54 protein-coding genes and 2 pseudogenes (2 of these 56 cut by a window edge) are annotated in these 57,671 nt (G+C 69.5%); 13 read left to right on the forward strand and 43 right to left on the reverse strand.

The features are described 5' to 3' along the window. From nuoL to paaA, 20 genes and pseudogenes are all read right to left on the reverse strand, one after another. A protein-coding gene (gene nuoL, locus HC028_RS07330; protein ID WP_168074371.1) for an NADH-quinone oxidoreductase subunit L crosses the window boundary here: on the reverse strand, positions 1–1,418 show its 5' portion. Its footprint begins 490 nt before the window's first position; only the first 1,418 of its 1,908 coding nucleotides appear in the window; the start codon lies at positions 1,416–1,418; its stop codon lies off the left edge, out of view. 25 nt (positions 1,419–1,443) lie between these two features. Then, entirely contained in the window at positions 1,444–1,743 is a 300-nt protein-coding gene (gene nuoK / locus HC028_RS07335; RefSeq protein WP_167923585.1) for an NADH-quinone oxidoreductase subunit NuoK, read from the reverse strand. Continuing rightward, entirely contained in the window at positions 1,740–2,519 is a 780-nt protein-coding gene (locus HC028_RS07340; RefSeq protein WP_168074372.1) for an NADH-quinone oxidoreductase subunit J, read from the reverse strand. Before HC028_RS07340 ends, nuoK begins: the two co-directional genes overlap by 4 nt. Continuing rightward, a complete protein-coding gene (nuoI, locus tag HC028_RS07345; protein WP_168074374.1) occupies positions 2,516–3,121 on the reverse strand; it encodes an NADH-quinone oxidoreductase subunit NuoI in 606 nt (201 codons plus the stop codon). Before nuoI ends, HC028_RS07340 begins: the two co-directional genes overlap by 4 nt. 3 nt (positions 3,122–3,124) lie before the next feature. Beyond that, complete coding sequence (gene nuoH, locus HC028_RS07350) at positions 3,125–4,501, reverse strand: NADH-quinone oxidoreductase subunit NuoH (RefSeq protein ID WP_168074376.1); 1,377 nt, start codon at positions 4,499–4,501, stop codon at positions 3,125–3,127. After that, entirely contained in the window at positions 4,498–6,939 is a 2,442-nt protein-coding gene (locus tag HC028_RS07355) for an NADH-quinone oxidoreductase subunit G (protein ID WP_168074378.1), read from the reverse strand. The genes nuoH and HC028_RS07355 overlap by 4 nt, the downstream gene beginning before the upstream one ends. Beyond that, a complete protein-coding gene (gene nuoF, locus HC028_RS07360; RefSeq protein WP_168074380.1) occupies positions 6,939–8,255 on the reverse strand; it encodes an NADH-quinone oxidoreductase subunit NuoF in 1,317 nt (438 codons plus the stop codon). The genes HC028_RS07355 and nuoF overlap by 1 nt, the downstream gene beginning before the upstream one ends. 2 nt (positions 8,256–8,257) lie before the next feature. Further along, positions 8,258–9,046: pseudogene (gene nuoE, locus HC028_RS07365) on the reverse strand (NADH-quinone oxidoreductase subunit NuoE); the annotation flags it as partial. After that, positions 9,043–10,368, reverse strand: coding sequence for an NADH-quinone oxidoreductase subunit D (locus HC028_RS07370; protein ID WP_168074384.1), 1,326 nt, complete (start codon positions 10,366–10,368; stop codon positions 9,043–9,045). The gene HC028_RS07370 and the pseudogene nuoE, both read right to left, overlap by 4 nt. Continuing rightward, complete coding sequence (locus HC028_RS07375) at positions 10,365–11,081, reverse strand: NADH-quinone oxidoreductase subunit C (RefSeq protein WP_168074386.1); 717 nt, start codon at positions 11,079–11,081, stop codon at positions 10,365–10,367. Before HC028_RS07375 ends, HC028_RS07370 begins: the two co-directional genes overlap by 4 nt. Beyond that, positions 11,078–11,770 (reverse strand): NuoB/complex I 20 kDa subunit family protein, encoded by a 693-nt coding sequence (locus tag HC028_RS07380; protein WP_168074388.1) that lies wholly within the window; start codon positions 11,768–11,770, stop codon positions 11,078–11,080. The genes HC028_RS07375 and HC028_RS07380 overlap by 4 nt, the downstream gene beginning before the upstream one ends. A 2-nt stretch (positions 11,771–11,772) precedes the next feature. Beyond that, entirely contained in the window at positions 11,773–12,138 is a 366-nt protein-coding gene (locus HC028_RS07385) for an NADH-quinone oxidoreductase subunit A (RefSeq protein WP_168074390.1), read from the reverse strand. Between the two features lie 132 nt (positions 12,139–12,270). After that, a complete protein-coding gene (locus HC028_RS07390) occupies positions 12,271–13,530 on the reverse strand; it encodes a geranylgeranyl reductase family protein (protein WP_239075450.1) in 1,260 nt (419 codons plus the stop codon). Positions 13,531–13,708: 178 nt separating this feature from the next. Continuing rightward, the gene (locus HC028_RS07395; RefSeq protein ID WP_168074394.1) at positions 13,709–14,401 is read right to left on the reverse strand and encodes a demethylmenaquinone methyltransferase; all 693 of its coding nucleotides are present in this window, start codon (positions 14,399–14,401) and stop codon (positions 13,709–13,711) included. 200 nt (positions 14,402–14,601) lie between these two features. Beyond that, positions 14,602–15,792, reverse strand: a complete 1,191-nt coding sequence (mqnC, locus tag HC028_RS07400) for a cyclic dehypoxanthinyl futalosine synthase (protein ID WP_168074404.1) — start codon at positions 15,790–15,792, stop codon at positions 14,602–14,604. Between the two features lie 120 nt (positions 15,793–15,912). Further along, a complete protein-coding gene (paaE, locus tag HC028_RS07405; protein ID WP_168074414.1) occupies positions 15,913–17,022 on the reverse strand; it encodes a 1,2-phenylacetyl-CoA epoxidase subunit PaaE in 1,110 nt (369 codons plus the stop codon). Then, on the reverse strand, positions 17,022–17,486 hold the full coding sequence (gene paaD / locus HC028_RS07410; RefSeq protein ID WP_168075102.1) for a 1,2-phenylacetyl-CoA epoxidase subunit PaaD: 465 nt from the start codon (positions 17,484–17,486) through the stop codon (positions 17,022–17,024). The genes paaE and paaD overlap by 1 nt, the downstream gene beginning before the upstream one ends. After that, a complete protein-coding gene (paaC, locus tag HC028_RS07415) occupies positions 17,480–18,187 on the reverse strand; it encodes a 1,2-phenylacetyl-CoA epoxidase subunit PaaC (protein WP_168074423.1) in 708 nt (235 codons plus the stop codon). The genes paaD and paaC overlap by 7 nt, the downstream gene beginning before the upstream one ends. Further along, positions 18,184–18,465, reverse strand: coding sequence for a 1,2-phenylacetyl-CoA epoxidase subunit PaaB (gene paaB, locus HC028_RS07420; RefSeq protein ID WP_168074425.1), 282 nt, complete (start codon positions 18,463–18,465; stop codon positions 18,184–18,186). Before paaB ends, paaC begins: the two co-directional genes overlap by 4 nt. After that, the gene (gene paaA / locus HC028_RS07425) at positions 18,458–19,543 is read right to left on the reverse strand and encodes a 1,2-phenylacetyl-CoA epoxidase subunit PaaA (RefSeq protein WP_168074427.1); all 1,086 of its coding nucleotides are present in this window, start codon (positions 19,541–19,543) and stop codon (positions 18,458–18,460) included. Before paaA ends, paaB begins: the two co-directional genes overlap by 8 nt. Positions 19,544–19,800: 257 nt before the next feature. Here paaA and HC028_RS07430 point away from each other — a divergent pair, with 257 nt between their 5' ends. Beyond that, entirely contained in the window at positions 19,801–20,733 is a 933-nt protein-coding gene (locus HC028_RS07430) for a hypothetical protein (RefSeq protein WP_168074429.1), read from the forward strand. 46 nt (positions 20,734–20,779) lie between these two features. Here the strand turns inward: HC028_RS07430 and HC028_RS07435 are convergent, their stop codons facing one another. Both HC028_RS07435 and HC028_RS07440 read right to left on the reverse strand, forming a co-directional pair. Next, entirely contained in the window at positions 20,780–21,628 is an 849-nt protein-coding gene (locus HC028_RS07435; RefSeq protein WP_239075451.1) for a menaquinone biosynthetic enzyme MqnA/MqnD family protein, read from the reverse strand. A 36-nt stretch (positions 21,629–21,664) separates the two neighbouring features. Next, complete coding sequence (locus HC028_RS07440; protein WP_239075452.1) at positions 21,665–22,261, reverse strand: helix-turn-helix domain-containing protein; 597 nt, start codon at positions 22,259–22,261, stop codon at positions 21,665–21,667. A gap of 176 nt (positions 22,262–22,437) precedes the next feature. Here HC028_RS07440 and HC028_RS07445 point away from each other — a divergent pair, with 176 nt between their 5' ends. Further along, positions 22,438–24,429, forward strand: coding sequence for a HelD family protein (locus HC028_RS07445; protein WP_239075453.1), 1,992 nt, complete (start codon positions 22,438–22,440; stop codon positions 24,427–24,429). A gap of 59 nt (positions 24,430–24,488) precedes the next feature. Continuing rightward, positions 24,489–25,265 (forward strand): VOC family protein, encoded by a 777-nt coding sequence (locus HC028_RS07450; RefSeq protein WP_168074431.1) that lies wholly within the window; start codon positions 24,489–24,491, stop codon positions 25,263–25,265. A gap of 69 nt (positions 25,266–25,334) precedes the next feature. Here HC028_RS07450 and HC028_RS07455 read toward each other — a convergent pair whose 3' ends face one another. Both HC028_RS07455 and HC028_RS07460 read right to left on the reverse strand, forming a co-directional pair. Beyond that, positions 25,335–26,411, reverse strand: a complete 1,077-nt coding sequence (locus HC028_RS07455) for a fibronectin type III domain-containing protein (protein ID WP_168074432.1) — start codon at positions 26,409–26,411, stop codon at positions 25,335–25,337. Between the two features lie 382 nt (positions 26,412–26,793). Beyond that, positions 26,794–26,937, reverse strand: a pseudogene (locus HC028_RS07460) (ABC transporter substrate-binding protein); the annotation flags it as partial. A 135-nt stretch (positions 26,938–27,072) separates the two neighbouring features. Here HC028_RS07460 and HC028_RS07465 point away from each other — a divergent pair. After that, complete coding sequence (locus HC028_RS07465) at positions 27,073–27,330, forward strand: YbaB/EbfC family nucleoid-associated protein (RefSeq protein ID WP_168074434.1); 258 nt, start codon at positions 27,073–27,075, stop codon at positions 27,328–27,330. A gap of 5 nt (positions 27,331–27,335) precedes the next feature. On the opposite strand, the gene HC028_RS07470 is transcribed toward HC028_RS07465, so the two are convergent. The 3 genes from HC028_RS07470 to mqnE are packed head-to-tail and all read right to left on the reverse strand — an operon-like array spanning position 27,336 to position 29,292. Next, positions 27,336–27,641, reverse strand: coding sequence for a DUF4229 domain-containing protein (locus HC028_RS07470; protein WP_205861208.1), 306 nt, complete (start codon positions 27,639–27,641; stop codon positions 27,336–27,338). A gap of 5 nt (positions 27,642–27,646) precedes the next feature. Then, positions 27,647–28,072 carry a hypothetical protein gene (locus tag HC028_RS07475; RefSeq protein ID WP_168074437.1) on the reverse strand — a complete coding sequence of 142 codons (426 nt, stop codon included), beginning with the start codon at positions 28,070–28,072 and terminating at the stop codon, positions 27,647–27,649. Positions 28,073–28,122: 50 nt separating this feature from the next. Next, positions 28,123–29,292, reverse strand: coding sequence for an aminofutalosine synthase MqnE (gene mqnE, locus HC028_RS07480; RefSeq protein ID WP_168074447.1), 1,170 nt, complete (start codon positions 29,290–29,292; stop codon positions 28,123–28,125). Positions 29,293–29,752: 460 nt separating this feature from the next. Here mqnE and HC028_RS07485 point away from each other — a divergent pair, with 460 nt between their 5' ends. The 4 genes from HC028_RS07485 (at position 29,753) to HC028_RS07500 (ending at position 34,408) form a co-directional block, all read left to right on the forward strand. Further along, positions 29,753–30,988: a C40 family peptidase gene (locus HC028_RS07485; protein ID WP_168074449.1), complete on the forward strand. Its 1,236-nt coding sequence runs from the start codon at positions 29,753–29,755 to the stop codon at positions 30,986–30,988. 152 nt (positions 30,989–31,140) lie between these two features. Beyond that, positions 31,141–32,235: a hypothetical protein gene (locus HC028_RS07490; protein ID WP_168074451.1), complete on the forward strand. Its 1,095-nt coding sequence runs from the start codon at positions 31,141–31,143 to the stop codon at positions 32,233–32,235. Positions 32,236–32,440: 205 nt separating this feature from the next. Next, on the forward strand, positions 32,441–33,805 hold the full coding sequence (locus HC028_RS07495) for a DEAD/DEAH box helicase (protein WP_239075459.1): 1,365 nt from the start codon (positions 32,441–32,443) through the stop codon (positions 33,803–33,805). Between the two features lie 9 nt (positions 33,806–33,814). Further along, a complete protein-coding gene (locus HC028_RS07500; protein WP_203981316.1) occupies positions 33,815–34,408 on the forward strand; it encodes a putative glycolipid-binding domain-containing protein in 594 nt (197 codons plus the stop codon). Positions 34,409–34,417: 9 nt separating this feature from the next. Here HC028_RS07500 and HC028_RS07505 read toward each other — a convergent pair whose 3' ends face one another. Next, the gene (locus HC028_RS07505) at positions 34,418–34,873 is read right to left on the reverse strand and encodes an Lrp/AsnC family transcriptional regulator (protein WP_168074453.1); all 456 of its coding nucleotides are present in this window, start codon (positions 34,871–34,873) and stop codon (positions 34,418–34,420) included. Positions 34,874–35,044: 171 nt separating this feature from the next. On the opposite strand from HC028_RS07505, the gene HC028_RS07510 reads away from it, so the two are divergent. Further along, the gene (locus HC028_RS07510; protein ID WP_168074462.1) at positions 35,045–35,233 is read left to right on the forward strand and encodes a BldC family transcriptional regulator; all 189 of its coding nucleotides are present in this window, start codon (positions 35,045–35,047) and stop codon (positions 35,231–35,233) included. A 30-nt stretch (positions 35,234–35,263) separates the two neighbouring features. On the opposite strand, the gene HC028_RS07515 is transcribed toward HC028_RS07510, so the two are convergent. The 9 genes from HC028_RS07515 to hemL all read right to left on the reverse strand — a co-directional run bounded on the left by HC028_RS07515 (position 35,264) and on the right by hemL (position 44,390). Further along, positions 35,264–35,908, reverse strand: a complete 645-nt coding sequence (locus tag HC028_RS07515; RefSeq protein WP_168074471.1) for a UbiX family flavin prenyltransferase — start codon at positions 35,906–35,908, stop codon at positions 35,264–35,266. A gap of 21 nt (positions 35,909–35,929) precedes the next feature. Further along, positions 35,930–36,835 (reverse strand): menaquinone biosynthesis prenyltransferase MqnP, encoded by a 906-nt coding sequence (gene mqnP / locus HC028_RS07520; RefSeq protein ID WP_168074473.1) that lies wholly within the window; start codon positions 36,833–36,835, stop codon positions 35,930–35,932. Positions 36,836–36,869: 34 nt separating this feature from the next. Then, a complete protein-coding gene (locus HC028_RS07525; protein ID WP_168074484.1) occupies positions 36,870–38,327 on the reverse strand; it encodes a menaquinone biosynthesis decarboxylase in 1,458 nt (485 codons plus the stop codon). Between the two features lie 230 nt (positions 38,328–38,557). Beyond that, positions 38,558–39,535, reverse strand: a complete 978-nt coding sequence (gene ccsB, locus HC028_RS07530) for a c-type cytochrome biogenesis protein CcsB (RefSeq protein WP_168074486.1) — start codon at positions 39,533–39,535, stop codon at positions 38,558–38,560. Continuing rightward, a complete protein-coding gene (resB, locus tag HC028_RS07535; protein WP_168074488.1) occupies positions 39,532–41,115 on the reverse strand; it encodes a cytochrome c biogenesis protein ResB in 1,584 nt (527 codons plus the stop codon). The genes ccsB and resB overlap by 4 nt, the downstream gene beginning before the upstream one ends. Further along, positions 41,116–41,877, reverse strand: coding sequence for a cytochrome c biogenesis CcdA family protein (locus tag HC028_RS07540; RefSeq protein WP_168074490.1), 762 nt, complete (start codon positions 41,875–41,877; stop codon positions 41,116–41,118). A gap of 4 nt (positions 41,878–41,881) precedes the next feature. Continuing rightward, complete coding sequence (locus tag HC028_RS07545; RefSeq protein WP_168074492.1) at positions 41,882–42,427, reverse strand: TlpA family protein disulfide reductase; 546 nt, start codon at positions 42,425–42,427, stop codon at positions 41,882–41,884. Beyond that, positions 42,427–43,083, reverse strand: coding sequence for a histidine phosphatase family protein (locus tag HC028_RS07550; RefSeq protein WP_168074494.1), 657 nt, complete (start codon positions 43,081–43,083; stop codon positions 42,427–42,429). Before HC028_RS07550 ends, HC028_RS07545 begins: the two co-directional genes overlap by 1 nt. Further along, positions 43,080–44,390: a glutamate-1-semialdehyde 2,1-aminomutase gene (gene hemL / locus HC028_RS07555; protein WP_168074496.1), complete on the reverse strand. Its 1,311-nt coding sequence runs from the start codon at positions 44,388–44,390 to the stop codon at positions 43,080–43,082. Before hemL ends, HC028_RS07550 begins: the two co-directional genes overlap by 4 nt. Before the next feature lie 152 nt (positions 44,391–44,542). On the opposite strand from hemL, the gene HC028_RS07560 reads away from it, so the two are divergent. Continuing rightward, the gene (locus tag HC028_RS07560) at positions 44,543–44,872 is read left to right on the forward strand and encodes an STAS domain-containing protein (RefSeq protein ID WP_168074498.1); all 330 of its coding nucleotides are present in this window, start codon (positions 44,543–44,545) and stop codon (positions 44,870–44,872) included. A 13-nt stretch (positions 44,873–44,885) separates the two neighbouring features. On the opposite strand, the gene HC028_RS07565 is transcribed toward HC028_RS07560, so the two are convergent. After that, on the reverse strand, positions 44,886–45,407 hold the full coding sequence (locus HC028_RS07565) for a response regulator (protein WP_168075114.1): 522 nt from the start codon (positions 45,405–45,407) through the stop codon (positions 44,886–44,888). Between the two features lie 126 nt (positions 45,408–45,533). After that, positions 45,534–49,907, reverse strand: a complete 4,374-nt coding sequence (locus HC028_RS07570; protein ID WP_168074500.1) for a HAMP domain-containing protein — start codon at positions 49,905–49,907, stop codon at positions 45,534–45,536. 118 nt (positions 49,908–50,025) lie between these two features. On the opposite strand from HC028_RS07570, the gene HC028_RS07575 reads away from it, so the two are divergent. Next, positions 50,026–52,176 carry a SpoIIE family protein phosphatase gene (locus HC028_RS07575; protein WP_275408248.1) on the forward strand — a complete coding sequence of 717 codons (2,151 nt, stop codon included), beginning with the start codon at positions 50,026–50,028 and terminating at the stop codon, positions 52,174–52,176. On the opposite strand, the gene HC028_RS07580 is transcribed toward HC028_RS07575, so the two are convergent. Then, positions 52,173–52,649, reverse strand: a complete 477-nt coding sequence (locus HC028_RS07580) for a PH domain-containing protein (RefSeq protein ID WP_239075456.1) — start codon at positions 52,647–52,649, stop codon at positions 52,173–52,175. The genes HC028_RS07575 and HC028_RS07580 overlap by 4 nt on opposite strands. Before the next feature lie 78 nt (positions 52,650–52,727). Here HC028_RS07580 and HC028_RS07585 point away from each other — a divergent pair, with 78 nt between their 5' ends. After that, positions 52,728–53,885, forward strand: a complete 1,158-nt coding sequence (locus HC028_RS07585; RefSeq protein ID WP_168074502.1) for an acetyl-CoA C-acyltransferase — start codon at positions 52,728–52,730, stop codon at positions 53,883–53,885. A 59-nt stretch (positions 53,886–53,944) separates the two neighbouring features. Here the strand turns inward: HC028_RS07585 and HC028_RS07590 are convergent, their stop codons facing one another. Then, positions 53,945–55,558: a hypothetical protein gene (locus tag HC028_RS07590; protein ID WP_168074504.1), complete on the reverse strand. Its 1,614-nt coding sequence runs from the start codon at positions 55,556–55,558 to the stop codon at positions 53,945–53,947. 74 nt (positions 55,559–55,632) lie between these two features. Then, positions 55,633–56,418, reverse strand: a complete 786-nt coding sequence (ddaH, locus tag HC028_RS07595) for a dimethylargininase (protein WP_168075118.1) — start codon at positions 56,416–56,418, stop codon at positions 55,633–55,635. A 109-nt stretch (positions 56,419–56,527) separates the two neighbouring features. Here ddaH and HC028_RS07600 point away from each other — a divergent pair, with 109 nt between their 5' ends. Continuing rightward, positions 56,528–56,989: an Lrp/AsnC family transcriptional regulator gene (locus tag HC028_RS07600; RefSeq protein ID WP_168074506.1), complete on the forward strand. Its 462-nt coding sequence runs from the start codon at positions 56,528–56,530 to the stop codon at positions 56,987–56,989. A gap of 5 nt (positions 56,990–56,994) precedes the next feature. On the opposite strand, the gene HC028_RS07605 is transcribed toward HC028_RS07600, so the two are convergent. Beyond that, positions 56,995–57,671, reverse strand: the 3' portion of a protein-coding gene (locus tag HC028_RS07605) for a YbjN domain-containing protein (protein WP_168074508.1). The gene runs 415 nt beyond the window's last position; 677 of the gene's 1,092 nt are visible here — the last part of the coding sequence; its start codon lies beyond the right edge, outside the window; its stop codon occupies positions 56,995–56,997.

A 57,671-nucleotide genomic window follows, 5' to 3' on the forward strand; every position in this document is an offset into this window, starting at 1 on the left:
GGGATCGTCATAATCTTCGGCGACTCGTGCGGGTGCTTGATGTCCTCGGTCCACCGCTTGGGGCCGTGGAAGGTGAGCACGAACAGCCGGGTCATGTAGAACGCGGTCAACCCGGCGCCGAGCAGCGCCGCCGAGCCGAGGACCCACCCCAGCCAGCCCTCGTGGTTGAAGGCGGCCAGGATGATCGGGTCCTTGGTCCAGAAGCCGGAGAACGGGAAGAGCCCGATGATGGCCAGGTAGCCCAGGCCCATCGTCGCCCAGGTGATCGGCATGTACTTGCGCAGGCCACCGAAGCGGCGGATGTCGGTCTGGTCGTTCATGCCGTGCATGACCGATCCTGCGCCGAGGAACAGCCCCGCCTTGAAGAAGCCGTGCGCCAGCAGGTGGATGATGCCCAGCGCGTACGCGGCGCCGCCGAGGCCGACCGCGAGGAACATGTACCCGATCTGGCTGACGGTCGAGTACGCGAGGACGCGCTTGATGTCGTCCTTCGCGCAGCCGATGACGCAGCCGATGAGCAGGGTGAGCGCCCCGATCCCGACGACGACCGTACGGGCGACGTCGCTAGCGTCGAAGATCGGGTGCGACCGGGCGATCAGGTAGACGCCGGCCGTCACCATCGTCGCCGCGTGGATCAGGGCCGACACCGGGGTCGGGCCCTCCATGGCGTCGGGCAGCCACGCCTGCAGCGGGAACTGGCCGGACTTACCGCACGCGCCGAGCAGCAGCAGGAGCGCCACGGCCGTGACGGTGCCCGCCGAAAGCTTGTGGATGTTGTTGAACACCTCGTCGTACTGCACCGTGCCGAGGGTCGCGAAGAGCAGGAAGATGCCGAGCGCGAAACCCGCGTCACCGACGCGGTTCATGATGAAGGCCTTCTTGCCCGCGGTGGCGGCGGACGGCCGCAGGTACCAGAACGAGATGAGCAGGTAGCTGGCGAGACCCACGCCCTCCCAGCCGAAGTACAGCATCACGTAGTTGTTGCCGAGCACCAGTAGCAGCATGGCCGCGACGAACAGGTTGAAGTACCCGAAGAAGCGTCGCCGGCCCGGGTCGTGCGCCATGTACCCGACCGCGTACACGTGGATCAGGAACCCGACGCCGGTGATCAGCAGCACGAACACCGCGGACAGCGGGTCGTACAGCAGCCCGAAGTCGACCTTGAGCCCGCCCACCGGCATGAACTCGAACAGATTGATCGACACTGCCTTGTTCTTCAGGCCGGACAGCGAGAAGAAGTAGACCAGGCCGAGCACGAACGCCACACCGACGCTCGCCACACCGAGCAGGTGGCCCCACTTGTCGGCGCGGCGGCCGAGCAGGAGCAGAATGGCGGCGCTGACCAGCGGGATCGCGATGAGCAGCCAGAAGCTGGACAGCGCGCCCGTGGGGGACGCGAAGCTGACCGCTTCAGCCAACGTCGTCGGTTGCACCGGAGCCCTCTCAGTACTTCAGCAGGTTGGCGTCGTCGACGCTCGCCGAGCGTCGAGTCCGGAAGATCGACATGATGATGGCGAGCCCGACCACGACCTCGGCCGCCGCCACGACCATCACGAAGAACGCCATGATCTGGCCGTCGAGCGTGCCGTTGATGCGGCTGAACGTCACGAGCGCCAGGTTGGCCGCGTTGAGCATCAGCTCGATGCACATGAACAGCACGATGGCGTTGCGGCGGATCAGCACGCCGACTGCGCCGATCGTGAACAGGATCGACGACAGAATGATGTAATTCGTGGCCGTCACTTCTCCGTACCCTTCGGTGCCGCCTCAGCCGACGTGAGCTCGCGCGTCGGCACGATCTTGGAGATGCTGCGGTCGGCCATGCTGCCGTCGGGCAGCCGCGCCGGGGTGGCGACCGAGTCCGACGTCGCGAAGACGCCGGGTCCGGGCTTCGGCGCCGGGTAGTTGCCGGGCGCGAAGCGCTCGCGCATCAGCTCCGGCTGGGTCTTGCGGTCTTCCTTGCGCCGCTCGATGTGCGCCAGCAGCATCGCGCCGACCGCCGCGGTGATCAGCAGCGCCGAGGTGACCTCGAAGGCGAAGACGTACTTGGTGAACAGCAGTTCCGCGATGCCCTGGATGTTCCCGCCGCGCTTGGTGTTGGCCGCGGTCAGCCCGGCGGCGTTCACCGAGCCGAGGGCCCGGAACAGGCCCGTGCCGACCAGACCGGCGAAGCCGATGCCGAGGATGATCGCCGCCATCCGCTGTCCGCGCAGCGTCTCGATCAGCGAGTCGGACGCGTCCCGGCCCACCAGCATGAGCACGAACAGGAACAGCATCATGATCGCGCCGGTGTACACGATGATCTGCGCGAAGCCGATGAACGGCCCGGCCTGCACGATGTAGAACACGCCGAGGCACAGCATCGTCATGGCCAGGAACAGCGCCGAGTGCACGGCGTTGCGCGCCCAGACCATACCGATCGCCCCGATCACCGCGATCGGCGCGAGGATCCAGAAGGTCGCCGCCTCTCCGCCCTTCATCGCGTCGGAAGCGGCGGCGAGGACCATTTCGTGGGTCATCGCTTCTCCCCGTACTGCTCGGCCTGGGCCTTCTCCGCGCGCGCCGGGACGTCGGACATCGAGTTGCGGACCCGCTCCGCCCCGACCGACATCCCCGGGTTGTCCAGCGCACCGACGTAGTAGTCCTTCTCGGACTCGCCCAGGCGCATCGGGTGCGGCGGCTGCTCCATGCCCGGCAGCAGCGGCGCGAGCAGCTGCTCCTTCGTGAAGATCAGATCCTTGCGGTTGTCCCGGGCCAGCTCGTACTCATTGCTCATGGTGAGCGAGCGGGTGGGGCAGGCCTCGATGCAGAGACCGCAGAAGATGCAGCGGGCGTAGTTGATCTGGTAGGTCGCCGCATACCGCTCACCGGGCGAGTAACGCTCCTGGTCGGTGTTGTCGGCGCCCTCGACGTAGATGGCGTCGGCCGGGCAGGCCCAGGCGCACAGCTCGCAGCCGACGCACTTCTCCAGCCCGTCCGGGTGCCGGTTGAGGATGTGCCGCCCGTGGTAGCGCGGCGCCACCGGCTTGCGCTTCTCCGGGTACTCCTCGGTGACGACCTTCTTGAAGATGTGCGAGAAGGTGACGCCGAAGCCCTTCAACGTGCCTGTGAACGCACCCACGACTTACCGGCCTTCCTGCTCGGTGGCGTTCTTGTCGCCGGTCGCCGGCCCGACGGGTACGGGCTCGCGCTCGGCGGTCAACCGCGGGGCCCGCGGGCTCGGCGGGACCTCCAGGTTCAACGGCGGCATCGGGAAGCCCTCGGCGCCGCCCACGCGACCGGCCGGGTCGATGCCCTCGATGCCGGTCGGCACCTTCGACTTCTCCTTGGCGGGCCACAGCACCCAGACCGCCGCGACGATCAGCACCACCGCGACCGTGATGAACATCTTGATCCGGCTCTCCAGGGCGGAGTTCTGCAGGGTGCGCAGGCCGGCCAGGCCGAGGATCCAGACCAGGTTGATCGGAATGAGGGCCTTCCAGCCGAACCGCATGAACTGGTCGTAGCGCAGCCGGGGCAGGGTGCCGCGCAGCCACACGAACACGAACAGCAGGAGCAGCACCTTGGCGGTGAACCACAGCACCGGCCACCAGCCGGAGTTGGCGTGGCTCCAGATCGTGACCGGCCACGGCGCCCGCCAGCCGCCGAGGAACAGCGTCGCGCACAGACCGGAGACGGTGACCATGTTGATGTACTCGGCGAGGAAGAACATCGCGAACTTGAACGACGAGTACTCGGTGTGGAAGCCACCGACCAGCTCCGACTCCGCCTCGGGCAGGTCGAACGGGGCCCGGTTGGTCTCACCGACCGCAGAGACGAAGTAGATGAGGAAGCTCGGGACGAGCAGCAGCGCGTACCAGCTCGGCGCGGTGAGCGTCAGGCCGAACAGGTTCCAGGTCGTCCCGTGCGCCTGCGCCTCGACGATCTCGCTGGTCGACATGCTGCCGGCCTGGATGAACACGGCGACGATCGACAGGCCCATCGCGACCTCGTACGAGATCATCTGAGCGCTCGATCGCAGGCCGCCCAGCAGCGGGTAGGTCGAGCCGGAGGCCCAGCCGGCGAGCACGACGCCGTAGATGCCCATCGACGAGCAGGCCAGGATCAGCAGCACCGCGACCGGGATGTCGGTGAGCTGGATCGGCGACATGTGGCCGAACCAGCTGACGCTCGGGCCGAGGGGCATGACCGCGAAGGCGGTGAACGCGCAGGTGGCCGAGATGACCGGGGCGATGAAGTACACCGCCTTGTCGGCCAGCTTGGGGAGGATCTCTTCCTTGAGCCCCAGCTTCAGGCCGTCGGCCAGCGACTGCAGCAGACCGAACGGGCCGTTGCGGTTGGGCCCCGGGCGCACCTGCATGTACGCGACGGCGCGGCGCTCGTACCAGATGGTGAAGAGCGTCATCACCACGAGGAACGCGAAGATACCAACGATCTTGATGAGGACCAGCCACCACGGGTCGTGGCCGAACTGGTCCACTGAGCCGGCTGCGAGGGTCACTCGGCACCTCCTGCGCTGATCTCGACCACGGCCCCTGCGGTCACGCCGAGCGTGCGGCGGACCGTGGACCCGGCCGAGTTGGTCGGCACCCACACCACGCCGTCGACCATGTCGTCGACGATCATGGCCGGGAGCGTGATCGCGCCCTGCTCGGAGCGGACGGTGAGGGGGTCACCATCTGCCACGGCCAGGCCACTAGCGGTCGCCTTGGAGAGCGTGACGACGGCCGGCCGCGCGGTTCCGGCCAGGTACTCGTCGCCGTCCTGCAGCGAACCGAGGTCGATGAGCTGGTGCCAGGTCGCGAGGATGACCCGCCGGCGACCGGCGACGACCGGCTCGGCCGGCGGCACGGTCACCCCGGCCGCCCGGAAGCGCGGCGGCGCGGGCAGCGGGGTCCGGGTGTTCGCGAGGGCGGCAAGCTGCCGGCGCACTTCCAGCACGTCGCCGCAGCCGAGCTGGACACCCATCTCGGCGGCGAGCGCGTCCAGCACCCGCGCGTCGCTCATCGCCGTCGTGCGAAGGACGGCGTCGAACGGGCGGATCCGGCCCTCCCAGTCGACGTAGGCGCCGGCCTTCTCGACGGCGGGCGCGACCGGGAAGACCACGTCCGCCCGATTGGCGACGGCGCTGCGCCGCAGCTCGATGCTGACCAGGAAGCCGACCCGGTCGAGGGCCTCCTCCGCGAACCGGGGCTGCGCCAGGTCACCGGGTTCGACCCCGGCCACCACCAGGCCGCCCAGGGAACCGGCGGCCGCCGCCGCGATGATCGCGTCGGTGTCCCGGCCCGGCGCCGTGGGCATGGGGCTGTCGCCCATCTCCCACACCTGGGTCAGCTCGCCGAGCGCGCCGGCGTCGCTGACCGGCCGCGAGCCGGGTAGCAGGTTGGGCAGGCAGCCCGCTTCCAGCGCACCGCGGTCGCCGGCGCGCCGCGGCACCCAGGCGAGCCGGGCGCCGGTCTCGGCGGCGAGGTCCGCGGCGGCCGAGAGGCCACCGGGGACGGTGGCGAGGCGCTCACCGACGAACAGGATCGCGCCGGGCTCGCTGAGCGCGGTGCGGATGGCGCTGCTCTCGGCGAGTACCGAGGCCTCGTTGCCGGGGACCGTCGGCAGCACGGTGGCGCCAATCTTGGCGTACCCGCGGGTGGTGAACGGCGCGACGGCGATGGCCCGCAGCTTGTTCTTGCGCCACGCCTTGCGCAGCCGCAGGAACAGGATCGGGCACTCCTCCTCCGGCTCCAGGCCGACGATCACCACCGCCGGGGCCGTCTCCACCTCGGCGTAGGTGACCTCGACCCGGCCGACGACGGAGCTCGCGAGGAACTCGGTCTCCTCGGCGGACAGCGGCCGGGCCCGGAAGTCGATGTCGTTGGTTGCGAGGGCGACCCGGGCGAACTTCGCGTACGCGTACGCGTCCTCGACGGTGAGCCGGCCGCCGGTGAGCACACCGACGCCGCCGTTGTCCCGCGCCCGGGCCAGCCCCTCGGCCGCGACGCTCAGCGCCTCGGGCCAGCTCGCCTCGCGCAGCTCACCGGTCTTGGCGTCGCGTACGAGCGGGGCTGTGATCCGGTCGAAGGCGTTGGCGTACTGGAAGCCCCAACGGCCCTTGTCGCAGTTCCACTCTTCGTTGACCGCCGGGTCGTCACCGGCCAGCCGGCGCATGACCTTGCCGCGCCGGTGGTCGGCACGCATCGAGCAGCCGGCTGAGCAGTGCTCGCACACACTGGGCGTGGAGACCAGGTCGAACGGCCGGGCCCGGAACCGGTACTGGGCGCCGGTCAGCGCGCCGACCGGGCAGATCTGCACCGTGTTGCCGGAGAAGTAGGAGTTGAACGGCTCATCGTCGTCCGGCGTCGCGGCGTCGCCGCGGAACACGCCGATCTGCTCGGCCGCGCCGCGCTCCATCAGGTCGATGAACTTGTCACCGGCGATCTCGTCGGAGAACCGGGTGCAGCGCTGGCACAGCACGCACCGCTCCCGGTCCAGGAGCACCTGCGAGGAGATGGCCATCGGCTTCTCGTACTCGCGCTTGGGCTCGTGGAACCGGGACTCCGGGCGACCGGTGGACATCGCCTGGTTCTGCAGCGGGCACTCGCCGCCCTTGTCGCACATCGGGCAGTCGAGAGGGTGGTTGATCAGGAGAAACTCCATGATCCCCTCTTGTGCCTTCTTCGCGACCTCGGACGACCGCTGGGTCTTGACGACCATGCCGTCGGCGACCGCCTGCGTACACGAGGCGACCGGCTTGCGCTGGCCCTCCACCTCGACCAGGCACTGCCGGCAGGCGCCGGCGGGTGCCAGGAGCGGGTGGTCGCAGAAGCGCGGGATCGCGATGCCCATCTGCTCCGCGACGCGGATAAGCAGCGCGCCCTTCGGCGCCTCCACCTCGATGCCGTCGATGGTGAGCTTGACGGTGTCTGCGGCCTTTTCCACGGACGTCATTAGTGCGCACCTACCAGTTCGCCGGCGCCGAACATCGGAGCCTTGCGGCCCTCGATGTAGTCCAGGTAGTCCTGCTTGAAGTACTTGATCGACGACGTCACCGGGCTGGTCGCGCCGTCGCCGAGGGCGCAGAACGACCGTCCGAGCAGGTTGTCGCAGGTGTCGAGCAGGGTGTCCAGGTCCTCGTGGGTGCCCGCGCCCGACAGGATCCGGCGCAGCACGTGCGCCATCCAGTAGTTGCCCTCCCGGCAGGGGGTGCACTTGCCGCACGACTCGTGGTGGTAGAACTCGATCCACCGGTACGTCGCGTAGACCGGGCAGTCGGAGTCGGAGAAGATCTGCACCGCCGTGGTGCCGAGCATCGTGCCCGCGGCCGCCATCGACTCGAAGTCCATCGGCACGTCGAGGTGCTCGGCGGTCAGCAGCGGAGTCGACGACCCACCCGGAGTCCAGAACCTCAGCTCGTGCCCGTCCTGCATGCCGCCGGCCAGTTCCAGCAGTTCGCGCAGGGTGATGCCGAGCGAGCACTCGTACTGACCGGGGTTGGCGACGCGGCCGGAGATGGAGTAGATCTTCGGGCCGGGCGACTTCTCGGTGCCCATCGTCTTCCACCAGGCGGAGCCGCCCAGCACGATGTAGGGCACGCTGCAGATCGTTTCGACGTTGTTGACGACCGTCGGCGAGCTGTACAGGCCGTGCGTAGCCGGGAACGGCGGCTTGAGCCGGGGCTGGCCGCGGAAGCCCTCGAGGGAGTCCAGCAGCGCCGTCTCCTCACCGCAGATGTACGCGCCCGCGCCACTGTGGACGACGAGGTCCAGGTCGAATCCGGAGCCCAGGATGTTGCGGCCCAGGTAGCCCCGCTGGTACGCCTCGTCGACCGCGCTGCGCAGCCGCCGGGCGGAGTGCATGGCCTCGCCCCGGATGTAGATCGCGGCGAAGTTCGCACGGATCGCGTACGCGGCGATGATGATGCCTTCGACCAGCGAGTGCGGGTCGGCCATCATCAGCGGCAGGTCCTTGCAGGTGCCCGGCTCGCCCTCGTCGGCGTTGACCACCAGGTAGTGCGGCTTACCGTCGTTCTGCGGGATGAAGCCCCACTTCATGCCGGTCGGGAAGCCGGCGCCACCGCGGCCGCGCAGGCCCGAGTCCTTCATCAGCTGGATCAACTCGTCCGGGTGCGCCTTGAACGCCTTGCGCAGCGCGGTGTACCCGTCGAGCCGCTCGTACATGCTGATCTTCCAGGCGTCCGGCGACAGCCAGCGCTTGGTGAGGACGGGGGTGAGCTTGGCGAGAGCGCCCTGGGATGGGTTGCTCACTTGGACTCCTTACCAACCGCCGGCGCGTCACCGGCGGGCTTGCCATCTGAGGCCGGCTTCGGTGCCGACGGCGGCACGCTGTTGCCGGGGCCCGAGCCCTTGTCTTCGCGGCGGCTGATCGGGGTGTTCGGGTCGAAGCCCGCCACCGTGACGCCGAACCGCTCGGCGAGCCGGTTGCCCGCGAGGGTCGGCTCCCCGGCCGGCCCCTCCCCGACCGCGCCCTGCCGGTCGTCGGACCAGCCGGCGAGCTGCAGCGAAGCCTCCTTGAAGGTGCACAGCCGCGGCCCGCGGGTCGGCTGCGGGCGCTCACCGTTCTCCAACTGCTTGACGAGGTCGAGCGCCTGGTCGGCGTCGATCTGGTCGAAGAACTCGTAGTTGACGGTCATGACCGGCGCGTAGTCGCAGGCCGCGAGGCACTCCGCGTGCTCGAGCGTGATCCTGCCGTCCTCGGTCGTCTCATCGTGCCCCACGCCGAGGTGCTCGCTGAGCGCCTTGTACGCCTTGTCGCCGCCGAGCACGCCGCACATCGTGTTGGTGCACACGCTGACCAGCCAGTCACCGACGGGCCGCCGCTTGTACATGGTGTAGAAGGTGGCGACCGCCGCGACCTGAGCCTTGGTGATGCCCAGCATCTCGGCGCAGAACGCCATGCCGTCCGGCGAGACGTACCCCTCCACCGACTGCACGAGGTGCAGCATCGGCAGCAGGGCCGAGCGCTCCCGCCCGGCCGGGTAGCGGGCCATGATGGCCCGGGCCCGCTCGCGGGTCTCTTCGGTAAAGGTCTCGCTCATCGGTCACATCCGCCCATCACGGGGTCCAGCGAAGCGCCACCGGCGATCACGTCGGCGATCAGGCCGCCCTCGGCCATCGCCGGGATCGCCTGGAGGTTCACGAAGCTCGGCTCCCGGTAGTGCACCCGGTACGGCCGGGTCCCGCCGTCGGAGACGGCGTGCACGCCCAGCTCGCCACGGGGCGACTCGATCTGCAGGTACACCTGGCCCGACGGCACCCGGAAGCCTTCGGTCACCAGCTTGAAGTGGTGGATGAGGGACTCCATCGACTGCCCCATGATCTTGGCGACGTGTTCGAGGGAGTTGCCCATACCGTCGGCGCCGACGGCCAGCTGCGCCGGCCAGGCGATCTTGCGGTCGGCCACCATGACCGGGCCCGGTTCGAGCCGCTCCAGGGCCTGCTCGATGATGCGCAGGCTCTGCCGCATCTCGTTCAGCCGAACCTGGTAGCGACCCCACACATCGGCGTCGGTGCTGGTCACCACGTCGAAGTCGTACGTCTCGTAGCCGCCGTACGGCATGGTCTTGCGCAGGTCCCAGGGCAGCCCCGCGGAGCGCAGCACCGGGCCGGTGATGCCGAGCGCCAGGCAGCCGGCGGCGTCGAGGACCGCGACACCCTTGGTGCGCTCCTGCCAGATCACGTTGCCCGACAGCAGGTCCTCGTACATGTTCAGCCGGTCGGGCATGAACTTCACGAGCTCGCGGATCCGCGCGATCGCCTCGTCCGGGATGTCCTGGGCCAGGCCGCCCGGGCGCACGTACGCGTGGTTCATGCGCAGGCCGGAGGCGAGCTCGAAGATGTCGAGGATGTACTCCCGCTCCCGGAAGCCGTAGATCATCATCGACAGCGCGCCCAGCTCCATGCCGGTCGTCGCCAGCCACACCAGGTGCGACGAGATCCGGTTGAGCTCCATCATCAGGATCCGGATCGTCTTGGCCCGGTCCGGGATCTGGTCGGTGATCCCGAGCAGCTTCTCCACCGCGAAGGCGTACCCGGTCTCGTTGAACATGGGAGCCAGGTAGTCCATGCGGGTGACGAACGTGCTGCCCTGCGTCCAGTTGCGGAACTCGAGGTTCTTCTCGATTCCGGTGTGCAGGTAGCCGATGACCAGGCGGACCTCGGTGACCGTCTCGCCCTCGAGTTCGAGGACCAGCCGGAGCACGCCGTGGGTCGACGGGTGCTGCGGGCCCATGTTGACGACGATCCGCTCGTCGGCGAGCGGGTCGGCACCGCTGACGACGTCGTCCCAGTCACCACCGGTGACGGTGAAGACCTTGCCCTCAGTCGTCTCGCGCGCGCTGGCGTAGTCAGTATTCGTCACTGGTAACTCCTGCGCTGGTCGGGCGGTGGGATCTCGGCGCCCTTGTACTCGACGGGTACGCCACCCAACGGGTAGTCCTTGCGCTGCGGGTACCCCTCCCAGTCGTCCGGCATCAAGATCCGGGTGAGGTTGGGGTGGCCGTCGAAGATGATGCCGAACATGTCGTACGCCTCACGCTCCTGCCAGTCGGCAGTCGGGTAGACGGTGGTTACGCTCGGTAGGTGCGGGTCCTCGGCCGACACGGCGGCTTCGAGCCGGATCCGGCGGCGGTAGGTCATCGAGGTCAGGTGGTACACGGCATGCAGTCGCTTGGCGTCTCCACCGAGGTAGTCGACGCCGGACACGGACGAACACAGCTCGAACCGCAGCGCGAGGTCGTCGCGCAGGGCCTGGCACACCTCGGCGATGCGCTCGGCCTTGACGTGCAGGGTGAGCTCACCCCGGTCGACGATGACCTTCTCGATCGCGTCGCTGAAGCCCGGGTACGCGGCTTCGAGGGAGTCGACGACCTCGTCGAAGTACCCGCCGTACGGGCGCGGGGTGTCGAGGGCGACGCTGCGCCGGCGGACCAGGCCACCGAAGCCGGACGTGTCACCGGAGCCGCTGACCCCGAACATGCCGATGCCCGCGGGGGTGGACGGCGGATAGTCGGCCGGCGCGCCGGTGTAGGCGCCCTCGGGCTCGGTCTCGACCGGTACTTTTGGCTCGCTCACCGAGACCCTCCGTTCTTGCGCGACACGGTGCCTGCGATGCGCGCCCGCTCCTCCATCCACTTCTGGATTCGCAGCTGCTCCTCGCGGCCCTGGGCGGACGCCTTCAGCCACTCCGCCCTGCGCTGCTTGTTGAAGCGGTAGCTCGACGGCATCTCGCCGGGCTCGACCACCGGCGCACCCTCGCGCTCGCGGATGGCCTCGAGCTGCTTGCGGCGCTTCTCACCGAGCGGCTCGTGCATGACCTTCTCGTGCAGCCGCAGGATCGCGTCGATGAGCATCTCGGGGCGCGGCGGGCATCCCGGCAGGTACATGTCGACCGGCACGATGTGGTCGACGCCCTGCACGATGGCGTAGTTGTTGAACATGCCGCCGCTGCTCGCGCAGACGCCCATGGACAGGACCCACTTGGGCTCGGCCATCTGGTCGTAGATCTGGCGGAGCACGGGGGCCATTTTCTGGCTGACCCGACCGGCAACAATCATGAGGTCGGCCTGGCGCGGGCTCGGCCGGAAGACCTCCATACCGAAGCGGGCCATGTCGTAGCGGGCACCGCCGGAGGCCATCATCTCGATGGCGCAGCACGCGAGGCCGAACGTCGCCGGCCACATCGACGCCTTGCGGGACCAGTTCACCAACTTCTCGACGCTGGTGAGCAGGACGCCGCTGGGGAGCTTCTCTTCGATACCCATGATCAGTCCCAGTCCAGCCCGCCGCGCCGCCAGACGTAGGCGTACGCGACGAACACGGTCGTGATGAAGAGCACCATCTCCACGAACCCGAACAGGCCGAGCGCGTTGAAGGACACCGCCCACGGGTACAGGAAGATGATCTCGATGTCGAACACGATGAAGAGCATCGCGGTCAGGTAGTACTTGACCGGGAAGCGGCCGCCGCCGATGGGCTGCGGGGTCGGCTCGATGCCACACTCGTACGCGTCGAGCTTGGCCTTGTTGTAGCGGCGGGGGCCGGTGAACGGCGCGATCGCCACCGAGAACAGTGCGAACGCGGCTCCGAGGGCCAAAAGCCCCACGATGGGTATGTACGCCGAGAGCGACATGGCTGAAGCCTGCTCCGTCCTTTCCCTGTTCCGGTGCCCCTACGTCCGTGTCTCGGTGTGTTACCGATCACCGATCCGGCCCGTAGGGGACTTCACACTATTCCTGCTCTTGGACCGCCTGCTGTCGGGGTGTCATGCCGCCGGCGCCACCTTCGTCAATGCGGTGATGATCCGGTCCATGGCGTCGCCCCCACGGGGATCGGTGAGGTTGGCCAACAGCTTGAGGACAAACCGCATCAGCGTTGGGTGCGGCATACCGTGCTTGGTGGCGATCCGCATGACCTCGGGGTGGCCGATCAGCTTCACGAACCAGTTACCCAGCCGGTAGTAGCCGCCGTAGCGCGCCTTCAGTTCGGCGGGGTACGCAGCGAACGCCCGCTCCCGCTCGGGACCGGCCGGGCGGGCGAGGGCCTGAACGGCCACCTCGGCCGCCAGTTCACCGGACTCCATGGCGTACGCGATCCCCTCGCCGTTGAAGGGGTTGACCATGCCGCCGCAGTCGCCGACCAGCAGCACGCCACGGGTGTAGTGCGGCACCCGGTTGAAGCCCATCGGCAGCGCCGCGCCCTGGATACCACCGTCGGCGTGGGCCTCGTCGTTCAGCTGCCAGTCGTCCGGCGTGGACGACAGCCAGTCGGTGAGCAGCGTGCGGTAGTTGGTCTTGCCGAAGGCGGCCGACGAGTTGAGCACCCCGAGGCCGGCGTTGACCCGGCCGTCGCCCATCCCGAAGATCCACCCGTACCCGGGCAGCAGCTTCTCGGGGTGCTCCTTGCTGCGCAGTTCCAGCCACGACTCCAGGTAGTCGTCGTCATGCTTGGCGGGGCTGCGGTAGTAGCGCCGGACGGCCACCCCCATCGGCCGGTCTTCCCGCTTGGCGAGGCCGAGCGCCAGCGCGAACCGCCCGGAGACCCCGTCGGCCGCGATGACGAGCGGCGCGCGGTACTCGACCGGCTCTCCGCCGGCGGTCGCCTTGACGCCGACGGCCCGGCCGGAGGAGTCGAGGATCGGACCGGTCACGTTGGTGCCGGTCTTGAGGACCGCGCCCGCCTCGCTGGCGCGGGTGGCGAGCAGCTGGTCGAAGTCCATCCGGGTACGGGTCAGCCCGTAGTTGGGGAAACTCGCCAGATCGGGCCAGGCCAGTTCCAGCCGGACACCGCCGCCGATGACGCGCAGCCCCTTGTTGTGCAGCCAGCCGGCCTTCTCAGAGGTGTCGATCCCCATCTTGACCAACTGCTTGACCGCACGCGGGGTCAAACCGTCGCCGCAGACCTTCTCCCGCGGGAACTCGGTCTTCTCCAGCAACAGCACCCTGAGTCCGTGCTGGGCGAGATGATAGGCGGCCGAGGAGCCACCCGGTCCAGCGCCGACGACGATGACGTCCGCGTCGCTCACAGCCACCTCCCGGCCTCGTTGGGCCCGTGTTGACCTACCGCCGGCCGCTCGTGAAAGTCTTCACAAAGTGCCCGGCGTGAAGTGTAGAACCGATGTGGTGCAGATCGCTTGTTAGGCAGACCTAATGTCGATGACTTTTTGTCACCGGTACTGATTCGGGGCCGCAGGGCGCCGGAAGTTAGGGCCGGATGGCCCGGTGCAGGGCGACGATCCCGCCGGTGAGGTTGCGCCACGCCACCTTGCCCCATCCGTTCGCGCCGATACGGGTGGCCAGGCCGGCCTGATCCGGCCAGGCCCGGATCGACTCGGCCAGGTAGACGTAGGCGTCCGGGTTGCTCGCCACGCGCCGCGCCACCTCAGGGAGCGCGCGCATCAGGTAGCTCATGTACGCCGTGCGGAACGGGGCCACGGTCGGGTGGCTGAACTCGCACACCACCAACCGGCCGCCCGGTCGCGTCACCCGGGCCATCTCCCGCAGCGCGGCGTCAGCGTCCACAATGTTGCGCAGAGCGAACGAGATCGTGACCGCGTCAAAAGTTGCATCCGCAAACGGGAGCGCCAGGGCGTCGCCGGCCAGCAACGGCACCTCGGGCCGGTGCTGGTGACCGGCCTGCAGCATGCCCAGGGACAGGTCCGCACCGACCGCGTACGCCCCCGACCGCGCCAACTCCTCGGTCGATACGCCGGTGCCGGCGCCGAGGTCCAGCACCCGCTCACCGGGCTTCAGGTCGAGAGCCAGCCGGGTCGCGCGACGCCAGCCGCGGTCACGCCCGAACGACAGGACGGTGTTGGTCAGGTCGTAGCGCTTGGCGACCCCGTCGAACATGGCCGCCACTTCGTGCGGCTGCTTGTCCAGGTTGGCACGTGTCACGGGGAACACTGTGCCAGCGCCCCCGGCGGTGAAGACGCGCGGGGGGCCCGTTGGCAGGCCGGGAGCCGGCACCCGAACGCCGGCTCCCGGTCTTATGTGGCGGTGCACTAGTCGGTGAGCGGCACAGTGACTGCCCGCCGACGCCGCGCCAAAACCAGGAGTACGCCGCCAACTGCGCTGATTCGAGGACCGCGTGCTGATTAACGCGTCTCCACCAGCGGCAACGAACGCCCGGCGCCGCCACCCGGCATGGCGATCGACGAGAAGTGGGAGACCACCCGCTCGTCCGTCGGGTCGTCGGCGGGCGTCCAGTGGACCCTGAGGTGGTTGTACCGGGTGTCACGCTGGGCAGGGATGCGCCCGGCGGTGCGGATCATCTCGACCAACTCGGTCAGCTTGGAGCGGTGGCGGGCACCGGCCGAGGAGATGACGTTCTCCTCCAGCATGATCGAGCCGAGGTCGTCGACGCCCATGTGCAGCGACACCTGACCGACGTCCTTGCCCGTCGTCAGCCACGAGGACTGCAGGTGGGCGACGTTGTGGAAGAACAGCCGGGCCACCGCGATGAGCCGCAGGTACTCCAGCGACGTCGCCTGCGTCCGGCCCTTGAGGTGGTTGTTCTCCGGCTGGTACGTCCAGGGGATGAACGACCGGAAGCCACCGGTACGGTCCTGAACGTCCCGGATCATCCGCATGTGTTCGATGCGCTCGGCGTTGGTCTCACCGGTGCCCATCATCATCGTCGCGGTCGACTCGATGCCCAGGTGGTGAGCGGTCTCCATGACCTCGAGCCAGCGCTCGCCGGACTCCTTCAACGGAGCGATCGCGGTACGCGGGCGGGCCGGCAGCATCTCTGCCCCGGCACCGGCGATCGAGTCCAGGCCGGCGGCCTTGATCCGGCGCAGCGCCTCCTCGATCGAGGTGCCCGACACCTTGGCCATGTGCAGGACCTCGCTCGGCCCGATCGAATGAATGACCAGGTCCGGGAACTCCCGCTTGACCGACGAGAAGAGCTCTTCGTAGTACTCAACCCCGAAATCGGGGTGGTGGCCGCCCTGCAGCATGACCTGCGTCGCGCCCAGGGCAACCGCCTCGGCGCAGCGCCGCAGGATCTCGTCCAAAGAGTGCGACCAGCCCTCGGCGTGCTTCGGCGCCCGGTAGAACGCGCAGAACTTGCAGGCCGTCACGCACACGTTCGTGTAGTTGATGTTGCGATCGATGATGTACGTGACGATGCCGTCCGGGTAACGCCGGCGGCGCACCGCGTCGGCGGCCTCGCCGAGCGGATGCAGTGGCGCATCGGTGTAGAGGAGCAGCGCCTCCTCTGGACTGATCCGGCCACCATCGGCCGCGCGCTGGAGGATGTCGTCGAGCTCCCGGTTCCCACTCACGCCTTGAGGGTACGCAATACCTCCGTGCCCGGTGACGTGACGTGCTCCGCAACTGTCCCCTGTGGCTGAGGAGGGCGCCCCGGTAACCGTCCACGAGGGGTACCGGGACGCCCTCCTCAGTCAGGCGTCGTAGTCGATTCGAACCTCGTCGGTGACCGGGCTGGACTGGCAGGTCAGCACGTAACCGGCGGCCAGGTCCGCCGGTTCGAGGGCAAAGTTGCGCGCCATCGCGACCTCCCCCGCGACGACCTTCGCCCGGCAGGTCGAGCAGACCCCGCCCTTGCACGCGTACGGCAACTCCCCGCGTACCCGCAGCGCGGCGTCGAGGATCCGCTCGTCTCGGCGCATGGTGAAGGTGGAGGCACGGCCGTCCAGGAGGATCGTGACCTGTGCGCCGACTTCGTCTGACGCGGCGGGTAACTCGCGGGCGGGGATCGGCGCGTCCTCGACGTGGAACAGCTCGGTATGCACCTTCTCGTCCGGGACGCCCCTGCGCCCCAGCACCGCCTTGGCGTCGATGACCAGGCCGTACGGGCCGCACAGGAACCACTCGTCGACGCTGTCGGCCGGCAGCAGCGCGTCCAGCAGCCGATTCAACCGGTCGGCGTCCATCCGCCCGGAGAGCAGTTCGGCGCCCTGCGGCTCGCGGGAGAGTACGTGCACCACCTGCAGCCGGGTCGGGTACCGGTCCTTCAGGTCGGCCAGCTCCTCGGCGAACATCACGCTCCGGGCGTACCGGTTGCCGAAGAACAGCGTGAACCGGCTCTCCGGCTCGGTGGCGAGCGCGGTGGCGACGAGCGAGAGCACCGGCGTGATGCCCGAGCCGGCGGCGACCGCCGCGTAGTGCCGGGTACGGGCCGGGTCGAAGTCGGTGGTGAAGTGGCCGAGCGGGGGCATGACCTCGACGGTCTGACCCTCGCGCAGGGTCAGGGCATAGGTGGAGAACGCGCCCCCGGCGACCTGCTTGACACCGATCCGCAGCCGGCCGTGCTCCACGAGATCCGGTGGCGTGGAGCTGATCGAGTACGACCGGCGCACGTCGGTGTCGTCGACGACCCGGCGAACGGTCAGGTGCTGGCCGGCCTTGAACGCGAACAGCTCCCGTAGCTTCGGCGGGACCCCGAACGTGACCGCCACCGCGTCGTCGGTGAGCCGCTGGACCTCGATGACCCGCAGCTCGTGGAAGACCGGCCGGCGCCGCTGCGGACGCCTGATGGTCACGGTGGTCATCAGTAGGCCTTCACATGATCAAACGGTTCGGCGCAGGCGCGGCAGCGCCACAGCGCCTTGCAAGCGGTCGAACCGAAGCGGGACAGCTCCTCGGTGTTCGGCGAGCCGCACCGCGGGCAGCGTACGCCGAGCGTCAGGGCGATCGGCCCGCGGGACGGGCCGGGCGGCGCGATCCCCGCCGCGGCCAGCTTCGACCGGCCGTCGTCGGTGATCCAGTCGGTGCTCCACGCCGGGCGCAGCGTCGTGACGATCTCGGGGTCGGCGTAGCCGGCCGACCGCAGTGCCTGCCGGATGTCGGCCCGGATGACGTCCATCGCCGGGCAGCCGGAGTACGTGGGCGTGATGGTCACGGTGACGCGCTCCCCGTCGACCGTCACGTCCCGCAGGATCCCCAGGTCGGCGATTGTCACCACGCGGAGCTCCGGATCCACGACGGCGGCGACGACGTCGTAGACGTTCACCAGCGCGCCCCCGGGTGCGCCCGGTGTAGCACCTGCAACTCGGCGAGCAGGTACGACAGGTGCTCGGTATGCAGCCCCTGCCGGCCGCCGCCGGGCGCCCAGCCGCCGTCGGCCGGCCGCGTCAGCGTCGCCTCGTCCAGCACGGCCGTCACCAGGGACAGCCACTGCGGGCGCAGCGCGGCGTGGTCGCCTTCGAAAAGCTCATGGGTGTACGGCCAGAGCCGGTCGACGGCGTCCTGCATGCGCCGGTGCGATTCCGGCGTGCCGTCACCGAGCCGGACCGTCCACAGTGATGCGTGGTCGAGGTGGTACGCCGACTCCTTACGGGCCTTGTCGGCGACGGCCGACAGCCGCTCGTCCCCCGCGGCGGCGAGCCACTCGTAGCGCAGCTTCTGGTACGCCGACAGGAACAGCAGCTTGGCCATCGTCACCGCGAAGTCGGGCTCCGGCAGCTCGACGAGCAGGCAGTTGCGGTACTCGCGGTCGCCCCTCAGGTACGCCAGCGCATCCTCGTCACGGCCGGCCCCCTCCAGCTCCCCCGCGTACGTGAGCAGCAGCCGCGCCGCACCGAGTTGGTCGAGGGCGATGTTGGCCAGGGCCACGTCCTCTTCCAGCTCAGGTGCCCGCGCGCACCACTGCGCCAGCCGCTGCGCCGCGACGAGCGCGTCGTCGCCGAGCCCGAGCACGTAGTCCACAGAGGTCATATGTGCCCCGCGCCTTCCGGTACCTCGTAGAAGGTCGGGTGGCGGTACACCTTGTCCGCGGCCGGGTCGAAGAAGGCGTCCTTCTCGTCCGGGCTACTGGCGACGATCGAAGCGGCCGGCACCACCCAGATCGAGACGCCCTCCTGCCGGCGGGTGTACAGGTCGCGGGCGTTACGCAGGGCCAACTCCGCGTCCGGGGCGTGCAGGCTACCGACGTGCGTGTGCGCCAGGCCGCGTCGGGGCCGCACGAAGACCTCCCAGAGCGGAGAATCAGACACCGGCCGGCTCCCTCGCTGCCCGCTTCGCCGCGTACGCCGCGGCTGCCTCACGTACCCATGCGCCTTCTTCATGTGCCCGGCGGCGATGCTCCAGGCGCTGCCGGTTGCACGGCCCGTCGCCGGAGATCACGCGCATCAGCTCGTGGAAGTCGGGCTGGGTGAAGTCGTAGTGGTCGCGCTCGGCATTCCAGCGCAGGTCCGGGTCGGGCAGCGACAGCCCCAGCACAGTCGCCTGCTGTACGCACATGTCGACGAAGCGCTGGCGTAGCTCATCGTTGGAGAAGCGCTTGATCTTCCACGTCATCGACTGCTCCGAGTGGGTGGAGGCGGTGTCGGGCGGGCCGAACATCGCGAGCGACGGGTACCACCAGCGGTTGACCGCGTCCTGGGCCATCGCCCGCTGGGCCGGCGTGCCGTGGGCGAGCGTGTGCAGAATCTCGAACCCCTGCCGCTGGTGGAACGACTCCTCCTTGCAGATGCGGATCATCGCCCGCGCGTACGGCCCGTACGAACAGCGGCACAGCGGAACCTGGTTGACGATCGCCGCACCGTCGACCAGCCAGCCGATGGTGCCCACGTCGGCCCAGGTCAACGTCGGGTAGTTGAAGATCGAGGAGTACTTCTGCCGCCCGGTGAGCAGCTGATCCACCAGGTCGGAGCGGGAGACGCCGAGCGTCTCGGCCGCCGCGTACAGGTAGAGCCCGTGGCCCGCCTCATCCTGCACCTTGGCCAGCAGGATCGCCTTGCGCTTCAACGACGGCGCGCGGGAGATCCAGTTGCCTTCCGGCTGCATGCCGATGATCTCGGAGTGCGCGTGCTGGGCAATTTGCCGAATGAGGCCCAGCCGGTACGGATCGGGCATCCAGTCGCGTGGCTCGATTTTCTGGTCGGCATTTATGACCGCATCGAAGTAATCCTGAAGCCGGTCGTCGCCGACCACCGACCGTTCGGAGGCCGACCGCAACTCACGCTCGGCATCCTCGACCTGCTCGAGCAGGGTCCGTCCAGCGCTGGTCGCGGCGACATCAGACGCGGGGACGCCAGCGTCGCCGGTCGCCGCGAAATCGTTGCCGTACACCCCATCAGTGTTACAGCGGCCAGCGCTGTTAGCAACGTGCTGTAACAAGCAACCTTTCCATCGGTCCACCCCGTTCAGGTGAATGCTTCGGCGCTCCCGCACGGGAGGTAGACCACGAACAATTAGGACATAACATTGCGAACCAGTGCCTATGGTCGCCCGAACCTGGGCGATGTCGGTTACTCTGCCCACGGACACCGGCCTCGATGGACCGGTGCCCGTGGCACCACCCCCGCTCAACGCCCAGGGAGTTTTCTGTGCGCCTCCGCGTGACCATGCCCGCCGTGATGGTCACCCTTGTCCTCGGCGCGGTCGGCGTCGTCTCCGCAGTACCGAGCCTGCGCACCCGCGTGGTCGACGCTCTGCAGCTGAACGACAATCCGGCCGGCGCCGCGCCGATCCTGGCGGACGGGCGGCTGCTGGGCCACGGGAACCTGCGGATCGCCGCCCAGCCGGCCCCGCCCGCACGGCCCATGCTCACGACACACCCGGTCAGCCTGGATGTGAAGGGCTTTGCCTCCTGGGCCCTGCTCGACCGAAAGACCGGGAAGATCACGGGGTCGCCCAACTACATCTCGGGCATCAACAGCACCGAGTCGATGATCAAGGTCTGGCTGACCGCTGACTATCTGCGCCTACTCGGAACCAAGCAGCCCACCAGCCAGCGGCTGGCCGAGTTGAGCCGCATGATCCGCGACAGCGACGACGACGCCGCCGAGGACATCTACCAGGTCAACGGGCGCAGCACGACGATCAAACGGATGATCAGCACCTGCGGCCTCACCGAGACGACGGTGGTCAACGGGTGGTGGAGCAAGACGCAGATCAGCGCGCGCGACGCCGTCCGGCTCGGAGAGTGCGTGGCCAATGGCAAGGCCGCCGGAGCCAAGTGGACGAACTGGGTACTGAACGAGATGCGCGAGGTGCGCGGCACCGTCGACGAGGAGCCCGACGGCGGCCGGTGGGGCATCATCGACGCCCTGCCCGCTGAGATGGCCAACGACACCGCGATCAAAAACGGTTGGACTCTGCTGTACGACGACGGAAACTGGCACGTCAACTGCCTGGCAGTCCAGTCGGACTGGGTGCTGTCCGTCCTGACCCGGTACCCGGCGAAGCTCGGCAAGCAGTACGGCGCCGATACCTGCAAGCAGGTCACCCAACAGCTGATGGCCCCGGCCAGCCACTGACGGCCAGCCACTGACGGTCAGCGGCTGGCCGGTCAGCCCTCGAAACTCAGCCGTTGAAGAACTGCGGGCCGTCGGCCGGCAGTTCCGGCACCGCCCCCAGCTCGGCCGCGCGCCGCGCGAACTCGCGTACCCCGTCGACCTGCCGCGCCCCCAGGGAGAAGTCCAGGGCGCGGAAGTACGTGGCGAGCGTGGCCGCGTCGAACGGCTCCCACCGCGCCGCCGCGGTGGCCACCTCGTCCAGTTCGCGCAGTGACAGGTCCCGCGACCGCAGGAAGGCCTGGTGCACGTCCTTGACCTGGCCGGGGTTGGCCTCGGCGAAGTCACGCCGGACCGCCCAGACGGCGAAGACCATCGGCAGGCCGGTCCAGTCCCGCCAGGCCTGCCCGAGGTCGGTGACGGTGAGACCCCGCCCCGGCGCCTCGTAGAGCGCGCGCAGCGCGACATCGCCGATCAGGACCGCCGCATCGGCCTCCAGCAGCATCCCCGTCAGGTCGGGCGGGCACCGGAAGTACTCCGGGTTCGCCTGGTAACGGCCGGCGAGGAGCATGCGAGCCAGCAGGACGCCGGTACGCGACGTCGAGCCCAGCGCGACCCGGCGGCCGTCCAACTGCTCCAAGGGCAGTGTGGACACCAGGTTGACCGACAGCACCGGCCCGTCACTGCCGACGGCGATGTCCGGCAGCAGCAGCAACTGGTCGGCGTTGCGCAGGTACTCGACCAGCGAGATCGGGCCGATGTCCAGGTCACCGGCGACCAGAGCGGTGTTGAGCCGGTCCGGCGTGTCCTTGTACAGGTCCACGTCGAGCAGTGCGCCCGACCGCATGAGCCCCCAGTACAGGGGGAGGCAGTTGAGGAACTGGATGTGCCCGACTCTGGGCCGCTGCTCGGCAGTCACGATTCCCAACCGTAGACCCGTCCGATCAGCTCCGCGTCACTGAGGGTGATCTCCCGACGCGAGGCGATCGATCGGAAACGCCCGATAGTTGACGACGACGGACCGGGCGCCCTCCGGCGGATTGAGCCGGCGCATGAACGAGTACGGCTTCAGCAGCTCGTCGACGGCCTCGTTGAGCTTCTCCAGCTCCTCGGCCGTGACCAGCAGATGAATCTTGGTGATCCGGGCAGCCTGATGCCACTCGGGATCGTCGCTGTCGGCCGACTCCATCCACTGCCGGGCCTGCGCCTCGTCGCGGGCGAGCACCGCGTCGACCAGGAGCCGACCCGCCTCCCACACCTCCGGCGGTTCGTTCGGACCCGCCTCGAAGCGGAGCCCGCTACGGGCACGCTGCCACACCCGCTCCCGGCCGTCGCCCCGGCTCGGCGCCTCCTCCACCAGGCCGTACTTGGCCAGAGCGCGCAGGTGGTAGCTGGTCGCGCTCGGCGACAACCCGACGACCTGTGCGAACTGCGTCGCCGTGCCGGTCTGGCCGGTCGCGAGCGCGTCGATGATCGCCATCCGGGCCGGATGGGCCAGCGCCCGCATAACCCGTGGATCTCTGATCTGGAGTGGAGGCTGTTCCTCGGTCACCTAAATAGCCTGCCTGGTCGACTGCGTCCGCGTACACTTTCCCCTCCGCGCGCCCTCATGCGCGCCTGAAGCACCGCTCGACGGCCGAGGTGTAAGCACCGAAACGGACGTCCCCGCGCCCGCACCGAGTGGGACACGCAGGCGGCACCCATCGACCTCGACGAAGGTGGCCTCCCTTGACCCTGCACACCCTAGAAGCCGAACTGGCCGACGAACGCGCCCACCTCGCCGCCTCCCGTGCGGCGCTGCGGCGCATGCGCGAACGCGCCGAGGCGCTCTTCGTCACCGGCGAGGACGTCGCCGGTGACGCCTACAGCGCCGAGACGCTGGGGCGTACCCTCTCGCGGCGGGTCGCCGAACTGGCCGACAACCCGAACACCCCGCTCTTCTTCGGCCGTCTGAACTTCGAGAACGACGAGCGTTACCACGTCGGGCGCCGGCATGTGACCGACGACGCGGGCGAACCGATGGTGCTCGACTGGCGAGCGCCGATCTCCCGCTCGTTCTACCGGGCGAGCGCGAGCGACCCGCAGGGCGTGGCTGTACGGCGCCGCTTCGGGTTCTCCGGCGGCGAGCTGACCAGCTTCGAAGACGAGTACCTCGGCCGGGGCGAGGAGTTGGGCACGGCCAGCCGGATCCTCACCGCCGAGATCGAACGGCCCCGTGTCGGGCCGATGCGCGACATCGTCGCCACCATCCAGCCCGAGCAGGACGAGTTGGTACGCGCCGAGCTGGACGAGTCCATCTGCATCCAGGGCGCGCCGGGCACCGGGAAGACGGCGGTCGGGCTGCACCGGGCGGCGTACCTGCTGTACCTGCACCGCGAGCGACTCAAGCGGGCGGGCGTGCTCATCGTCGGTCCGAACCGGGCGTTCCTGCACTACATCGCGGCGGTCCTGCCGGCCCTCGGCGAGCTGGACGTGCAGCAGGCGACCGTCGACGACCTCGTCGCCCGGGTACCGGTCCGCGCCACGGACGAACCGGCGGCCGCGGCCGTCAAGCAGGACGCCCGGATGGCTGCCGTGCTCGCGAACGCCCTGCGCGCCCGCGTCCGTACCCCCACCGAGCCGCTCATGGTGCCGGACGGGTCGTACCGCTGGCGGATCTCGACCGAGGCGCTGCGCCGCATCGTCGACGAGGTGCGCCGCGAAGCTCCCCCGTACGCCATCGGCCGGGAGCGGGTCCGCGCCCGGGTGGTCGCGATGCTGGTCCGGCAGGCCGAGTACACCAGCGGCGAGTCGCCGAGCGAGGCCTGGCAGCGCCGCATGGGCAAGGCGAAGCCGGTCGTCGAGTTCCTCGACGCGGTCTGGCCCGCCGTCACAGCCGAGCAGCTTGTCTTCGACGTCCTCTGTGACCCGCCGGACGACCTCCTCACCCACGCCGAGCGGGATGCGATCCGCTGGGCCAAGCCCCCTCGCACCGTCAAGTCCGCGAAGTGGACCGCCGCGGACGCGGCCCTCGTCGACGAGGCGGCCGGCCTGATCGACCGGGTGCCGAGCTTCGGGCACGTCGTCATCGACGAGGCCCAGGACCTCTCACCGATGCAGTGCCGGGTGATCGCCCGCCGCAGCGAGCACGGATCGGTCACGCTCCTCGGCGACCTGGCGCAGGGCACCGCGCCGTGGGCCGCACGCGACTGGCGGGACACCCTCGCCCACCTCGGCAAGCCGGACGCCCGGGTGGTGCCGCTGCGTACCGGCTTCCGGGTACCGGAAGTGGTGCTCGACCTGGCCAACCGGCTGCTGCCGGCGCTCGGGGTGGACGTACCGGAAGCGGTCTCGCTGCGGCGCGACGGGGCGCTGCGGGTACGCCAGGTGACCGACCTGGAGAGCGCAACGGTGACGGCGGTCCGTGAGGCGTCCGAGTTCGATGGCTCCGTCGGGGTGATCGCGGCGGACGTGGCGGTGCCGGTACTCGCGAAAGCGTTGGCGGCGGCCGGCGTGACCGCGGGCGGGCCCGACGACGACGAGCGGGTCACGGTGATGCCGGCAAGCCTGGCCAAGGGCCTCGAGTACGACCATGTGATCGTCGTCGAGCCGGCCGACATCGTGGCCGCCGAGCCTCGCGGCCTGCACCGGCTGTACGTGGTCCTGACCCGCGCGGTGTCCAGACTGGACGTTCTGCACCACGCGCCCCTACCGGAGCCGATTGCAACTCAACGCCAATAAGGAAAATTTCATGCATCCCTGTCGACGCCTGCCGGGCAGATGTCGGAGGATTGTCAGCCATGCGGGTTAGGGGCTATCCGGCAGGCTCACCATGCTGGGCCGATGTTTCCACGCCGGATCCGGTGGCGAGCCGTACGTTCTACGGCGGCCTGTTCGGCTGGACCTGGCGGGACGCGTCCGTCGACGGGTACGTCAACTTCTATCTGGGCGACCAGGCGGTGGCCGGCCTCCGGGCGGTACCCGAGTCGGCCCCGACGGGCTGGATGCCGTACGTGGCGACCGACGACGCGGACGCGACGATCGCGCTGGTACGCGACAACGGCGGCTCAGTGCTCTCCGGGCCGGCCGAGTTGAGCGACGCCGCGCGGATCGCGGTCGTGGCCGACGCGGCCGGGGCGGCGTTCGGGGTGTGGCAGCGCCTGCGCTTCCCCGGCGCGCAGGTGGCCAACGAGTTCGGCTCCGTATGCTGGTCCGAGCTGGCCACGGGCGACCCGGACGGTGCGAAAACGTTCTACGGCAACGTTTTCGGGTGGTCCGACCGGCCGGCGGAGACCGCGGACGGGACGCCCTACACCGAGTGGTACCGCGAGGACCGGACCCTGGCCGGCATGATCGAGACCGGCCCGCTGTTCCCGGCCGGGGTCCCTGCACATTGGACTGTCATGGTGCTGGTAGAGGACTGCGCGGAGAGCGCGGGGCGCGCCCTTGAGCTGGGCGGGAAGGTGCAGCTCACGCCGACCGACATCGGCGTCGGCATGTACGCGCAGCTAATTGATCCCCAGGGAGCGGCCTTCCGGGTGCTGGAACTGGTCCCTGAACTGGTGGCATCGCTCTGAGCGACAACGCAACGGCCGCCCGGGCGCCGGCTGGTGTGCCGGGTCCGAGCGGCCGTATGGCGTGCGCGGTTAGACGAAACGCCGCCGCCGGGTGAGGCGGACGAGCACGACACCGAACGCCAGGACCAGCAGCGCGATCCCGATCAGCTTCGGCAGTGCCGCGCCGGTGACCGGCAGACCGCCCGCGCTGGCGGTGACGCCTAGGGTCAGGTAGCGGTACGCGCCGTCCGGGCCCACGCCGCCGGCCACCAGGGTGTGCGAACCGGACAGCCCGGCCGGCAACGTGACGCTGGTCGAGAAGGCGCCCGTACCGTCCGTTGTGACGGTCTTGAGCACCTGCGGCGTGGAGTACACCACGACCTGGACCGGTACGTGGGCCGCGTACCCCGTACCCGACAGCGTTACCGACTGGTTGGCCGTCACCGAGGTACTCGGCGCGGTCAGCTTGCCGGCCGACGCGGGTACCGACGCCGGCGGAGTCGGCGCGCTGGTGACCGGAGCCAGCACCTTGGCCAGGTCGCTCCCGGCAAGGTCAGAGGAAAAGTCGGCGTTCTTGTTGCTGATCGCGCTGACGTAGACCCTGTACGAGTTGCCGGCGACCAAATCCTTGATGGTGCAGGTCAGCTCCGTCGTCGTATCACAACCGCCACTTGTGGACTGGGCGTTCTCCATGACGGCCTCGGCGTGATAGCCCGCGATGCCGCTGCCCGGGTCGGCCGGGGGCTGCCAGGACACCACCAGTTCGTTCGGTCCCGGCAGGACCTTGACCTGCTGCGGCTTGCCCGGCACGGCGACCTGCGCCACGTCGATCGTGGCCGGCGCCGACTCCGGACTGCCAAGGGCTGTGACCGTGACGGAATAGGTGCCATCGGCGCTACCGGTGAACGAGCACGTGTTGTTGGCCGAACTGGCCGCCGTGGGGGCGATGTCCGCTTCGGCGATAGGGTCAGCACACGTGGTGGCGGTCAGAGTGGCGCCGGCCGGTGGGGTGATGCTGACCTCCCACGCCCGCGGTCCGAACCCCCAGCTCACCCCTGCCTGGGTCCACGTGATGTTCACCTGCCGCTGCGTTGCCGTGGGCTGTGACACCTGCAACGTGGTGGTCTTACCCACCGTGGGGAGGAACGGGAAAACCGGGGGGAACACTGGCGCGACCGGAACTGGAGGTGGATTCACGGCAGGCGACACCTGAGGGCTGGCGACCGCGGCCGGCGCCGCGAGTCCGACGGCTGCGACGGCGGCAACCGCCGTCGAGAGTCCAGCCCAGGCGTAGCGACGTCTCGAGCCACGCCGGCTGGGCGCGATATTGGTCATTTGATCCGACTCTCCCGTTATTGCCAACGCAGCCGCCAGCAGTGATCTTCGATGCGTAACGCTATAGCAATTTGGGTGATCAAATCCGGAAAAATCTCATCCGTTCGTGCACAAACGGAAAGAGTTCTCCCGCTGCAGGACTGCTGAACGGTTGGTCGCGCTACCGCCGAACCGGGACCACCAAAGGGCCGTACTCACCAGGCAGCACCCGCGCCACGTACACGTTGATCTTGAGCTGCTTGAGTTGGTCGACGATCTTGTTCAGGTCGTTGGAGACGACGAGGTCCGAGTTGCGGCCGGCGATCGCCTCGGCGTTCGGCTTGAACCCGGACAGGTCCGTCTTCGGTACCCCGGCCGGGTGCCCGGTTGTCCGCGCATCACCGCGTGGTGGCGTGGCTCGCGTGTCACACCCGGCAGGTGGGGTTAATGTGCGGCCATGGACCTGGACGCCCTCGCTGCGAATGCGCAACGTCAGGTGGAACGGATAGCCAGCATGCAGGCCGATCTCGCCGAGGCGACCGCGTGCGGCGCGTCGCGATCGGGACGGGTACGCGCCCGTACCGGACCCGGCGGTGGAGTGCTCGGCCTCCACATCGAACCGGCCGCCATGGGACTGTCACCTGAGGAGCTTGCCGCCGAGGTCACCGAGGCGATCAGCGCCGCTCAGCACGCCTACGGCGTGCTGGCCGACAAAATCATGGCTCCCGTGCTGGGCTTCCGGTCCACGATCGGCGGTCCGGCGGTGGGCTGACCCCGTTACGGGGTGTCCGTGCCCTTGCGCTCTTCGCCGTCCTTGCGGTCCTCGACTGTCTCCGCGCGGTCCCCATCGCCGGCGAGGGCCGAGCGCAGTCGCGCTTTCTCGTCCGCGCGCCGCTGGGCCGTGCCGGCCATCTGCTGCGCCACCTGGTCGCGCATCCCGCGCAGCAGGAACAGCGCGAGCAGCGCCGAGACGATCACCGCGATCATCAGCTTGAGCAGCGGGTTGAGCTGGATCGGAACCGCGATCAGAATCGCAGCGACCACGACGAACAACCCGACGCGGGCGAGCGAGTACTTCAGCATCGGATTCACCGCGGGACACCCCTGTCTGATAGCCACCTGATCCCCATGTACCAGAGCACTCCGTACAGAAGCGCACTGATGGCGGCGCCAATGGCGCCCGAGCCCAGCGGTGGCAGCCAGTCCCCTACCGTCACGGCCACCGCAAAACCCAAAGTTCCGGCGAGCAAGGCGGAGACGAGCGCCATTCCGGCCCGGGCGGGCACCCCGCGCCAGGCCCGGAACTCCTCGGTGAACAGCCACACCGGCAGGATGCCGGCGAGCCAGCCCGAGAGCTGGCCGAAGCGACCGAGGCCGAGCAGGCTCGAAAGCCCGTCGATCAGGAGCAGCAGCACGAAACCGAGAACGAGGCCGACCGCCACCCATGCGAGCAGCTCGGCCAGGCGTAGCACGCGGCCCTCGGCGTCGCGGCGCGGAAATGTCGTCTCACTCATGCCCAACTGAGGGTACGCGACCTCCGCCAGCGTCTTTCGTAGCGCCCCGGCTAAGCCCAGACCTGCTGGGGAACTGAGCGGCGCTCGGCCAGCGACTTCGGTGCGTCGTACTCGCGCACCACCTCGTAGCGGGTGTTGCGCTCGACCGGACGGAACCCGGCGTCCTGGATGAGCTGGAGCAGGTCCTCGCGGTGCATCGTGTTCGGCGTGCCGTAGCTGTCAGCGTCGTGGGTGATCTTGTACTCAACGACCGAGCCGTCCAGGTCGTCGACGCCGAAGTTGAGCGACAGCTGGGCCACCGACAGCCCGTGCATGACCCAGAAGCACTTGACGTGCGGCACGTTGTCGAACAGCAGCCGAGATACCGCGAAGGTCTTCAGGGACTCCGCGGGCGAGGCCATGGTGGTCTGCGCCTGGATCCGGTTACGGATCTTCCCGTCCGCCGAGTCGACGAAGTCATGCTGGTAACGCAGCGGGATGAAGACCTGGAACCCGCCCGTCTCGTCCTGCAGCTCACGCAGCCGCAGGACGTGGTCGACCCGGTGGCGGGGCTCCTCGATGTGGCCGTACAGCATCGTGCTCGGCGTCTTCAGCCCCTTGGAGTGGGCCAGGCGGTGGATACGAGACCAGTCTTCCCAGTGGGTGTTGTGGTCGACGATGTGCTGGCGGATCTCCCAGTCGAAGATCTCGGCGCCGCCGCCGGTCAGCGACTCCAGGCCGGCGTCGATCAGCTCGTCGAGGATCTGGTCGGCGGGCAGGCCGGAGATCCGCTCAAACCAGTGGATCTCGGTCGCGGTGAAGGCCTTCAGGTTGACGTTCGGTAGTACGGCCTTGAGCTCGCGCAGCACGCGCGGGTAGTACTTCCACGGCAGCGTCGGGTGCAGGCCGTTGACGATGTGCAGTTCGGTGAGCTGCTCGCCCTCCATCTGCTTGGCCAGGCGCACGGCCTCCTCGATACGCATCGTGTACGCGTCCTTCTCGCCCGGCTTGCGCTGGAACGAGCAGTACGCACACGACGCCGAGCACACGTTGGTGAGGTTGAGGTGCCGGTTGACGTTGAACATCACCCGGTCGCCGTTCTTCTCCGTACGGACGTGGTGCGCGAGACGTCCGAGCCATACCAGGTCGTCGGATTCGTACAGGGCGATGCCGTCCTCGCGGGTCAGCCGCTCGCCCGCGTACACCTTGGCCTCGAGTTCGCGCTTGAGCCCAGCGTCCACATCTACCTCCCGCATCCGCACGGACCCCGCTGCCCTGCGCGATGGTCCGAAAAACCAGCGTACGTCGCCCGATCAGCCAGGCCGCAGCGGAGGTGCGGGTAGCCACTTCCCACACTAAATGTCGAATTCAGCGTTAACTTTCGATCCTTAGCCGTTCCCGGGTTCACAAGCGCCACCGGTTCATGTAGACACCTGTGGAAGGGGAGGCTAGATGGCACACCGATGGACTCTGCGGACCGGCATACGCCCTTTTGTCGCTTCGGCGGCTGTCTGCACTGCGCTGTGCCTTTTCGTCGCGCGCCCGGCGTACGCCGATCCGGCGCCCCCGGGAGTGCCGGACGCCGGATCACGTCCGGCGGTCGCCGGGTCCGTCCAGCTTCCGGGCACCTCCACCGCTGGCGGCAGCGCGGCTGACGCGCGACCCGCCGCGACCGAGCCGGGACCGCTCGGTCGGCAGATCATGACTGAGAGTATCGCCCTGGAGACGGCCGGCCAGCAGCTTCGCAAGCTCGACGCGGACCTCACCGAGACTCGACGTACGGGCGACGCCACGCATGCCGCGTGGACGAAGGCGAGCAAAGAACTGTCCGAGCTGCGGGACCGGGTCAGCCACGAAGCCGGCGAGGCGTACAAGGCAGCGACCGCGCTCGGCCCGCTCGACACGTACGCCTCCGACCTCCATGAGCTGTCGGTGCTCGCACCCGGGATCGGGCAGCAACCGGGAAGTCAGGCGACCGCCCGCGACCTGGAACACGCAGAGCAGACCGAACACGCCGCCCTGGCCGCCCACCAGGCCGCGACCAACGCGGCAACCGAGCTGAGCCGCACGCGGGACAGCACGAAGGCGGAGTTCGACAAGCGCACCGCCACGCTGACGGACCTGCGTACCCAGAACGCGGTGGAGTACCAGCGGGAGCTGGCCGCCATCGACACGCAGCAGGCCGCCCTCGGGGCAGGCATGAACATCGGCGCCGCGGTCAAGGGCATGGACGCCAACCCGAAGGCGAAGCGGGCACTCCAGTACGCCATCAGCAAGCGGGGCTCGACCTACATCTTCGGCCACGAGGGCCCGAACACGTTCGACTGCTCTGGGCTGGTGCTGTGGTCGTACACCCAGCCGGACGTGGGCGCCAGCCTGCCGCGGGTGGCCAACGACCAGTACTGGGCCACGAGGAACAAGCCGGTGCAGGTCGACAGCCTGCTGCCGGGCGACCTGCTCTTCTTCGCCACCGACAATTCCGACTGGCACACGGTCCACCACGTCGGGATGTACGTGGGGAACGGGTACATGGTCCACGCCCCCACGACCGGTGATGTCGTGAAGATCTCGCCGGTCTGGTGGTCGGAGTTCTACCGGGCAACCCGGGTGTTCGACGCCGTGCCCGCCACCAGCCCGGTTCCGTCGCCACCGCGGGCTCCGGCGGCGGCGACGACGCAGCCGCCGGCCAGCAGCGCCCCACCGGCCTCCTCGCAGCCGCCGGCCAGCAGCGCGCCACCGGCAACGACCGAACCGCCCGCCAGTACGCCGCCCCCGTCGCCGAGCACGACGAAGACGAACCCGGCGCCGCAGACCCCGTCGGAGTCGACAACTTCTTCCCCGTCAGCCAGCGCGTCACCGTCCGCCTCACCCTCCAAATCCGCACCTACTCCCTCCGGCTCCGCAAAAGCGGGCAATCCAAGCCCGTCAAGCTCGTAGCGAGGCAAGGCCGCCGCAGGTGGCGACAGTGACGTCCGGAAGATCATTCCGCCTACCCCTCCTGCATCACGTTCGCAAATGTGGGACGGTAAATGCGGAGAATCTCCATTTACTTCGGACGTAGCGTTCGGGCGGAGTCGTGGGAGGTACGCATGGACGACCGTGAGGCCGCCACGGCACGTGAGGATGGCACGGCAGTGGATCACGCTGAGGAGGCCGACCCCCGAATCAACCGGGTGGGCGTCGGGCGGGCGAGCGCCCCGACCGTTGCGCCACCCGCGGCGGTACCCGACGGGATGCGGTCCGCCCCCACCGTCTATCGCGCCGGCGAGGTGCCGACGACCACCCCGGATCGGGACCGCCCAGGCACGGACCTGCCGGCACGTATCCCCGGGCAGAGCCACGCCGAGGCGGACTCGTCGTGGAAGGCGTTCGAACCACCCCGACCGCGGCCGGCCGCCGAGACACCGCAGCCGGAGACCGCGGAGGAGGGTTCGACCGTGGCGCGGGCGCGCGCGACCGTACCGGGTGCCACCCCGGTGACCTCGGACGACGTCGTCGACGCGGCCAAGCAGAGCATCCCGGAGCCTCGGACGTACCGCGCCGGCGGCACCGACGCCGAGGACGCCGCACCGGGTACGACGCCGGCTGAGCCACCGGAGCCGGTGTCACCGCCCGAGCCGGTGTCACCGCCCGAGCCGGTCTCGCCACCCGAGCCGGTCTCGCCACCCGAGCCGGCCGAGCCGCCGCCCGGCCCGTCGCCGTTCCCGTCGCCCACTCCGGTACCCACGCCGCCCCGTCCGGTACCGCCGGAGCCGCCCACACCGCAGCCGGAGCCGGGCCCGCCGATCCCGCCGCAACCGCCGGTGCCGCCGTCACCGGTGCCGCCGGGCCCGGCCCCGGTCCCGCCGTTCCCTCCCCCGCCGCCGGCGATCGCCGAGACGCCGCTGTCCGTGCGGGCGGCGGGGCCGGTGTCCGGCGAGAACGACGGCTGGGCACCCCGGCAGCCTCTACACGGGACGGTGTACAGCGGCAGTCTGGTGACGAGCCAGCCCATTTCGCTGGAGTACTCCGGCTCGCTGACCGGCCACATCCTCAGCCAGGGTACCGACGCACCGCCGCCGGAGTCGCGAACCACCCGAGTCGTCGTGATCATGACGGTCGTCATGACGGTACTGGTGGTACTGGGCATTGTGACGGCCGTCTTCGCCCGTAATGCCCTGATTGGCATGATGACGGGGCGCTGACGCTCAAGGCCGCCGGCGAGCAGCCGCACGTGAGCCGCACCACCTCGTTAGGGGTTGCGCGGTCCGATGCAGCTAGTCTTGATCGTTCACTGAGCGCACGCGATAGCGGCGTGCCTGGGCGCTGACCGGCCAGGGCCGGAGGGGAGCGCCCCGCTCTTACTCCGGAAGGTTTCTCTTGTCCGCTGACTTCAGCGCGTACCCATCCATCTTCGACACCCCCGCCGGCCTCGAGGCCGACAGCGCCACCTTCGCCGCTCTCGGCCTGCCCGACGCCCTCGTCCGGGAGCTCGCCGTGGGCGGGATCATGACGCCGTTCCCGATCCAGCAGGCCGCGATCCCGGACGCGCTCGCCGGGCGCGACCTGCTCGGCCGGGGTCAGACCGGCTCCGGCAAGACGCTCGCGTTCGGGCTGCCCACGCTGGCGCGCCTCGCGCAGACCGGCAAGCCCGCGCCCCACCGGCCGAAGGCGCTGATCCTGGTGCCGACGCGCGAGCTGGCCATGCAGGTCAGCGACTCGCTCGCGCCGCTCGGTCGGGCCGTCGGGCTGCGGTTCGTCACCGCCTTCGGCGGGACGCCCTACGACCGCCAGATCTTCGCCCTCGAGCGCGGCGTCGACGTCCTGGTCGCCACCCCCGGCCGGCTCGGCGACCTGATCCGCCGCGGCGCCTGCTCGCTCGGCGCCATCGAGATCACGGTGATCGACGAGGCCGACCAGATGGCTGACATGGGCTTCCTGCCCGAGGTCACCGAGCTTCTCGAGCAGACCCCGGCCGACGGCCAGCGGCTGCTGTTCTCCGCCACCCTCGACAACGACGTGGACAAGCTCGTCGAGCAGTTCCTGACCGACCCGGTCACGCACGCCGTGTCGCCCGCGGTCGCGGCCGTCGACACGATGGACCACCACCTGCTCCACATCCCGGCGCAGGAGAAGTTCGCGGTGACCGCGGCCATCGCGGCGCGGACCGGCCGCACCATCCTGTTCGTCCGGACCCAGCTCGCCGTCGACCGGCTCGTCGGCCAGCTCATGGAGGTCGGGGTCCGTGCCGGCGGCCTGCACGGCGGCAAGACCCAGCGGGTACGGACACGGACGCTCGCCGAGTTCCGCGAGGGCAAAATCGACGTGCTCGTCGCGACCGACGTGGCCGCGCGGGGAATCCACGTCGACGGGGTCGACCTCGTGGTGCACGTGGACCCGCCGAAGGAGCCCAAGGACTACCTGCACCGCGCTGGCCGTACCGCCCGAGCCGGGGAGGCCGGCACCGTGGTGACGCTGGTCCTGCCGCGGCAGCGCAAGAGCACCGCAATCATGATCAAGAAGGCCGGCATCGAGCCGGGCCAGCTCCGGGTACGGTCCGACGACCCCGCGCTGGCCGAGCTGACCGGGGCGCGCGAACCCAGCGGCGTACCCGTTGTGCTGGAGCCCGTGCGGCCAGCCCGGTCGTCGCGGCGTCCGTACCGCCATTCCGCGCCGCGTGACCGCGACAAGCCGGCACCTCGCGACCGCGACCGGGATCGGGACCGGGACCGCGCGCGTACCGCTCGCCATGCGGGCGGCCCACCCCGTCGCTAGTCTGGCGGCATGACGCTGCTGCCGCGGACGCTGCTGTGGCAGCGCACCGACGTTCGCGGCGCGGAGCACGTCATCTTCGACGATCGCCGCGGGCTGACCGCCCGCGGCGTTGCCGTCGCTGCCGGCACGGTTGAGTACGAATGCCGGTACGAGCTCGACACGGATGACGGCTGGTTCTGCACCCGGTTCGACGCGGTCGCCGAGGGCGGGGGCTGGCTGCGCAAGCTGCACATGGAGCGGACCGGCGACGGCTGGCGGGTGACCACCGCCGAGCAGGGCGACCTCGCCGCGGCCGGCCATCCGAACGCGATGCCGCCGGGCGCGGAGGATCCCGGGCGGCTCGCGGACGCGTACGACATCGACCTGTTCGACTCGCCGCTGACCAACGCGCTGCCGCTGCGCCGGCTGGGGCTGACCAGCGGCTCGGCCGACGTCCTCGCGGCGCTCGTGCTGCTGCCGAGCCTGGCGGTGATCGCCAACCCGCAGACCTACACCGTGCTCGGGCCGGGGCGGGTGCGGTACGCCTCGGGTTCGTTCACCACCGACCTGGAACTGGACGAGAACGGGTATGTCGTGCGCTACCCCGGGCTCGCAACCCGCTGAAGTCGCCCGCTAGGACAGGTCGCGCGGGGTCTGGGGGCGGTCCTCCCACTTCGTCGACAGCGCGATCGCGGTACGGGTACGCGAGACGCCCGGTGTCCGGTTGAGCCGCACGATGAGCTGCTCCAGCTCGGCGATCGTGCCGACCCTGGCCTTGAGTAGGAACGACTCCTCGCCAGCCATGAAGTAGCAGGACTCGATCTCGGGCATATCGCTCAGGGTGCCGATGAGCTCGTCGATATCGGCACTGCTGTCCTGTACGACGCCGATCAGCGCGGTCACCCCGAGCCCGACCGCGTCCGGGTCCACATCGGCGTGGTACCCGCGTAGCACCCCGGTCGCTTCCAGCTTGCCGACGCGCTCGTGTACGGCCGGAGCGGACAGTCCGACCTGGCGCGCGAGCTCGGCAAAGGACAGACGGGCGTTTGCTCGTAGCAGTTCGACGAGCTGCCGGTCGATAGCGTCCACGGCCCGTACCTTAGTCGGTTGCTCGGTGGGTGCAGCTAATTGCTCAACAGGTGCGATTTCTCTGATTCTCGGACACCGAGCGCTCGCAGTGCTCTAATTGGACGTACGTCCCAACGAGGGCTTGAGCAGGGGTTTCGGGGGAGAAGCCTTCGCAGGCGTAAGGAGAAGGTAGTGGAAACAGGAGATCGTCTGTTAACTCCGGGCGAGGTCGCCGCACTGTTCCGCGTTGACCCGAAGACCGTCACGCGCTGGGCCGCTGCTGGCCGGATCAGCAGCATCCGCACGCCGGGTGGGCACCGGCGTTTCCGCGAGTCCGAGGTGCGGGCACTGCTGGAGGGCGAAGGCGCGCTGGGCGCGTAACACGTACGACCAGTTGGGCGGGGCATGCCGTTAGCGGCCCCCGCCCAACTGTCCGTTCCAGCGTGTGAACAGCGTGTGGGGCACGCCGATGGCGTCGAGCACCTTCCCAGCGACGAAGTCGACCAGTTGCGCGGCCGACGCCTTCGCGCCCGCCGTGTAGAACCCAGGACTCGCCGGTAGAACGACCGCACCCGCGTCGTGCAGCGCGATCAGGTGCTCCAGGTGGCTGCGGGTGACCGGGGTTTCGCGGGGCACCACGACGACGGGCCGGTGCTCCTTCAGGTTGACCTCGCACGAGCGCTGTAGCAGGTCCTTGGACAGGCCGATGGCGATGCCGGCGCACGCCGCCGTGCTCGCCGGGACGACGACCATCCCCCGCGCCGGATACGAACCACTGCTCGGCCCTGCGGCGAGGTCACCGGCCGGCCAGTACGTCACGTCGTCGCCCGATATGTCGCGGGGGGCGCCGTCGCGCCCGCCCAGCCAGGCCGCGAGGTCGTCCTTCCAGTGCGCGTCCCGGAACGGCCGCCCGGTCTCGTCGAGCAGGGTCAACCGGGCAGCCCGGGACACGACAAGGTCGACCGGCTCTCCGGCGTCGAGCAGGGCACACAGCACCGAGGCGGCGTACGGGGTCCCCGAAGCCCCGGACACCCCCACGATCCACGGTCGACGCATGCCTCAACGGTACGCCGTGATCTAGAGGCGGAGGCCACCCCGCACCACCAGGTCGGCCAGCGCGAACACGAACAGCACGATGCCCACGAATCCGTTGGCCGTGAAGAATGCCCGGTTCACCCGACTCAGGTCGGTCGGCGACACGATGGCGTGCTCGTACGCGAACGCGATCGCGGTGACGATGAGGCCGATCCACCACAGCCAGCCCAGCCCGACGAGCGCACCGAACCAGACGAACAGCGCAAAAGTCACCACATGCGCGATGGTCGACGCGTTCAGCGCGAAGCGGACCCCGTACCGGGCGGGCACGCTGTGCACCCCGATCCGCCGGTCGACATCGACGTCCTGGCAGGCATAGATCAGGTCGAAGCCGCCGATCCACAGGCCCACGGCCGCGCCGAGCACCCACGCCGGGAACGAGCCCGCGAAGGTACCGGTCACCGCGAGCCACGCGCCGACCGGCGCGACCATCTGGGCGAGGGCGAGGATCGCGTGCGGCCAGTTGGTGAAGCGCTTGCCGTACGGATAGACGATGAGCGGCACCACGGCGAGCGGCGACAGCACCAGGCACAGCGGATTGAGCAGCGCCGCCGCGGCCACGAGGACCACCAGCGCGACGACCGACCCGGTCCAGGCCGTCCGCACGCTCACCGCCCCGGTGACCAGCTCGCGCGTCGCGGTACGCGGATTGCGCGCGTCGATGTGCCGGTCGAGGATCCGGTTGGCCGCCATGGCGAACGTCCGCGCGCCGACCATCGCGATCGTCACGAGCAGCAGGTCCAGCCAGCGCACCCGCCGGCCCTGGATCGTCATGGCCGTCAGCGTGGCCAGGTACGCGAACGGCAGCGCGAACACCGAGTGCTCGACCTTCACCAGGCGCAGGAACGATCCCACCCGACCCGGGCGCGATTCGACCGTGACCGTCACTGTGCCACCTGCTCATTTCGCTCGCTGCGCTCGCTCACAGTCCGTACTCCTTCCAACGCTTGTCCACCCGCGCGACGACCTCCGGCGACATCGTCATCTCCTCCGGCCACCCTCGGTGGTACCCCTCCTCGGGCAGCTTGCGGGTGGCGTCGATGCCGGCCTTACCGCCCCAGAACTGCTGGTACGAGGAGTGGTCGAGATGGTCCACCGGGCCTTGGGTCAGCAGCACGTCGTGTGAGTAGTCGACGTTGCCGAACGCCCGGAACGCCACCTCGTGGTAGTCGTGCACGTCGCAGTCCTCGTCCACCACCACGATCAGCTTGGACAGCGACATGAGGTGCGCCCCCCAGATCGCGTTCATCACCTTCTGGGCGTGCTTCGGGTACCGCTTCCGGATCGAGACGATGACGCAGTTGTGGAACACCCCGGCGGCCGGCATGTCGTAGTCGACGATGTCCGGGATCATCATGCGCAGCAGCGGCAGGAAGATGCGCTCGGTCGCCTTGCCCAGACCGTGGTCCTCCTGCGGCGGCTTCGAGGTGATGATCGAGTGATACACCGGGTTGCGCTGCATGGTCATGCACTCGATGTGCAGCACCGGGAACGGCTCGACCGGCGTATAGAAGCCGGTGTGGTCGCCGAACGGGCCCTCCGGCAGGCGCTCGCCCGGCTCCAGGTACCCCTCGAGAACGATCTGCGCGTGCGCCGGCACCTGTAGCGGCACGGTCAGGCAGTCGACCATCTCGACCCGCTCACCGCGCAGGAAGCCGGCGAACATGTACTCGTCGATGTCGCCGGGCAGGGGCGCGGTCGCCGCGTAGGAAACGACGGGGTCGCAGCCGATCGCGATCGCCACCGGAAGCCGCTGGCCCAGCCGCTCGGCCACCGCGTGGTGTGCGGTCGAGTCCTTGTGGATCTGCCAATGCATGCCGAGGGTGTTGCGGGAGTGCTGCTGGAGCCGGTACAGCCCGAGGTTGCGCTTGCCGGTCTCCGGATGCTTGGTGTGGGTCAACCCGAAGTTGTGGAAGATGCCCCCGTCACCCGGCCAGACCTGCAGGCCGGGCAGCCGGTCGAGGTCGACGTCGTCGCCGCGGTAGACGACCTCCTGGCACGGAGCGTCCTTGACCCGCTTCGGCGGCGCGGACTTGAGCTGCATGAGCTTGCCCAGGCCCTCGCGGATGCCGGACCAGCCGACCGGCAGCTCCGGCTTTACCAGCTCGCCGATGCGCTGGCCGATCTCGTCGAGCGACTCGACACCGAGGGCCATCGCCATCCGCCGCTCCGTGCCGAAGAGGTTGATGGCGACCGGCATCTCCCCGCGCACGGGGTTGTCGAACAACAGCGCCGGGCCGCCCGCCCGCACGGTCCGGGTGACGATCTCGCTTATCTCCAGGGTCGGATCGACGGGCGCGCTGACCCGGTGCAGCTCACCGGCCCGGTCGAGCGCCTTCAGGAAGTCTTTGAGATCCGGGTACGGGAAGCCACGCGCCATGGCGTCAAGTCTCGCAACCGCTCCCGACGGATTCCCCGCCACCCCGGCGATAACAGCGAGTGGTCAATTGGTAACCACAACGGCCTATTGATAAGTCAGCAGAGCGTCAAGCTGCATTGGTCTCCATCCCTCTCCTTCGACCCAAGGGAATGCTGGCGCCGAACACGGAGCGGCCCCGGGATCTGGAATCCCGGGGCCGCTCCGCACTTGCTGTAGTTACTTGACGCCAGTTACTTGACGCCCGCGTACGAGTGCATGCCCGTCACCACGAGATTGATGGCGAACAGGTTGATCATCATGGTGGCCCAGCCGAGGATGGCGATCCAGGTAGCCACGGTCTTCTTGACGCTCGGCGTCGCCCGCGCGTGCAGGTAACCGGCGTAGATCACCCAGGAGATGAACGACCAGGTCTCCTTGGGGTCCCAGCTCCAGTACTGGGTCCACGCCTCCCGCGCCCAGATCGCACCGCAGATGATCGCGAAGGTCCAGATCGGGAACGCGAACGCGTGCACCCGGAACGTCAGCCGCTCCAGCGTCTGCGCGTCCGGCAGCCGCTGACCCAGGGTGAACGGGAAGCTCCGCTTGCCCTTGTCGTGCCCGAGGCGGAGCAGCGTCAGGACAGCGGCGACGAAGCCGACGAGCAGGACCCCGGACGCGATCGCGGCGGCGCTCACGTGGATCTTCAACCAGTACGAGTTCAGCGCCGGCATTAGCGGGCCGGCCTCGGTGTGCAGCCGCATCCCGGCGATCAGGAGCATCACGATCTCGGCCAGCGTGACGAACAGGCCGAGCGGGCGCACCGCTGGGCGGCGGCTCAAGAGGACCAGCCACGCGGTGGCGCCGGCGAAGCAGACGACCAGTACGAACTCGTACATGTTGCCCCACGGCACCCGGTTGGCGGCGAGGCCGCGGGTGACGATGGTCGCCAGGTGCGCCAGGTAGCCGACGGCGGTCAACGCGACGGCGAGCCGCCCGACCAGCGCCGCCCGACCGCGCGGCGTCTCCTGCACCGGAGCGGCGGGCGGGGCGGGCGACACCGGAGCGTCGGCAGGGCCGCCGACCGTCACCAGTTCCCGTTCCCGCGCCCGGGTTGCCGCCCGGGCCACCACTCCCCGCGTACCGAAGGAGAACTCGGCGGCGTAACCGATCATCGCTGCCAGGTACGCCAGGACCGTGACGATCAGCAACTGATCCGATAGGGCGCTCATCTAAATGTCCCCTCTTTCCGTGCGGCCTGCACGATCTCATCGAACTCGGCCTGGAAGCCGGAGTAGTCGGTACGGGGCAGGCCACCCGCTTCGACGCGGTCACCGTCGACCCGCAGCCAGATCCGGCGGCGCTTGCCCCACAGCGACATCAGCAGGCCGACCAGCAGGCAGACGGCGGCCCCGAGCGCGTACATCTCACCCGGATCGTGCCGTACGGTCATCGTGGCGAAGGCCCGGGTACCGAGGAACTCCACCTTCGAACCGTCCGGAAGCGGCCACGCCTCGCCGGGTTTGAGCGCCTTGGTCGTGTCGAACTTCTGCAGCTTGCCGGAGTTGATCCGGGACTGGTCCAGCGTGAACACGCTCTGCGCCAGCCCGGCGTCCATGCCGAGGTTTCCGCGGTAGGCGACGAGCAGCAGCCGCGGGTTGCGCTCGTCGGGGTGCAGCGACTGCGCCATGGTCAGGTCGTGTGACGACATCGTCGGCAGGTACAGACCCTGGAACCCGATCTGGTCGTTCGGGTCCTGCTTGCGGGTCGCCGGGTCGACGTTGGCGTCCGGGAACGTCGCAACGCCCGAACTGGTCATCCTGTCGTCGTTGGGGATGAACGGCTGGATGGAGGTCTGCGACTTCCCGAACCGGTCGGTGTAGCGGATGATCGGCGCGTACCCGCGGCCGAGCAGGTAGACGCCGGCGCCACCGACCCGCAGCGGGTGGTTGACCTCGATCTCGGTCGTCTTGTCCGCCGCGCCCCGGCCGTCGGAGTAGCGCACGTAGGCGCGGAACATCGTCGGCTGGCCGTTCGCGGTGTACGTCGTCTCGAAGCGGTCGAGCTGCATGCAGAACGGCGGCAGGTCACCCGCGCCGACCCGGGCGCCCAGCCCGTAGTCGTCGTACTGCTGGAGCGTGTTGCAGAACCGCCCGTCCGGCCCCGCGACGATGTTTCGGCTGCCGTGCCAGCCGTACCAGTGGCTCACCGCGACGCTGACCAGCAGCGCGAGCAGGGAGAAGTGGAACAGCAGGTTGCCGGTCTCCTTCAGGTACCCCTTCTCGGCGCTGACCGTCGTGCCGCGTACCGCCACCCGGAAGCGGCGCTTGCGCAGCAGCGCGGCCAGCTTCGGCAGATCCTCCTCGCGGGCCTGGCCTTCGGCGTACGCCGGCATCCGGTTCAGGCGGGCGGGCGCGTCCGGCGGCTGGCGCAGCAGCGCCGTGACGTGCGTCCGCAGCCGGGGCACGAGGCAGCCGACCAGCGAGACGAACAGCAGCAGGTAGATCGCGGAGAACCAGGGCGAGGAGAAGACGTCGAAGAGGTAGAACCGGTCCAGCGTGCGGCCCAGGTCGGGGTTCTTCCGCAGGTAGGCGTTGACGTCTTCGATCTTGATGCTGCGCTGGGGCAGCAGCGAGCCGGGGATCGCGGCGACGGCGAGCAGGAACAGCAGGACCAGCGCGGTACGCATGCTGGTGAGCTGCCGCCAGGCCCGGCGCAGCAGCGCGACGAACCAGGGGCCGAAGCCGTTGCCGCGCGGTAGCGGGGACCCGGAATCGACCCGGTCGGCCGCCGGGGCTTCCACCTCGACCATCTAGACGCTCACCTCCCCCACGCCCACCGTGGCCCGCAGCCAGTTGACGAAGTCGACCCAGCCACCCGTGACGAGGGCCAGACCGACGATGATCAGAAGCACACCGCCAACGCGGGTGATCCACATGCTCTGCCGCCGGATCGCCCGGAACACACCCAGCAGTCGCCGGAACCCGAGCCCGAACGCCACGAACGGCAGGCCCAGGCCCAGGCAGTACGCGAGGGCCAGGATCACCGCGCGGCCGGTGGAGCCGCCGACGGTGGACAGTCCGAGCACCACGCCGAGCGTGGGGCCCAGGCAGGGGCTCCACGATAGCGCGAAGACGGCCCCGAAGACCGGCGCTCCGAGCAGGCCGGCGGCCGGCAGCCGGTGGATGCGCCACTCCCGCTGCAGGCCGGGGATCAGGCCGGCGAACGCGGCGCCCAACGCGATGATCAGAACCCCGACGACGACCTCAACGAGCCGCTGCTGGCGCAGCAGCGCCCGGCCGGCACTGGCGAGCAGCACGTTGGCCAGCACGAACACGCTGGCGAACCCGGCGACGAAGAGCAGCGTGCCGGCGAGGACCCGCCCGCGGCGGGCCCCGCTCACCGACGCGCTGTCCAGGTCCGCGCCGGCGAGGCCGGTTACGTACGACAGGTAACCGGGTACGAGCGGCAGCACGCACGGCGACAGGAAGCTCACCAGGCCTGCGATCGCCGCGACCCCGATGGCCAGCAGCAGCGGGCCGGACTGAGCGATTCCCGCAAAGGTGTTGCCCATCAGCTCACTCCGCCGCCACCTTGCGGACCGCCGACTCCAGGTCCTCACGCACCAGCGCCCTGGTGTACAGGGCGGCGATACGGCCCTGCCGGTCGACGATGAGCGTGCTGGGAATAGCCGTCGGAGGCACCTTCGCGAAGTCCAGCGCAGTGCTCCCAGCCGGGTCGAACAGGCTCGGGTACGTGAGGCCGTACCGCTCGACGAACGCCTTCGCCTTGTCCCGGTCGTCACGGATGTCGATGCCGACGAACGAGACCCGCTGGTCCTTCGTCGCCTCGGCTACGGCCGCCAGTTCCGGCGCCTCCGCCCGGCAGGGGCCGCACCAGGAGGCCCAGAAGTTGACGACGACCACCTCGCCACGGTGCTGGCTGAGGTCGTAGCTGCCACCCTCGAGCAGCTCGCCGGCGAGCTTGGGCGCGGGATGGCGCTGGGCCACGGCGAAGATCGCGGTCTGCCCGCTCTTCGCCGTCGCCGACCCGCTCGACGAGGCGCCCGAGGAGCAGCCGCCAAGCAGCGCGAGCAGGGCTACGAGAAGGACAAGGCGGCGCATCACGCCCCCTTGGCCGTCCGCGCGCCCGGGGACATCGCGATGAGGTGGGCCGCCGGCTCGGAGTACCCGATACCGACGATGCGAGCGTCCTCGAAGTGGAAGCTGGTCAGGCTGGCCAGCGCGCACTGGCGCCGGCGCGGGTCGTGCCAGAGCCGCTTGCGCTCCACGAACCGGCGCAGCGTCCAGATCGGCAGTTGGTGCGACACGCACACCGCCTCGTGCCCTTCGGCCGCCTCGCGGGCGGCGAGCACGGCCGCGTACATCCGCTGCGCGATCTGCACGTACGGCTCGCCCCAGGACGGGGTGAACGGGTCGCGCATCAGGTACCAGTAGCGCGGCTGGCGCAGCGCCCCGTCCCCGACCGCCACCCGCTTGCCCTCGAACAGGTTGGCGCTCTCGATCAGCCGCTCGTCGACCTCGATCGGCAGCGTGAACTGCGCGGCGAACGGCTCGGCGGTCTGCTGGGCGCGTTCGAGCGGGCTGGCCACGACGTGGGCGATGTCGCGGCCGACCAGCGACTCGGCTGCCGCCTTCGCCATCTGCACGCCCAGCTCGGAGAGGCGGAAGCCGGGCAGCCGACCGTACAAGATCTTGTCGGGGTTGTAGACCTCACCATGGCGGAGCACGTGCACCACGGTCTTCGTGGCGCCGCTCACCTCATTGCCTCCGCGGCGGCGCGGGCGGCGTGCGGCAGCGCCGCCTGGACGACCTCCAGCGCGGCGTCGTCAATCGCCGTTGACACGAACCACGCCTCGTAGGCGCTCGGCGGCAGGTACACCCCGCGCGACAGCATCTCGTGGAAGAAGGCGCGGAACGCGTCGACGTTCTGCGTCTGCGCACCCGCGTAGTCCACGACCTCACGATCCGTGAAGAAGACCGAGAACATGCTGCCCGCGTACGAGAGCGAGTGCGGGACGCCGGCGGCGGACAGCGCCTCGGAGGCGAGCTTGCTGATGACACCCGCCGTGTCGTTCAGCCGGTCGTAGACCTCGTCGGTGCAGTTACGCAGCGTGGCGAGACCGGCCGCACAGGCGAGCGGATTACCCGAGAGCGTGCCGGCCTGGTAGACCGGCCCCGCCGGGGCCAGCTTGCCCATGACCTCGGCGCGGCCACCGAACGCGGCAGCGGGCAGGCCGCCGCCCATGACCTTGCCGAAGGTGTACAGGTCGGCGTCGACCGGGTCCAGTCCCGTCCAGCCCGCCCGCGAGACCCGGAAACCGGTCATCACCTCGTCGATAATGAGCAGGGCCCCGTGCCGGTGGGCGATCTCGGCCAGTTGAGCGTTGAACCCGTTGCGCGGTGCGACGACGCCCATGTTGCCGGCGGCTGCCTCCGTGATGATCGCGGCGATGCTGTCACCGGCCTCGGCGAACGCCTGCTCAACCGCGGCGATGTCGTTGTAGGGCAGCACGATCGTGTCAGCGGCCGCCGCACCGGTCACGCCCGGCGTGTCCGGTAGGCCCAGCGTCGCGACGCCGGACCCGGCCGACGCGAGCAGCGCGTCCACGTGGCCGTGGTAGCAGCCGGCGAACTTCACGATCTTCGTACGCCCCGTGTATCCACGGGCCAGCCGGATGGCGCTCATCGTCGCCTCCGTGCCGGAGTTGACCAGCCGTACGCTCTCGACCGGGGTACGAGCCACGATCTCCTCGGCGAGGTCGACCTCGCCCGGAGTCGGCGTACCGAAGCTGGTGCCCTTCGCGGCGGCCTCGGTGACCGCCGCGACCACGTCGGGGTGGGCGTGGCCGAGGATCAACGGACCCCAGGAGCAGACCAGGTCGACGTAGCGGCGCCCGTCGGCGTCATGGAGCCAGCAGCCTTCGCCGCGGACCATGAACCGCGGCGTGCCACCAACGGCGCGGAACGCGCGCACAGGAGAATTGACCCCGCCCGGCACGATGGCGTGGGCACGGTCGAAAAGGGCCTGGGAAATCGGCGCGTCGGCCGGGTATGTCTCTGTCACGGCTCAACCATTGTGGCAGCCGAAACGCCCTCTGCCACCGGGGCCCCCTCCGCCCCTCACGTGGGACTACGGGCAGTGATAGCCGCTCGTCACAGGGCTAGGGCCGGCGACGACTTGATGCCAGCGCAGGACGACCAGGTTAGGCTGGCGGGGTGGAACGTCCAGATCTATCCATCTCGGTAGAGAAGAGCCCCCGCGAGGCGCTCGTCACACTGGCCGGGGAGATCGACATGTCCACCGTCGCGCGGTTATCGGCCACCGTCAGCGAACTGCTCAATCCAGCGCCGCCCCGGGTCGTCCTCGATCTCCACCGCGTCACCTTCTGCGATTCGCAGGGCCTCGGCACGCTGGTCGTGCTCAGCCGCAAGGCGTCGCTCGCCCAGAGCGTTCTGGTGCTGGTCAACGTGGGCGACTTCCTGCTACGGGTGCTCGACATCACCGGCCTCCGCGGCGCCCTGATGATTCAGGAGACCACCGCCTGAGCCGGTCGGAGATCTAAAACAGCCGGCGACGCGCCCGCGCCAGCAGGCTCGCCGCCTTCTCCACCTGCTCCTGAGCGATCTGCCCGTCGGTCGCGGCGGCCGACTTGAGCAGCGTCGACGCCTCGTCGATCGCCACCCCGGCGGCGCGCAGGGCCGCCTCACGGCTCCGGGTCACCTCCGCCTGCGCGTGTAGCTGCTGGGTCTTGGTCCACAGCTCCACGAAGACGGAGACCTTCGCGCGCAGTACCCATGGGTCGAACGGCTTGGACAGGTAGTCGACCGCGCCCACCGCGTACCCCCGCAGCGCCAGCTGGGAATCCCGATCCGCGGCGGTGAGGAAGATGATCGGGATGTGCCGGGTGCGCTCCCGCCGCTTGATGTGACGGGCGGTTTCGAAACCGTCCATCTCCGGCATCTGGGCGTCCAGCAGGATCAGCGCGAAGTCCTCGACGAGGAGGTGCTTGAGCGCCTCCTCACCGCTCTGGGCACTGACGGCCTGCACCGGCAACCCCTGCAGGATCGCTTCCAAGGCCATCAGGTTGTCGCGCCGGTCGTCGACCAGCAATACCTTCGCCGGCTGGCGCTCGGTGGAGACGGTCACTCGAACTCCCTTTCATGGTCGGTACAGCCTCCGCCCCCGGAGGCGGTACCGATTCGCACGTTATACGGCGCGGCCGTCGCCGTTGACCCAGGCCGCCATGACCTCCAGCAACTCGTCGAGGTCCACCGGCTTGGTGATGTAGTCGCTCGCACCGGCTGCGAGGCTCGACTCCCGGTCACCCGGCATCGCCTTGGCCGTGAGGAAGACCACCGGCAGGTCGGCGAAGTGCGGGTTACGCCGGATCAGCCGGGTCGTCTCGTTGCCGTCCATGTCCGGCATCATCGCGTCCATCAGCACGATGTCGACCCGGCCGTGCTCACCGAGGATGCGTACGCCGTCCGCACCGTTGTCGGCGTACAGCACGGTCATCCCCTGCAGTTCCAGCGCACTCGTCAGGGCGAACACGTTGCGTACGTCATCGTCGATGATCAGTACGGTGGCCCCGTCGAGCTGCCGCGCCGCAGAGTTGACCCGCGGCTCGGCCGCGTTGGTCATGTGGACCAACGGCGGGGTCGAGCGGATTGGCTGCGTGACCGCCAGCGGGCTGTTCGGGGCGAAGCTCGCCGCGGGAACCGTCTCCCCCGGCATCGTGTCCGGCAGGTACAGCGTGAACGTCGATCCCGTGCCGATCCGCGACGCAACCTCGATCTTGCCGCCGAGCAGCCGCGCGAGCTCCCGGCTGATCGACAGGCCCAGGCCGGTGCCGCCGTACTTGCGGCTGGTCGTGCCATCGGCCTGCTGGAACGCCTCGAAGATCAGGCTGAGCTTGTCATCGGAGATCCCAATCCCGGTGTCGACAACGGTGAACGAGATCACCTGCCGAGCGCCGTCAAGCGTCGGCATCCTGTAGACCTTGCCCTGGGGGCCGGCGCCGATCTGGAGCGTGACGGACCCACTGTCGGTGAACTTGACGGCGTTGGAGACCAGGTTGCGCAGGATCTGCTGCAACCGCTGCGCGTCGGTGACGATCACCGGCGGCAGGGCGGCATCGGTCCTGACGGTGAACTCCAGCCCCTTCTCCTCCGCCTGCGGTGCGAAGGCCTGCTCGACGTAGGAGCGGATGTCGCTGAACTGCACCTCGCCCGGCTCCACGTCCATCCGACCGGCTTCGATCTTCGACAGGTCGAGGATGTCATCGATCAGCACGAGCAGATCCGAACCGGCGCCGTGGATCGTCTTGGCGAACTCGATCTGCTTGATCGACAGGTTCTGGTCTGGGTTGTCGGCGAGCAGTCGGGACAGCAGGAGCATCGAGTTGAGCGGGGTGCGCAGCTCGTGGCTCATGTTCGCCAGGAACTCCGACTTGTACTGCGACGCCTGGGCGAGCTGCTGCGCCTTCTCCTCAAGACCGAGCCGCGCCATCTCGATCTCGCGGTTCTGCATCTCGATGTTGCCCTTCTGCTCCGACAGCAGGGCCGCCTTCTCCTCCAGTTCGGCGTTGGTGCGCTGCAGCTCAGCGGACTGATCCTGCAGCTCGAAGGCCAGCCGCTGGGACTGCGACAGCAGCTCCTCGGTACGCCGGTTGGCCAGGATGGTCTTGAGCGCGACGCCGATCGTCACCACGAGCCGGTCGAGGAACGCCAGGTGCAGATCGGAGAAGCGGGACACCGACGCGAACTCGATGACCCCGAGCGGGTCGCCCTCGTAGAGCACCGGCAGGACGACCAGATCGGCCGGCGGTGTGCTGGCGATGCCGGAGCGCACCGCGATTCGCTCCGTGCCCCCCGAGGTGCCCAGCCGGACCGTGCGCCGCGACAGCGCGGCCTCGCCGACCAGACCCTCGCCGGGAGCGAAGGTGATCTCGAAGTCGGGCGCGTACCCGTACGACGCCGTCAGCCGCAGGTTCGACCCCTCGTGCTCCGACTCGGACAGGAAGAACGCTCCGAGCTGGGCGTCGACCAGCGGGGTCACCTCGGCCATGATCATGCGGCAGACCTCGTCGAGGTCGCGCTGGCCCTGCAGCAGACCGCCGATCCGGGCCACGTTGGAGTCCAGCCAGCCCTGTTCCGCGTTCGTCTTGGTGGTCTCGCGGAGGGTGACGATCATCTGGTTGATGTTGTCCTTGAGGTCCTCGACCTCGCCCTCGGCCTTGACCGTGATCTGCTGGCTGAGGTCACCGCGGGTCACCGCGGTCGACACCTGCGCGATCGCGCGCAACTGGGTGGTCAGCGTGCCGGCGAGCTGGTTGACGTTCTCGGTCAGGTCCCGCCAGGTACCCGAGACGCCCTTGACCTGCGCCTGACCACCCAGCTTGCCCTCGGTACCCACCTCGCGGGCAACCCGCGTGACCTCGTCGGCGAACGACGACAGCTGGTCCACCATCGTGTTGACGGTGTTCTTCAGCTCGAGGATCTCGCCCTGCGCGTCGACCGTGATCTTCTGGGTCAGGTCACCCTTCGCGACCGCCGTCGTGACCTGGGCGATGTTACGCACCTGGCTGGTCAGGTTGGACCCCATCGAGTTGACGTTGTCGGTCAGGTCCCGCCAGGTACCCGAGACGCCCTTGACCTGTGCCTGACCACCCAGCTTGCCCTCGGTACCCACCTCACGGGCAACCCGCGTGACCTCGTCGGCGAACGACGACAGCTGGTCCACCATCGTGTTGACGACGTCCTTGAGCTCCAAGATCTCGCCCTGCGCCGCAACGGTGATCTTCTGCGACAGGTCACCCTTTGCCACGGCCGCCGAAACCTGCGCGATGTTACGCACCTGGCTGGTCAGGTTGGACGCCATGAAGTTGACGTTGTCGGTCAGATCGCGCCAGGTACCGGACACGCCCCGCACCTGCGCCTGACCACCCAGCTTGCCCTCGGTACCCACCTCACGGGCAACCCGCGTGACCTCGTCGGCGAACGCCGACAGCTGGTCCACCATCGTGTTGACGGTGCTCTTCAGCTCCAGGATCTCGCCGCGCGCGTCAACCGTGATCTTCTGAGTCAGGTCACCCTTTGCCACGGCCGTGGTGACCTGGGCGATGTTTCGCACCTGGCTGGTCAGGTTGCCAGCGAGCTGGTTCACGTTCTCCGTCAGGTCGCGCCACGTACCGGCGACGCCCGGCACCTCGGCCTGGCCGCCCAGCTTGCCCTCGGTACCCACCTCACGGGCAACCCGGGTGACCTCGTCGGCGAACGCCGACAGCTGGTCCACCATCGTGTTGACGGTCTGCTTCAGGGCCAGGATCTCGCCGCGCGCGTCAACCGTGATCTTCTGAGTCAGGTCGCCGCGCGCCACGGCCGTGGTGACCTGGGCGATGTTTCGCACCTGGCTGGTCAGGTTGCCAGCGAGCTGGTTCACGTTCTCCGTCAGGTCGCGCCAGGTACCGGACACGCCGGACACCTGCGCCTGGCCGCCCAGCTTGCCCTCGGTACCCACCTCGCGGGCAACCCGCGTGACCTCGTCGGCGAACGACGACAGCTGGTCCACCATCGTGTTGACGGCTTCCTTGAGCTCCAGGATCTCACCCTGCGCGCTAACTGTGATCTTCTGCGAGAGATCACCGCGCGCCACCGCGGTGGTCACCTGGGCGATGTTTCGCACCTGAGCCGTGAGGTTGGACGCCATGAAGTTCACGGCGTCGGTGAGGTCCTTCCAGGTACCGGCGACGCCCGGCACCTCGGCCTGGCCGCCCAGCTTGCCCTCGGTACCCACCTCACGGGCCACGGTGATGACCTGCTGAGCGAAGATCCGCAGGGTGTCGGTCAGTGAGTTGATCGTGTCGGCCAGTTCGGCGACCTCACCCTTTGCCGACACCGTGATCTTCTGCGACAGGTCGCCGTGGGCGATCGCCGTGGTGACCTCCGAGATCGACCGCACCTGGCTGGTCAGGTTGGAGGCCATGGTGTTGACCGAGTCGGTCAGGTCACGCCAGGTACCGGCGACACCTCGCACATCCGCCTGGCCGCCCAGCTTGCCCTCGGTACCCACCTCGCGGGCAACCCGCGTGACCTCGTCGGCGAACGACGACAACTGGTCCACCATCGTGTTCACGGTGCGGCCGATGCGGAGGAATTCCCCCTTGAGGGACTGCCCCTCCATCTCCAGGGCCATCTTCTGCGACAGGTCGCCCTCGGCGACCGCCACGATCACGCGGGCGACCTCGGTGGTCGGCCGGCCCAGGTCGTCGATGAGCGCGTTGACCGCGCGGACGCCGTCCGCCCACTCGCCTTCGAACTGCTCCTCGTCGATCCGCTCGGTCAGCCGGCCCTCCCGGCCGACGACCCGGCGGATGCGCAGCAGCTCCCTGTTGCGCTGCTGCTGAATGTCGATGACCTGGTTGAACCGGTCACACACCTCGCCGGCCAGACCGGTCCGGCGCCGCAGGCGGGGCTTGAAGTCACCGGCGCCGACCCGACTCAGAACCTCGGCCAGTTCCGCCAGCAGGTCGTCGTCCGACTCGTCCGCGGCGACAGCGGACGCCTCGTCGATAGCGGTCATAGCGATCCTCCTGGAGGGCCAAATGATCTGAGTCGCACCCTAATGCTCGTACTGATGACGAGCGGAAGCGAGTGCCCCGGGTTGGATTGTTGCCGGCGCTGCGTGGAGACTGCGATATGTGACTGCTCAGGTGGTACGGCGTATTCGACTTCCCGCCGACCATAGCTCCCCCGGCGCGGCGCGCGCCGCTGTTCGATCCGCCATGGCGGATGTCGGCCTCACCGACGTGCTCGATGAGGCATTGCTGCTCACCACCGAGCTGGCGACCAACGCCGTGGTGCACGCGCGTACCGCGCTCGATGTGGACATCACCGCGGACGCGGACAGCATCACCGTCACGGTGATGGATTTCCGCATCGGGCCGATCACCCATAACCGCGCCCAGGGCACACCGAACGGCTCCACCCGACCGATCGAGCAGATCGAGGAGCGGGGTCGCGGCCTGCTGCTGGTCGACCAACTAGCCACATACTGGGGCACTCTTCACTTTCCGCATGGGAAGGGCGTGTGGTTCCGGCTGGACCGGGTGGCGGCGCTCAACGCGGCCGCCGGCGCCACGGGCACCGCACCGGCGTCGACCGGCGAGGTGACGTCGACCGGCGAGGTGACGGAGCGCGACGCCGACGCCGAGCCGGCCGCCCTCCGGGACGGGCTGGCGGCCGATCTCGTCGCCGCGGCTACGGCTCCCGTACTCGCCCCCCGGGTGCCGGCGCTGGGAGCCGGCGGGGCGGACGCCGTGAGCGCCGAGGCGCTGCAGGCGTTCCTGGTCAGTGGCCGGTCGCTACACGGCGGCACCATCGTCGATCTGGGTGAACAACTACTGAGCCAACTCTGCGTGACCGTTGGGGCCGACGGCGCGGCCGTCCTCGTCGACCAGGGCGACGGCCAGGGCCTGCGGGTCCTCGCCGAGCATGGTTCGCCGGTGCCCGCCAAGGGCGGGGTACGGGTACCGCTGCGGTTGGTCCGCCCCTGGCAGGGCGAGCTGGCGCTCACGCAGCCGAGTGCCGGCTACGCCGGCGCGCTGGTCGACCTCGCCGCCGACCGGATCTCGCTGACGTTGGAGAACGAACGGTTACGCCGTACGGACGCCCAGCGGCGGACGTGGCTGACCTACCTGGCCGAGGTGAGCGAACTGCTCGCCCAGTCCCTCGACGCGGAGTTGACGTTCGCCCTGATTCCCAGGCTCGTCGTGCCCCGGTTGGGGCGGTGGTGCGCGGTGCACGTCGTCGACAACTCGGGCGAGCTGCGGCTGGCCGCCGCGACGCACACCGACGAAGAGGCGATGTCCCAGCTGCACGGGGTGCTCACCGAGGCCGTGCCGCAGCTGCGCGAGGCGCAGCAGGTCGGCGCGGCCATCCCGCTGCCCGCGCCGATCGACGGGTACGCGGTGTCGATGGCCGCGCGCGGCCAGCAGCTCGGGGTTCTCTCGGTCGGCCACGGCGCCGCACACCGGCTGGACCCCGAGGAGCTGGCGGTGGTCGAGGACGTGGCCCGCCGGGCGGCGCTCGCCATCGACAACGCCCGCATCCACGCCGAACGCCGCAGGGTCGCGGAGGCGCTCCAGCGCTCGCTGCTTCCGCCGACGCTGCCCCAGATCGACGGCATCGACTTCGGGGCGGAGTACGTGCCGACCGGCGAAGGTGTCGACGTGGGCGGCGACTTCTACGACGTCGTCGGGCTCGACGACGGCCAGTGGCTCGTCGTCGTGGGCGACGTCTCCGGCAAGGGCGTCCACGCGGCGACCGTCACCGGCCTGGTCCGCGAGGTCACCCGGACCCTCGTACGCGACGGCCGGCCACTGCCGGAGGCGATCGGGCGGCTCAACGAGGCGCTGGTCGAGCGGGGCGGCGGCCGTTTCTGCACGCTCGCCCTTGCCGCCGTGACACCGCGCACCGAAGGCCAGCTCGACGTGTCGCTGTACCTGGCCGGGCACGACCGGCCCGTCCTGCTGCACGCGGACGGCCGGACCTCGCTCGTCGGCGAGTGCGGCACCGCGCTCGGGCTACTCAAGAAGGTGTCCTGCCCGCCGGCGCAGGTGTCGCTGGGCCCCGGGGAGACGCTCGTCTTCTACACGGACGGGGTCACCGAGCGGCGCCGCGGCCCGGAGTTGTACGGCGTGGAACGGCTTCGCCTGGAGGCGTCCTCGCTCGCGGGCTTCCCGGCCGACGTGGTCGCGGCCAGGCTGCGGGCCGCCACGCTCAACTTCTCGCTGGAGACACCGCGCGACGACATCGCGATCTTCGCATTGCGCAACGACCGCACCGGCTAGGCCGTACGGGTCGCCTGCGACCGCAGCGCCTGGAGCAGCGTGGCGACCTCCTCGCAGGAGGCGCTCAGCTCGTACGCGCTGAACAGGTGTAGCGAGTCGCCGGTGTCGATCTCCAGAAGCTGGCTGCGCACGCCGAGGCGGCGCCGCTCGTCCACGCGGATGCGGTCGATGGCGGCCCAGGGCAGGTGACGCCGTCCGGCGAACCCGCTCGCCACCGTCACCCCGGTCGGGTCGACGGCCAGCCGCACCGGCACCAGCAGGTCGCGAAGGCCGAACGCAGCGAGCGCGGCCGCTGCGACCAGTGCGATCCCGGCGCCCGCGGGATCCGACCCGAACATCGCCGCGACGACCGCGAACAGCACCGCGACGGCGAACTTCAGCACGGTGAACCGTGGGTTGACCCGCCACCGCAGCTCACGCTGACGCTCGGGCTCGGCGCCCTCCTCGGGCATCCACGGCGTACGCAGTTCCACCGATCAAGGATGGCACGGGTGTGGACTCGGTGGCCGCCCCTGGGGCTATCATCGAAGAACCCTACTGAGGAGTAACAAATGCGGGACGCGGTGATCGTCGGGGCCGTTCGGACCCCGGTAGGCCGGCGTAAGGGCGGCCTCTCGCACATCCACCCGGTCGACCTGTCCGGCCACGTCCTGTCCGCCCTCGCGGAGCGCACCGGCTTCGATCCGGCGGACGTCGACGACGTGGTCTGGGGCTGCGTGTCGCAGGTCGGCGAGCAGTCGTGGAACGTCGGACGCAGCGCCGTCCTCGCGGCCGGCTGGCCGGAGTCGGTGCCGGGCACCACGGTCGACCGCCAGTGCGGGTCGAGCCAGCAGGCGGTCCACTTCGCCGCCGGCGCGGTGATCTCCGGGCAGGCCGACCTCGTGATCGCCGGTGGCGTCGAGTCGATGACCCGGGTGCCCATGGGCTCGTCGGTCGCCGATGGGATGCCCTTCGGCGAGCGGGTCCGCGCCCGCTACGCCGGGCAGGAGGGGTACGCCGACGGCGAGATCGCCCCGTTCAACCAGGGCGTCGGCGCCGAGATGATCGCCGCCCGGTGGGGCTTGGGCCGCCAGCAGCTTGACGAGTTCGCCCTGGAAAGCCACGCCCGCGCGGGGAAGGCCTCGGACGCCGGCGACTTCGCCGCCGAGATCGCCCCGATCGACGGCGTGACCGCCGACGAGGGCATCCGCCGCGACACCTCCCTGGAAGCGCTCGGCACGCTGAAGACTCCGTTCAAGTCCGACGGTGTCGTCACGGCGGGCTCGGCGTCGCAGATCTCCGACGGTTCCGCCGCGCTGGCCATCACCACCAGCGAGTGGGCGGCCGCGCACGGGCTCACGCCGCTCGCGCGCATCCACACCGCCACCGTCGCCGGCGACGACCCGGTCATCATGCTCACCGGCCCGATCCCGGCCACCGCCAAGGCGCTCAAGCGCGCCGGGCTGACGATCAACGACATCGGCGTGTACGAGGTGAATGAGGCGTTCGCCCCGGTGCCCATGGCCTGGCTCGCCGAGACTGGGGCCGATCCGGCCCGGCTGAACCCGCGCGGTGGCGCGATCGCCCTGGGCCACCCGCTCGGCGGCTCCGGCGCCCGGCTGATGACCACGCTCGTGCACCACATGCGCGACAACGGCATCCGGTACGGGCTGCAGACCATGTGCGAGGGCGGCGGGATGGCCAACGCGACCATCCTCGAACTGCTCTGACCCACCTTCGCGTGATCACCGAGAGTTTCGGGCGTCAGGGCACCGCAAACTCTCGGTGATCACGGAGATATCCGGGTGGCCGGTTGGTACACCCGGTACCGGCCGACCGCCCGGACCGGGCTGTCCGGCATGCCGCGATGGCTCAGGACTTCGCGCAACCGGATGTCCGGCGGCGAATTCGCGACGAACACGTAGGCCGGCCGGGGATCGGCGGCCACGGCGGCCCGGTAGGGCAGGTACCGGTCGAGTCCCGGGTGAAGCTCGTCGTCGAGGACCGCGCAGGTGATCGTCTCCCCGCTGCCGAAACTGATCCTGTTGCAGGTCCAGTAGCTGGCGTACAGGTGCCGCACGCCGGCCTCCCGCAGCGTCTCGACGAGTTCCCGCTGATCACGGGCTTCGGCCCGGGCACCGGGCACCGCGGCGACCACCACGGCGATCGTCATCGCCGACATCGCGACCAGTACCGCGACGAGCCCGGACATCGCGAGCCGCGCCTGCGCCGTGCGGGCGTGGCGCCCGACGCCCAACCGCCACAGCGGCCACAAGATCGCCGGCACCGAAACGGGCAGGCAGCACAGGTACCGGCCGCTCTCCATGGGTGTGAGCCCGGCCGCTGGGCTGCGGGCGTACACCACGATGCTGAGCAGCGCGCCGAGCACCAGCGCGAGCCGGACGAGCTGACGCGCCCGGTCGCCAGGAGTCCGCCGCAGGGCGCGTACCGCCAGGACGGCGCTGGCGACGAGCAGCGCCAGGCACACCGGCGCCCAGGCCTGCTGCCAGGGCCGGCACGCGCCGGGACCGCACATGCCGGTGCTGAGCGGCACACCCGTCAGGGCTCCGCCGGCCACGCGCTGGCTCAACGACACCGGCGACCCGTCGTTCTGGCGCAGGAAGATCGAAAGGGAGTCCTGTGCCGGCCTGGCGCGAAGGTTGTACGCGATCAGCGGGGCGGCGCCGACGACGAGCCCGGCGCACAGGTACCCGCCCATCCGGCCCACCAGTTCCCGACCCCGGCAGGCCACCAGGACTCCGGCGGCGGCCATGACGTACGGCACGATCACCAGGTGTTCCCACAGGCAGAGGCCAGTTACCAACCCCCAGAGAAAGAACCCTGAGGCCCGGTGCCAGCGGCGCGCATGCGCCAACGCGTACGCCAGCAGGAGCAGCACCGCGGCAGCGGGCTTCACCTCCGCCGTACCGCCGTGGGCGATCAACTGGTCCTTGAGCACCCGGTCGGAGCCCAGTGACAGCACGCCGACGGCCAGCACGGCGAACCAGGCGCTGTAGACCGCCGCGACCAGCCGGTACATCGCGACCAGGAAACCGGCGTACAGAAGAATCAGCGGCAGCCGGAGCAGCAGCGTCGACGGGCCGCCGAGGACCAACAGCGGTGCGGCCAGGTACGACTGGATCGTGCCCATGTAGTGCTGGCCGTAGAAGAAGATCGGAAAGTGCTGGCCGGACGCCACGTGCAGCGCGCCGAGCCCGACCGTGGCCTCGTCGCTGTCCGTACCTGGATAGTCGGCGGCGACCAGAGCCAGTCGAAACAGCGTCCCGAGGACACCGAGCCCCGCTGCCACGAAGGCCGGCCGCCGGATCCACGGGCGAAGTCTCGGCCGCGACGGTGGAACGTCGACGCTTTGGAGCGCGACAGCTGCCGGAGCGGTCTGCAACGACCCGACGCTCCTTCCTCAGGCGGCGGAGGTCGTGCGGCTGCTTCCCGCGCAGGACGAAAAATCACCAGACGCTACGGGCGTAGTTCGGCGATACAGCACTTCACGCTGCCGCCGCCCTTCTTCAGCTCCGACAACTCCACCGGCACCGGCACGTACCCGGCCGCCCTCAGCTTCGCCGCCAGCGCGCTCGCCTCGCTGTTCAGCACGACGTTGCGCCCGTCACTCACCACGTTGAGCCCGAAGGCGAGCGCATCGGCCTCGTCAGCGAGAACGGCCGACGGGAACAGTTGCCGGAGGATGCGCTGCGAGGCGTCGGAGAACGCGCCCGGGTAGTAGACGATGTTGCCGTCGTCGAGAGCGGCCAGGGCCACGTCGAGGTGGTAGAAGCGCGGATCCACGAGGAAAAGCGAAATCGTCGGGCGCCCGAGCGCCTCCTGCACCTCGGAGTGCGCCGCGGGCGCGGTGCGGAAGCCGTACCCGGCGAGGATCAGGCCGCCGTACGCCCCCGGGAGGTACGCGAAGTCGCCCTCTCCCTCGTTGACCTCGGTCGGCTCGACGAACCGCCAGTTGCCGGCGCAGTAGAAGGCCCGGTGCGCCGCCGCCTCCGCGAACCGCTGGGGGTACCGAAACCGGGCGCCGTAGACCACGCCGTCGACGCTGAACGCGCCGTTGGCCGCGTACACCATGTCGGGCAGGCCGGCCTGCGCCGGCAGTGTGTGAACGGTGTGGCCGAGGCGCACGAGCGTCTCGCGCAGCAACTGCCACTGCTTGAGGGCAAGCTCCGCGTCGACGGGGGCGGAGGTGTCCATCCACGGGTTGATCGCGTACTCCACCGCGAAGTGCTCCGGCGGGCACATCAGGTAGGTCCGGCCGCGCGCCGTCCGCTCCTCAGGGTTCACGTCGTTAAGGGTAGGTACCCTAAAGTGGCGCTAGCAGCCGAACTTATTGCGCCGCAGGAGCTGTTCGTTGCAGATAGACGCCACCGACCAACGGATCATTGCGTCGCTCACGGCCGACGCCCGCGCGTCGTACGCCGAGATCGGCGCGAAGGTCTCGCTGTCCGCGCCGGCCGTCAAGCGACGCGTCGACCGGCTGCGGGCCGCCGGCGTCATCAGAGGGTTCACGACCGTGATCGACCCTGCGGCGGTGGGCTGGACGACAGAGGCGTTCGTCGAGCTGTTCTGCACCGGCCGGACCAGTCCCGCGCAGCTGGCGGCGATGGCGCGCAAGGACCCGGCGGTCGTGGGTGCGTACACGGTCTCCGGCGAAGCCGACGCGCTGGTCCACCTGCGCGCGGCCGACATCGCCCACCTCGAGCAGGCCCTTGAACGGCTCCGCGCGGAGCCGTTCGTGACCTCGACGAGAAGCATGATCGTGCTGTCCCGTCTGATCGACTCGGTCTCCGCGTCACCGCCGCCGGTCGGCTGAGCTCGTCAGAGGTACATGCCCGTACGCTCGCCGTCGATGCCCTTGATCACGGCCTTGTCACCCTCGCCGAAGAAGCGCTTGCCGCCGAATTCGCCGTGCAGCCGGTCGTCCAGCTCGTCGGCGAGCCCGGTCATCACCTGGACGGCGAGCATCAGGTGCGTGGGCTGGAAGTCCCGGCCGAACACGGGCACGGACGCCCACACGGTGTCGTTGGCGCAGTACAGCCGGCCGATCGGCATCCGGTTGGTCAGCTCGGACAGCTTCGTGTAGAGCTGCTGGCTCGGTTCGATCTCGGTGAGGACCGGGGAGAACACGTCGACCAGCGGCGGGTTGTCGCGTACCCGCACGAAGACCATCGCGGAGCCCGCCCGGATGCCGATGTCGCCGTCGGGGTCCACCGTCAGCGCGTCCGGGGTGGTCTTGAGCAGCGTCGCGACCACGGCGGCGACCTGATCGGCGAGCGGAAGCTCGACCGTCTTGTCGCCGAACCGGGCCAGTGCCCGCTCGGTGGCGGCCTCGTCACCCTCCTCGTCGGCGTCGCCGGCGGCCAGCAGCCGCGCGGCACCGAGCGGCGGGACGTGCACCGCCGCACCGTCATGGTCCGTCGCCGTGTAGGTGAGGAAGGCCGGATGCGGCGCCCCGTACACGTCGCGCAGCGTCCGGGAGACGATGACCGCGAGCC

The sequence above is a fragment of the Planosporangium flavigriseum genome (assembly GCF_011947225.1).
Taxonomy (GTDB): domain Bacteria; phylum Actinomycetota; class Actinomycetes; order Mycobacteriales; family Micromonosporaceae; genus Planosporangium; species Planosporangium flavigriseum.

What these genes read in the sequence shown, in the direction of transcription:
- HC028_RS07545 (WP_168074492.1), bottom strand. Translation starts at nt 42,427, where the DNA reads ATGCGCCGCCTTGTCCTTCTCGTAGCCCTGCTCGCGCTGCTTGGCGGC.
- HC028_RS07515 (WP_168074471.1), bottom strand. Translation starts at nt 35,908, where the DNA reads ATGCGTCGACCGTGGATCGTGGGGGTGTCCGGGGCTTCGGGGACCCCG.
- HC028_RS07465 (WP_168074434.1), top strand. Translation starts at nt 27,073, where the DNA reads ATGCAGGCCGATCTCGCCGAGGCGACCGCGTGCGGCGCGTCGCGATCG.
- HC028_RS07470 (WP_205861208.1), bottom strand. Translation starts at nt 27,641, where the DNA reads ATGCTGAAGTACTCGCTCGCCCGCGTCGGGTTGTTCGTCGTGGTCGCT.
- ccsB (WP_168074486.1), bottom strand. Translation starts at nt 39,535, where the DNA reads ATGAGCGCCCTATCGGATCAGTTGCTGATCGTCACGGTCCTGGCGTAC.
- HC028_RS07525 (WP_168074484.1), bottom strand. Translation starts at nt 38,327, where the DNA reads ATGGCGCGTGGCTTCCCGTACCCGGATCTCAAAGACTTCCTGAAGGCG.
- HC028_RS07585 (WP_168074502.1), top strand. Translation starts at nt 52,728, where the DNA reads ATGCGGGACGCGGTGATCGTCGGGGCCGTTCGGACCCCGGTAGGCCGG.
- ddaH (WP_168075118.1), bottom strand. Translation starts at nt 56,418, where the DNA reads ATGTGCCCGCCGGAGCACTTCGCGGTGGAGTACGCGATCAACCCGTGG.
- resB (WP_168074488.1), bottom strand. Translation starts at nt 41,115, where the DNA reads ATGGTCGAGGTGGAAGCCCCGGCGGCCGACCGGGTCGATTCCGGGTCC.
- paaC (WP_168074423.1), bottom strand. Translation starts at nt 18,187, where the DNA reads ATGACCTCTGTGGACTACGTGCTCGGGCTCGGCGACGACGCGCTCGTC.
- HC028_RS07540 (WP_168074490.1), bottom strand. Translation starts at nt 41,877, where the DNA reads ATGGGCAACACCTTTGCGGGAATCGCTCAGTCCGGCCCGCTGCTGCTG.
- HC028_RS07500 (WP_203981316.1), top strand. Translation starts at nt 33,815, where the DNA reads ATGACGCTGCTGCCGCGGACGCTGCTGTGGCAGCGCACCGACGTTCGC.
- HC028_RS07355 (WP_168074378.1), bottom strand. Translation starts at nt 6,939, where the DNA reads ATGACGTCCGTGGAAAAGGCCGCAGACACCGTCAAGCTCACCATCGAC.
- HC028_RS07450 (WP_168074431.1), top strand. Translation starts at nt 24,489, where the DNA reads ATGCGGGTTAGGGGCTATCCGGCAGGCTCACCATGCTGGGCCGATGTT.
- HC028_RS07485 (WP_168074449.1), top strand. Translation starts at nt 29,753, where the DNA reads ATGACTGAGAGTATCGCCCTGGAGACGGCCGGCCAGCAGCTTCGCAAG.
- HC028_RS07570 (WP_168074500.1), bottom strand. Translation starts at nt 49,907, where the DNA reads ATGACCGCTATCGACGAGGCGTCCGCTGTCGCCGCGGACGAGTCGGAC.
- HC028_RS07380 (WP_168074388.1), bottom strand. Translation starts at nt 11,770, where the DNA reads ATGGGTATCGAAGAGAAGCTCCCCAGCGGCGTCCTGCTCACCAGCGTC.
- HC028_RS07385 (WP_168074390.1), bottom strand. Translation starts at nt 12,138, where the DNA reads ATGTCGCTCTCGGCGTACATACCCATCGTGGGGCTTTTGGCCCTCGGA.
- HC028_RS07490 (WP_168074451.1), top strand. Translation starts at nt 31,141, where the DNA reads ATGGACGACCGTGAGGCCGCCACGGCACGTGAGGATGGCACGGCAGTG.
- paaE (WP_168074414.1), bottom strand. Translation starts at nt 17,022, where the DNA reads ATGACCACCGTGACCATCAGGCGTCCGCAGCGGCGCCGGCCGGTCTTC.
- HC028_RS07340 (WP_168074372.1), bottom strand. Translation starts at nt 2,519, where the DNA reads ATGACCCACGAAATGGTCCTCGCCGCCGCTTCCGACGCGATGAAGGGC.
- HC028_RS07565 (WP_168075114.1), bottom strand. Translation starts at nt 45,407, where the DNA reads ATGGCCTTGGAAGCGATCCTGCAGGGGTTGCCGGTGCAGGCCGTCAGT.
- HC028_RS07475 (WP_168074437.1), bottom strand. Translation starts at nt 28,072, where the DNA reads ATGAGTGAGACGACATTTCCGCGCCGCGACGCCGAGGGCCGCGTGCTA.